Origin of the sequence: Brachybacterium sp. AOP42-C2-15 (assembly GCF_052377065.1) — a bacterium.
Lineage (GTDB): Bacteria > Actinomycetota > Actinomycetes > Actinomycetales > Dermabacteraceae > Brachybacterium.
Genome location: NZ_JBQSWK010000006.1, coordinates 113,759 through 160,132, shown reverse-complemented (window position 1 = coordinate 160,132; position 46,374 = coordinate 113,759). Strand labels below are relative to the sequence as shown.

44 protein-coding genes (1 of these 44 running past the window's edge) are annotated in these 46,374 nt (G+C 69.5%); 13 read left to right on the top strand and 31 right to left on the bottom strand.

From position 1 onward, the window contains the following. The 21 genes from ACT3SQ_RS05320 to ACT3SQ_RS05220 all read right to left on the bottom strand — a co-directional run. Positions 1-690: glycosyltransferase family A protein (locus tag ACT3SQ_RS05320; RefSeq protein ID WP_444502396.1), on the bottom strand; the 690-nt coding region annotated here is incomplete at its 3' end. Beyond that, entirely contained in the window at positions 687-2,840 is a 2,154-nt protein-coding gene (locus tag ACT3SQ_RS05315) for a glycosyltransferase (protein ID WP_441444817.1), read from the bottom strand. The genes ACT3SQ_RS05320 and ACT3SQ_RS05315, both read right to left, overlap by 4 nt. Further along, complete coding sequence (locus tag ACT3SQ_RS05310) at positions 2,837-4,828, bottom strand: glycosyltransferase (protein WP_441444818.1); 1,992 nt, start codon at positions 4,826-4,828, stop codon at positions 2,837-2,839. Before ACT3SQ_RS05310 ends, ACT3SQ_RS05315 begins: the two co-directional genes overlap by 4 nt. After that, positions 4,825-6,048, bottom strand: coding sequence for a polysaccharide pyruvyl transferase family protein (locus ACT3SQ_RS05305; protein WP_441444819.1), 1,224 nt, complete (start codon positions 6,046-6,048; stop codon positions 4,825-4,827). The genes ACT3SQ_RS05310 and ACT3SQ_RS05305 overlap by 4 nt, the downstream gene beginning before the upstream one ends. Before the next feature lie 28 nt (positions 6,049-6,076). Continuing rightward, positions 6,077-7,378 carry a Coenzyme F420 hydrogenase/dehydrogenase, beta subunit C-terminal domain gene (locus ACT3SQ_RS05300; protein WP_442332677.1) on the bottom strand — a complete coding sequence of 434 codons (1,302 nt, stop codon included), beginning with the start codon at positions 7,376-7,378 and terminating at the stop codon, positions 6,077-6,079. Continuing rightward, a complete protein-coding gene (locus tag ACT3SQ_RS05295; RefSeq protein ID WP_441444821.1) occupies positions 7,375-7,479 on the bottom strand; it encodes a 4Fe-4S binding protein in 105 nt (34 codons plus the stop codon). The genes ACT3SQ_RS05300 and ACT3SQ_RS05295 overlap by 4 nt, the downstream gene beginning before the upstream one ends. Next, positions 7,454-8,698, bottom strand: a complete 1,245-nt coding sequence (locus tag ACT3SQ_RS05290; RefSeq protein ID WP_441444822.1) for an ABC transporter permease — start codon at positions 8,696-8,698, stop codon at positions 7,454-7,456. The genes ACT3SQ_RS05295 and ACT3SQ_RS05290 overlap by 26 nt, the downstream gene beginning before the upstream one ends. Continuing rightward, complete coding sequence (locus ACT3SQ_RS05285; protein ID WP_441444823.1) at positions 8,695-9,786, bottom strand: glycosyltransferase family 4 protein; 1,092 nt, start codon at positions 9,784-9,786, stop codon at positions 8,695-8,697. The genes ACT3SQ_RS05290 and ACT3SQ_RS05285 overlap by 4 nt, the downstream gene beginning before the upstream one ends. Continuing rightward, positions 9,777-12,026, bottom strand: a complete 2,250-nt coding sequence (locus ACT3SQ_RS05280) for an N-acetylneuraminate synthase family protein (protein WP_444502395.1) — start codon at positions 12,024-12,026, stop codon at positions 9,777-9,779. The genes ACT3SQ_RS05285 and ACT3SQ_RS05280 overlap by 10 nt, the downstream gene beginning before the upstream one ends. Further along, positions 12,023-12,730, bottom strand: coding sequence for an acylneuraminate cytidylyltransferase family protein (locus tag ACT3SQ_RS05275; RefSeq protein ID WP_444502394.1), 708 nt, complete (start codon positions 12,728-12,730; stop codon positions 12,023-12,025). The genes ACT3SQ_RS05280 and ACT3SQ_RS05275 overlap by 4 nt, the downstream gene beginning before the upstream one ends. Then, positions 12,727-13,788 carry a hypothetical protein gene (locus ACT3SQ_RS05270; protein ID WP_442332836.1) on the bottom strand — a complete coding sequence of 354 codons (1,062 nt, stop codon included), beginning with the start codon at positions 13,786-13,788 and terminating at the stop codon, positions 12,727-12,729. Before ACT3SQ_RS05270 ends, ACT3SQ_RS05275 begins: the two co-directional genes overlap by 4 nt. Continuing rightward, entirely contained in the window at positions 13,779-14,792 is a 1,014-nt protein-coding gene (locus tag ACT3SQ_RS05265) for a CgeB family protein (RefSeq protein WP_442332835.1), read from the bottom strand. The genes ACT3SQ_RS05270 and ACT3SQ_RS05265 overlap by 10 nt, the downstream gene beginning before the upstream one ends. Continuing rightward, positions 14,789-15,736 carry a glycosyltransferase family 2 protein gene (locus ACT3SQ_RS05260; protein ID WP_442332834.1) on the bottom strand — a complete coding sequence of 316 codons (948 nt, stop codon included), beginning with the start codon at positions 15,734-15,736 and terminating at the stop codon, positions 14,789-14,791. The genes ACT3SQ_RS05265 and ACT3SQ_RS05260 overlap by 4 nt, the downstream gene beginning before the upstream one ends. Next, entirely contained in the window at positions 15,733-17,298 is a 1,566-nt protein-coding gene (locus ACT3SQ_RS05255) for a polysaccharide biosynthesis tyrosine autokinase (RefSeq protein ID WP_442332833.1), read from the bottom strand. The genes ACT3SQ_RS05260 and ACT3SQ_RS05255 overlap by 4 nt, the downstream gene beginning before the upstream one ends. A 151-nt stretch (positions 17,299-17,449) precedes the next feature. Continuing rightward, entirely contained in the window at positions 17,450-18,847 is a 1,398-nt protein-coding gene (locus ACT3SQ_RS05250; protein WP_444600897.1) for a sugar nucleotide-binding protein, read from the bottom strand. A 40-nt stretch (positions 18,848-18,887) separates the two neighbouring features. Further along, positions 18,888-19,889, bottom strand: a complete 1,002-nt coding sequence (gene rfbB / locus ACT3SQ_RS05245) for a dTDP-glucose 4,6-dehydratase (protein ID WP_444599215.1) — start codon at positions 19,887-19,889, stop codon at positions 18,888-18,890. 29 nt (positions 19,890-19,918) lie between these two features. Further along, positions 19,919-20,809 (bottom strand): glucose-1-phosphate thymidylyltransferase RfbA, encoded by an 891-nt coding sequence (gene rfbA, locus ACT3SQ_RS05240; RefSeq protein WP_444502390.1) that lies wholly within the window; start codon positions 20,807-20,809, stop codon positions 19,919-19,921. Between the two features lie 52 nt (positions 20,810-20,861). Further along, complete coding sequence (locus tag ACT3SQ_RS05235) at positions 20,862-22,613, bottom strand: pyruvate dehydrogenase (protein WP_441444833.1); 1,752 nt, start codon at positions 22,611-22,613, stop codon at positions 20,862-20,864. 117 nt (positions 22,614-22,730) lie between these two features. Beyond that, the gene (locus ACT3SQ_RS05230) at positions 22,731-23,246 is read right to left on the bottom strand and encodes a hypothetical protein (RefSeq protein ID WP_441444834.1); all 516 of its coding nucleotides are present in this window, start codon (positions 23,244-23,246) and stop codon (positions 22,731-22,733) included. Between the two features lie 65 nt (positions 23,247-23,311). Beyond that, on the bottom strand, positions 23,312-24,646 hold the full coding sequence (locus ACT3SQ_RS05225; protein WP_441444835.1) for a hemolysin family protein: 1,335 nt from the start codon (positions 24,644-24,646) through the stop codon (positions 23,312-23,314). A gap of 81 nt (positions 24,647-24,727) precedes the next feature. After that, complete coding sequence (locus ACT3SQ_RS05220; RefSeq protein WP_444592161.1) at positions 24,728-25,726, bottom strand: serine hydrolase domain-containing protein; 999 nt, start codon at positions 25,724-25,726, stop codon at positions 24,728-24,730. Positions 25,727-25,920: 194 nt separating this feature from the next. On the opposite strand from ACT3SQ_RS05220, the gene ACT3SQ_RS05215 reads away from it, so the two are divergent. The 3 genes from ACT3SQ_RS05215 to ACT3SQ_RS05205 are packed head-to-tail and all read left to right on the top strand — an operon-like array spanning position 25,921 to position 28,963. Beyond that, positions 25,921-27,009 (top strand): hypothetical protein, encoded by a 1,089-nt coding sequence (locus ACT3SQ_RS05215; RefSeq protein ID WP_444600896.1) that lies wholly within the window; start codon positions 25,921-25,923, stop codon positions 27,007-27,009. Beyond that, the gene (locus tag ACT3SQ_RS05210; protein ID WP_441444838.1) at positions 27,006-27,761 is read left to right on the top strand and encodes an ABC transporter ATP-binding protein; all 756 of its coding nucleotides are present in this window, start codon (positions 27,006-27,008) and stop codon (positions 27,759-27,761) included. The genes ACT3SQ_RS05215 and ACT3SQ_RS05210 overlap by 4 nt, the downstream gene beginning before the upstream one ends. Further along, positions 27,758-28,963: an ABC transporter permease gene (locus ACT3SQ_RS05205; RefSeq protein ID WP_441444839.1), complete on the top strand. Its 1,206-nt coding sequence runs from the start codon at positions 27,758-27,760 to the stop codon at positions 28,961-28,963. The genes ACT3SQ_RS05210 and ACT3SQ_RS05205 overlap by 4 nt, the downstream gene beginning before the upstream one ends. A 58-nt stretch (positions 28,964-29,021) precedes the next feature. On the opposite strand, the gene ACT3SQ_RS05200 is transcribed toward ACT3SQ_RS05205, so the two are convergent. Together ACT3SQ_RS05200 and ACT3SQ_RS05195 are read right to left on the bottom strand one after the other, a co-directional pair. Further along, the gene (locus tag ACT3SQ_RS05200) at positions 29,022-30,104 is read right to left on the bottom strand and encodes a CAAX protease (protein WP_444600895.1); all 1,083 of its coding nucleotides are present in this window, start codon (positions 30,102-30,104) and stop codon (positions 29,022-29,024) included. Then, positions 30,101-31,150, bottom strand: a complete 1,050-nt coding sequence (locus ACT3SQ_RS05195; RefSeq protein WP_444600894.1) for a class II glutamine amidotransferase — start codon at positions 31,148-31,150, stop codon at positions 30,101-30,103. The genes ACT3SQ_RS05200 and ACT3SQ_RS05195 overlap by 4 nt, the downstream gene beginning before the upstream one ends. A gap of 219 nt (positions 31,151-31,369) precedes the next feature. Between ACT3SQ_RS05195 and ACT3SQ_RS05190 the strand changes: the two genes are divergently transcribed. Then, positions 31,370-31,792 carry a VOC family protein gene (locus tag ACT3SQ_RS05190; protein WP_444600893.1) on the top strand — a complete coding sequence of 141 codons (423 nt, stop codon included), beginning with the start codon at positions 31,370-31,372 and terminating at the stop codon, positions 31,790-31,792. A gap of 144 nt (positions 31,793-31,936) precedes the next feature. Further along, positions 31,937-32,623, top strand: a complete 687-nt coding sequence (locus tag ACT3SQ_RS05185; protein WP_442332849.1) for an NADPH-dependent F420 reductase — start codon at positions 31,937-31,939, stop codon at positions 32,621-32,623. A 26-nt stretch (positions 32,624-32,649) separates the two neighbouring features. Here ACT3SQ_RS05185 and ACT3SQ_RS05180 read toward each other — a convergent pair whose 3' ends face one another. Next, on the bottom strand, positions 32,650-33,705 hold the full coding sequence (locus tag ACT3SQ_RS05180; RefSeq protein ID WP_444600892.1) for a lysostaphin resistance A-like protein: 1,056 nt from the start codon (positions 33,703-33,705) through the stop codon (positions 32,650-32,652). A 141-nt stretch (positions 33,706-33,846) separates the two neighbouring features. Here ACT3SQ_RS05180 and ACT3SQ_RS05175 point away from each other — a divergent pair, with 141 nt between their 5' ends. After that, positions 33,847-35,130, top strand: coding sequence for a sensor histidine kinase (locus ACT3SQ_RS05175; protein WP_444600891.1), 1,284 nt, complete (start codon positions 33,847-33,849; stop codon positions 35,128-35,130). After that, positions 35,115-35,837 (top strand): response regulator transcription factor, encoded by a 723-nt coding sequence (locus ACT3SQ_RS05170; RefSeq protein ID WP_444592156.1) that lies wholly within the window; start codon positions 35,115-35,117, stop codon positions 35,835-35,837. The genes ACT3SQ_RS05175 and ACT3SQ_RS05170 overlap by 16 nt, the downstream gene beginning before the upstream one ends. 109 nt (positions 35,838-35,946) lie before the next feature. Here the strand turns inward: ACT3SQ_RS05170 and ACT3SQ_RS05165 are convergent, their stop codons facing one another. Together ACT3SQ_RS05165 and ACT3SQ_RS05160 are read right to left on the bottom strand one after the other, a co-directional pair. Next, complete coding sequence (locus tag ACT3SQ_RS05165; protein WP_444592155.1) at positions 35,947-37,242, bottom strand: mannose-1-phosphate guanylyltransferase; 1,296 nt, start codon at positions 37,240-37,242, stop codon at positions 35,947-35,949. A 29-nt stretch (positions 37,243-37,271) separates the two neighbouring features. Beyond that, a complete protein-coding gene (locus ACT3SQ_RS05160; protein ID WP_441444848.1) occupies positions 37,272-37,448 on the bottom strand; it encodes a hypothetical protein in 177 nt (58 codons plus the stop codon). 414 nt (positions 37,449-37,862) lie between these two features. On the opposite strand from ACT3SQ_RS05160, the gene ACT3SQ_RS05155 reads away from it, so the two are divergent. Genes ACT3SQ_RS05155 through ACT3SQ_RS05145 form a run of 3 tightly spaced genes read left to right on the top strand, consistent with a single transcriptional unit; the run spans position 37,863 to position 40,487 of the window. Beyond that, on the top strand, positions 37,863-39,164 hold the full coding sequence (locus ACT3SQ_RS05155) for a hypothetical protein (RefSeq protein ID WP_444592154.1): 1,302 nt from the start codon (positions 37,863-37,865) through the stop codon (positions 39,162-39,164). A 37-nt stretch (positions 39,165-39,201) separates the two neighbouring features. Further along, on the top strand, positions 39,202-39,960 hold the full coding sequence (locus ACT3SQ_RS05150; RefSeq protein WP_444592153.1) for a glycosyltransferase family 2 protein: 759 nt from the start codon (positions 39,202-39,204) through the stop codon (positions 39,958-39,960). After that, on the top strand, positions 39,957-40,487 hold the full coding sequence (locus ACT3SQ_RS05145) for a hypothetical protein (RefSeq protein WP_444592152.1): 531 nt from the start codon (positions 39,957-39,959) through the stop codon (positions 40,485-40,487). Before ACT3SQ_RS05150 ends, ACT3SQ_RS05145 begins: the two co-directional genes overlap by 4 nt. A gap of 18 nt (positions 40,488-40,505) precedes the next feature. On the opposite strand, the gene ACT3SQ_RS05140 is transcribed toward ACT3SQ_RS05145, so the two are convergent. From ACT3SQ_RS05140 to ACT3SQ_RS05125, 4 genes are all read right to left on the bottom strand, one after another. Then, entirely contained in the window at positions 40,506-40,928 is a 423-nt protein-coding gene (locus ACT3SQ_RS05140) for an organic hydroperoxide resistance protein (protein WP_441444852.1), read from the bottom strand. Positions 40,929-40,938: 10 nt separating this feature from the next. Further along, on the bottom strand, positions 40,939-41,424 hold the full coding sequence (locus ACT3SQ_RS05135) for a MarR family winged helix-turn-helix transcriptional regulator (protein WP_441444853.1): 486 nt from the start codon (positions 41,422-41,424) through the stop codon (positions 40,939-40,941). 144 nt (positions 41,425-41,568) lie between these two features. Then, positions 41,569-42,594 carry an aldo/keto reductase gene (locus ACT3SQ_RS05130; protein WP_441444854.1) on the bottom strand — a complete coding sequence of 342 codons (1,026 nt, stop codon included), beginning with the start codon at positions 42,592-42,594 and terminating at the stop codon, positions 41,569-41,571. A gap of 75 nt (positions 42,595-42,669) precedes the next feature. Further along, positions 42,670-43,980 (bottom strand): thermonuclease family protein, encoded by a 1,311-nt coding sequence (locus tag ACT3SQ_RS05125; protein WP_444600890.1) that lies wholly within the window; start codon positions 43,978-43,980, stop codon positions 42,670-42,672. A 157-nt stretch (positions 43,981-44,137) separates the two neighbouring features. Between ACT3SQ_RS05125 and ACT3SQ_RS05120 the strand changes: the two genes are divergently transcribed. Beyond that, positions 44,138-44,626 carry a DUF2087 domain-containing protein gene (locus ACT3SQ_RS05120; RefSeq protein WP_441444856.1) on the top strand — a complete coding sequence of 163 codons (489 nt, stop codon included), beginning with the start codon at positions 44,138-44,140 and terminating at the stop codon, positions 44,624-44,626. Between the two features lie 21 nt (positions 44,627-44,647). On the opposite strand, the gene ACT3SQ_RS05115 is transcribed toward ACT3SQ_RS05120, so the two are convergent. Beyond that, positions 44,648-44,809: a hypothetical protein gene (locus ACT3SQ_RS05115; protein ID WP_441444857.1), complete on the bottom strand. Its 162-nt coding sequence runs from the start codon at positions 44,807-44,809 to the stop codon at positions 44,648-44,650. A 454-nt stretch (positions 44,810-45,263) separates the two neighbouring features. Here ACT3SQ_RS05115 and ACT3SQ_RS05110 point away from each other — a divergent pair, with 454 nt between their 5' ends. Continuing rightward, positions 45,264-46,160, top strand: coding sequence for an ornithine cyclodeaminase (locus ACT3SQ_RS05110; protein WP_441444858.1), 897 nt, complete (start codon positions 45,264-45,266; stop codon positions 46,158-46,160). Continuing rightward, a protein-coding gene (locus ACT3SQ_RS05105; RefSeq protein WP_441444859.1) for a GNAT family N-acetyltransferase crosses the window boundary here: on the top strand, positions 46,157-46,374 show its 5' portion. Its footprint extends 241 nt past the window's final position; the window shows 218 of its 459 coding nt (coding positions 1-218); it begins with the start codon at positions 46,157-46,159; its stop codon lies beyond the right edge, outside the window. Before ACT3SQ_RS05110 ends, ACT3SQ_RS05105 begins: the two co-directional genes overlap by 4 nt.

Genomic DNA, 46,374 nt, shown 5'->3' with positions numbered 1-46,374 from the left:
CCCATAGGTCTCAGCCATGCGCTCGATGCTGGTGCCGAACTGACGGTTCACCGATCCAGGGGTCTGGCGGTATCGGAACATCGGCTTCTCGAGCCGGTGGAAACCTACCCCGGCGGCCGTCATGCGCAGCCAGAGGTCGTGATCCTCGCGACCTGATCGCAGGGACTGGTCGTACCCGCCCACGGCGTCGTAGTCGCGGAGCCTGACGACCGCCGCGGCGTGCACCATGTTGTCGAGCACGATGGTACGCGGATCGTAGGGAGGCAGAAGCCAAGGCCGCTCGCCCTGTTCGTCACCGAACAAGACGGCATTGCAATAGACAACGCCCACGGATCGGTCAGCTGCCAGAACCGACATCGCCTCCTCCGCATACTCCGGGGCGATCAGGTCGTCGTCTGCGAGGAAGAGCATGGCATCGGTTCCGAGCTCGGCGCGGCCGGCATTGAATGCGCCTCCGGGACCCCGGTTCTCGATCCTGACGAGGCTGATGCCTCCGCCCTGGTCGATCCTGTCCAGGAACTCGATGGTCTCCTCCCGGGAGCTCCCGTCGTCGACCAGAACGATCTGGTCGGGAGGGAGGGTCTGAGCACGCACGGATGAGAGAGCCTCTTCGAGGTACTCATGCCTGTTGAACACAGGGATCACAACGCCGTAGGTCAGGGCACTGCCTTCTTCGATGTTTGGACTCATTGGCTATCCACTCTCCTGGTCTCGTGCAGCATGTCGTCGACCCGTCCACGGATCGCGGCGATGAACCGATCCTCCCCGAACGCTGCCACGTGGGCTCTGACGTCCTCCCGATCCTCGGGCATGGGAGCTTCCTGGACGGCACTTCGAATGCAAAGTGGGGTCGCTTCGTCGAAGAAGATCCCGTTCACGCCCTCCTCGATGGTGTCGAGATACCCCCCCGCCCGCAGAGCGATCGTTGGCACCCCGTGAGCACCCGCTTCCAGGGGGGTGAGCCCGAAGTCCTCATGGCTCGCGCAGATCAGGGCCGACGCGCGGGCGTACGCCCATCGCATCTGCGCGTCAGAAAGCCCCTCCACAAGGCGCACGTTGGCCGGTGCCATAGCTTGGAGGCGGTCACGCTCGGGACCCTTCCCGACCACCAGCAGTCGATTCTGGGGCATCGAACGGAACGCTTCGATCACCACATCCACGTGCTTGTAAGGCTGGAGCCTTGAGACCACAAGGAAGTAGCCGGGATCATCGGCCCACCCGCTGATCTGGGCGTCGATCCGTTCCTGCGGCCCCTCCGCGACGTCCGGGGAGAAAGGTGGGAACAGGGTTTCGGCTTCAAAGCCGTACACGTTTCTGATCCGCTCCTTCACCACAGAGGAGTTCGCGAGGTAGGAATCCGCCTGGTGCGCAGCTGTCCTGTCCCAGCGCCGCACGAACGGGGACAGGACGGAGAGCGCGAGCCGCTTGGGATCCAAGCGCCCGGCAACGCCGAGGTAATCCTCGGCAAGGTAGAGCCAACGGGCCGGCGAATGGCAGTACACGATCTTCCGTCCCGTGGTCGGGTAGGCGTGCGCCCAGCCAGACGAGGACGCGATCACGACATCCGCATCGATCCTCATCCGCGACGAAGCGGAGGCGAGAAGGGGCAGAGCGATGCGCGGGTCCCGCCGGAAGGCGCCGATGCGGTTCAGTCCGCTCGTGCGGATCCGCATCTCCCGGAACTCCGGGTAGGTCTGTTCGGGTTCGTAGAACAGCGTGTGGATCTCCGCCTCGGGGAACGCCTTGGCGAGGGAGAGCACCACCCGCTCGGCTCCCCCGCGCTGGGTGAGGTAGTCATGGGCGATCGCAACCCGGGGACGACCGGCAGCCGCTGTCCTCCGGGTAGCCGCTGTCCTCCCGGAGGTCGGTTCCGTGGCGGCACCTCTGGAGCTCTCTGCACCCAATGCAGCTCCCTCCACGGCCAGCGCCACCAACTTGCGGCCCACGGCGTTGGGAACCAGGGGGAGCACCTGATCGACAATGCCCGCCACGCGACGCACGCGGTCACCGGTGGAGAGCACATGTGAAGCGATTCCCACGGCCTTCCCCCAGATGCCCTTGCCAGGACCCGCCGCTGGGAGCAGCGCCCCGGGGTGCAGTTGCCTGAACATGGCGCTAGCGGCTCCTGACTCGAATGCCTTGTGCGCGCGGGATGCCGCGGTGCGCGCCGGCCCGTGATGCTCAGCCTCAGCGGCATCTGCGATCACGAGATCGAGCCCGGCCTCGGCAAGGCGGTAGCCGTAGTCGACGTCCTCCCACCCGTAAGCGCGGTATCGGGTGTCGTAGGGGCCCACCTGTTCCCAGGTGTCCCGCGTGATGGAGCAGTTCGCGGCCCACAGCCGCCAGCGCTCCTCAGCGGTCCGGTTCCGGGCAGCGCGGTGAGCACGGTCACCAGCATCGGTGCCATAGGCCCGAGCGTAGGCCGAGTCCCGGTGGATGTCCCGGGTGAGCCCGATGACCCCGACCGCGGGGCCCTGATGGGCGGAGACATGAGCAGAGACGAACGTGGGCGGCACCACCAGGTCGTCGTCGCAGCGGATCAGTACGCGGCCTCGAGCATCGTCGAAGCCGGCGTTGAGCGCCGCCACGCGGCCCCTGTTCTCGGGGAACTCGACGGAGCGCACAGCAATCCGGTTCTCGGCGTCGACCACCGCGGCGGATCCGTCATCCACCCCGTCGATCACCACGATCACCTCGAAGTCAGGGGTGCCCTCCTCCTGCGCAGCGAGTGAATCGAGCAGGGCAGGCAACCGGGCGGCACCTCGATACGAAGGGATCACGACCGAGGCCGCGGGCTCGCCAGCAGTCTTTGGCACCGATACGACGTCGAGCTCGCTCATCGGGCCTCCTTCCTGTCGCCCTGTGCAAGTCCCTGGAGCAGCGATGCGACCCGTCGCCTTCCCGCGGCAGGCGAGTAGTTCTGCTCCCAACGCTGTCGCGAACCCTCGATGACGAGGTCACGGGCAGGCTGCTCCGTCGTGACTGCTTCCACGATCACCCGGGCCAGGTCCTCCGCGTCCCCGGATCGCGCGATCCACGGGTGTCCGGGACCCACCACTTCCGGGAGGGCACCGGCGTCGGAGACCACCACGGGGACACCGGCAGCCATGGCCTCGGCAGCGGTGAGGCCGAAGGTCTCCGCCGCCCGGGATGGGCACACAACGAGATCGACCTGCGTGAAGAAGTCCTCGGGGCGAACCCAGCCCAACCTGTCGATGCGCTCGTCCATGCCAGCCAGTGCCTGTGCAACGGTCTGATCGTCGTTCGCGGTGCCGAAGCGGCTCTCCCCTGCCAGGACCAGACGGAGGGGACGGCCCTCGATGTGATCGATGCTGCCGATGGCGTGTGCGAGGAGATCGACACCCTTCTCCGGCGAGAGTCGGCCCAGGAAGCCGACCCTGATCGGCGCATCCGAACGGGTCGCGTGCGGCTCGTACGGCAGTTCTGCCGTCCAGTTCTCGAACACCTTCGTGTGGGGAAGTCGGGCTGCAATGGTGTGGGAGGGGACCAGTACTCGACGTGCGCCCTTCCGGGCAGGGCCGAGGGCATGCGCTTGCTTGCCCTGCGGGAACCGGTGCAGGTGCGCGATCCGAGGCCCCATTCCCGCAGTGGCGAGTGAGGGCACCAGCCCGTTGCACCACAGGGGAATCGCCCGGTGACGCAGGCGCCAGGCGGTGAGTGCCGCCATGTAGCCAGCTCGCCCGCGGCCGGGGAGGGCAGTCGTCGTGAATCCACGTTCCCTCGCGGCTAAGACCAGTGCGCCGGGCCGTGCCGGGCCGATGACCGTCACACCGATGCCCAGATCATGCAACGCCTCGGCGATGTTCAGGAGCATCACCTCGCCGCCGCCGATGTCACCGTTGTTGGTGGCGATCGCGATTCGACGCTGTGATGCGCCGCGTGCTGAGGCGTGCTTCTCATCGAGAACCAGCCGCCGAGAGGGAAAACCCTGGATCCGGTACTGGGCCACCGCAGTGACCCGGCCCAGTCCAGCCACGAGTCGAGACGCGGCGCCTTTGGCTGCGGGCCGGTCACGCGGAACCGAGCGGAGAAGCGCGAGTGCATCGTCCGCCACGCCACGGAGGGTCGACGTGAGTGTGTACTGGGTCGAGTCGTATGCGGGGAACCTCTTCGCCATCAGTACCCGGCCCTTGCCCAGGAGGTACCGCTTCCGTATGGACGCCCGATTGCCACTGACGGTGAAGCGCACTCGGGCACCGGGTACGTAGATGAGGGGGAACCCGGCTTCCTGCACACGCCAGGACAGGTCCACATCCTCGAAGCCGTACCGCGGAAGGGATTCGTCATAGCCGCCGACGGCGAAGAACAGGTTCCGTGAGATCGCGCAGTTGCAGTTCCCCACATGCGGGCGGTACGGGGTGGCGACGAGTTCTTCTCCGAAGATGTCCGGTCGGGGCTCGCCGTTCTCGCTGCACGCGATGATCCTCCCGCCGGCCAGCTGATCACCGTCAATGGCCGTGGCGAACGCCGAGACCCACTGTGGTTCCACCACATCGTCTGCATCGCAGAACGCGAGCACACGGCCGCGAGCCAGAGAGGCCCCCAGGTTCCGGACCCGTGGGATCCCGGGCTCTGTGCCACCGTCCACCAGCCGGGCTGCCACGTGCGCGTGCTCCGGCTCCTCGATCCATTCGCGGACGAGGTCAGCGGTGGAATCGGTCGATCCGTTGTCGATGACCAGGACCTCGAACGTGGCCTCGCCCTGCTGTGCGTCCAGGGCGTCGAGCTGGCGACGCAGGGTGGCCTCACCGTTGCGGACGCAGATGATCACGCTGACATCGGGTGCTTCGGTGTTGGAGGTGGTCACGAGTGAGCCCCGGCTGCTTCCAGAGCACCGCCCAGCCACGACAGGCTCGACTCCCGCGCGGCCTGGCTGATGGCCTCCGGTTCGCGAACCAGCGGCTGGTCCACGGGGTCCGATGCCGCCCCGAAGGCGGTATCCGCATCGGCACCGAAGGTATGGAGCAGTGTCTCCAGCCGGGCGTCCTGCCCAGGGCCCCGGCGCAGGACCCGCACTGGGGTCTCGAACATGATCGCGAACAAGGTGGCGTGGAAGGAGTCGGTGATGACCTGCTCCGAGTCCCGGATCACCCGCAGGAAGTTCGCTATCCCGTACCAGCGGGACGACAGGGCGAAGGGGGAGATGAGGTCGGCGACCTTCAGCTTCTTCGCCCGTGCGACGGCTCGGACTCCGGAGCGGGTGCTGCCTCCGCTGGACACCAGCAAATAGGTTCCCAGCGTTGGCGACGTGAGTGCAGGCGCCTGATCAGCGATCCGGCTCCATTCCTCGACGCTCAGCAGCAGCGTGGGATCCAGGACCACGGGGACTTCCCGGCCGGTGATCTCGGAGATCAGCCGGGACCCTTCGGACTCTCGGACCGAGATGTGCTCGAATCCCTCCAACATGCGCGCGTAATGGGCCCGGTACCCATCGCTGAGCTGAGCCGTGCCAAGACTTGCTGCGTAGGAGATCCGCTGATGCGGGTGCGCGAAGCGAAGGAAGTCGGTCGGACACCCGCCCCGATACGCCGGGTTCCACACCTGATCAGAGCCCACGATGAAGGAGCCGTAGCGATCCTTCAGAGGTGCAGCGTCACCTGGGCCGCGCACATGGGTGCTCTCGAGGCGCATCCGCGACAGTGTGAACTCCGTCAGGGGGCTGCGCCGACGTTCCTTGGTCGCGCGGGCCGGAACAGTTCTCAGCTCACCGTCGCTCACCGCTTTGAGCACCTTCGCCCCGAGGTCGGTGCCACGCCGAGCTGCTTTGAGAACGACAGAACGATGGCCCTGCCTCGCCGGGGATTCGACGGCCTCCTCCCCGGGGGCAACGGCCTCCTCCCCGGGGGCGACGGGCTCCGCCTCCCGGGGAGCGACCGTCTCCGTCCCTTCCCGCGAGTAGTGGTAGGGCTCGTTCGGGATGACGAAGGGTTCGTGGCCGAGGTCCTCCAGAGCCCGGTACAGCGCAAAGTTCTGCAGCCGGTTGCCCACGTTGGCCATGTCGTGGATGGTGACGATGCCAACCTTCATCAGCAGCTCTCCCTCAGCAGATCAGCCATCAACGTCCACGCACCTTCTTCACCCATCGCGTCAAGCCCGGCAGCCTCGTCCTGACGAACCGCTTGGCACGGGGAACGAGCCCCGCACTGTAGATCTCGCGATACCGCTGGATCTCCGGGGTGATGCGAGAGCGGAACACCTCGAAGCTGCGGGCTCGGAGCGCATCGTCGTACGCTTCGTCGCCAAGGACCACGAAGCGTCGGCGCGCATCGTAGATGCGCTTGCGCTTCGCAGGGATGTTCGAGTTCGGCTGCACTCGCTTGGTCGGCACCGGCTTCCCGGCCTCGATGTCCTGGGCCAGACGGTACGAGAGCCCTTCCCTGCGATGCCGGAGGCCGGCCTCCTGCGACTTCGCAGCGGAATCGGCAGTGATATCGGTAAGGGTCAGCTGCTCCCGCCCGCTGTCGAAGATCGCCGCTGCGTGCGACGACCGGGTGATGACGATGTTGTCGCCTGCGGGATCGGGGGTGAACTGCGAGAGCCAGGCATCGCCGAAAGTGATGTCGGCGGTCTCGTTCATGACGTCATCGCAGTAGTCACAGGCGTTGTACTTGAAGAGTCCCACTCCCCAGTCCGTAGCCAGGTAGTCGTCCTTCGACTCCGTCCTCGTGGTCCCCCCGCCGGACACCGATACGTCGTAGAGGTCGGCGCGAACATCCCCTTCGACGCGGAAGTCGATCTTCTCGAGCTCTCCCGGCTGGATTCCCTTCTCCCAGCCGAGGCTCTCTGCGAATCGGGCCGACTTGAAGTGACCGCAGACGATACCGACGCAGTAGCGCACCCGCTCGCGGAACACAGGGTCCTCCAGCTGAAGCAGGCGGACCGCCTTGATGAAGCAAGGAACACCCACCACCGCGTAGCGGCCGGGATTCTCCCGAACGTGGGACAGCACCCCACTCATCTCGACCGGGTAGTACCGGGTTCCAGCGCCTCCCGCGGCCGACTCGCGGCTGGTGGACACGGAGTACTTGAAGAGCGGACCCGCCGCCCCTCCGCGCGGGGTCACGTGGAGGACACCGTCTATCTCGTCCTCGGCGAGCAGACGGTCCAGGAACCAGCTGGTCATGCCGCCTGAACTGCCATCGCCTCGAAAGCTCCCCGCGTGGACATGGCCTGCGGCCACTGTTTGGTGAACACCCACCTCGGGGTGCTGCTGAGCAGCGGTCGGCTGGATGAAGGCACGTGCGAGGGCGTCCTCGTCGACCTCCGACGAGAACGGACACACCTTCAGGAATGCCCCCTCGGTATCGAGATCGCCGTCTGCAGCCGGGGCTGCCTGGTACCGCCCTTCCGCGTTCATCCGGACCGTGAGGGGCGAGCCGGGAGCACGGCACATGCACCGCAGCCGATGCAGAGACCGGGCTCGACCACCTTCTCAAGCAGTTGCCTGGCTGTACTCATCGCTCAACCCCTTCTGTCGATCTGTCACGTCAGCGCCCGGCGCGCTTCGCACCTTCGGACTGGAATGGACCTGCAGGGCGAATCCGATTGCTATCGCCCAGGAGAGAGTGAGGAACACTTCCCCGAGGCGCAGCGCACACAGCAGCAGCACCAGACCAAGAGCTTGACCGATGATCTGACCGTGAGTGAGCTCGGACTTCCAGGGGCGCACCATGACAGCCACGGTCAACCCGACGATGACAGCGGCCCAGATCCACCCGCCCTCCACCAGCAGCGTCCAATACGAGTTGTGGAAGAACCACACCCTGTACGGCTCATCCGTGAAGGTGATGTACGCCTCCCCCAGTCCGGAACCGAAGAATCCGGCGTCCTGCACCTTGATCTCAGAAGCGGCATCGATGCGCTCTCGGAGCAGGTCCGAACCCTCTCGGTCAGAGAAGGCACCGATCTGCGAGTAGTCCTCCTGCAGCAGTTCTACGAGCCAGTAGATCGCGATCGCAAGGAGGACCCGACCCAGAGCTTTCAGATGAGGGGCGGCAAGCGACCACACGAGCGCTGCGCCCAGTGCAGCGATCGAGGTCCGAGATCCAGTCAGCCACACGGAGTAGGCCAGGAATGAGAAGAGGCCGTACTTGAACCAGGGATTTCTCACGAGGTACAGGACAAGCACGCCTGCGACCGCATAGATGAGGCCCGCAACGTTCTTGTCTCCGATCATGCCCGTCAAGTACTCGCCATACGGGGCCGGCAGCAGCCCGGCCAGGAAGAGCGGCACGTTGACCACCAGGGCAAGGACGAAGCCCCAGAGGCCCGACCTCAGATCAATGCGCCCCGACGCGATGACCATCGCGAACGCGAAGGTGACGGTGAGTCGGATGACCCTGCCCTGCCAGTCCGCGGCGAGTTCTGTCGGCTCCTGGAAGACAGAAAGCGTAGCGACGTAGAACAATCCCAGCGCGAAAACGGGGATGACCCACTGATTGGAACGCAATTCGAAGGTGGGGCGCCTGAACACCGCCAGACCAACGACCGCCGCCATGATGAGATTGCTGATCGGAAAACCGATGGACGGCAACGGGAGCACGGAGTGCGCGATGAGGAGGAAGAACAGCGCGAACTCAAGGATCTTGATCGAGGAGATCTCGTCGACCGCGCTGCGTGCGCTGTCGCGAAGCCGTGCCCCCAAAGCATCCGTGCGATAGTCGGAGGTCGCGCTCACGCCCCCACCTCCTGGTACACCCTCGCGATTCCCTGACACATGTCTCGCACCGATTGTCCGGTACGCCCCGCCTCCGGTCGAGCCTCCAGCTGCATGCCTTGCGACACGATCGCGCTGGCCACGGCGTCGGGATCCGCTGCATCGACAAGGCAACGGGCGGGCACGATCTCTCGGTTGCCCCCCACATCCGTGGCGACCACACCCAGGCCGTAGGCCACCGCGTCCAACAAGGTGTAGGAGAGGTTCTCCCACGCCGAAAGCTGCACCGCCACGTCATGCTCGCGCAGCGCCTGATCGGCATCCACGTGCCCGCAGAACGTCACCGCGTGCTCCACGCACAGCCGCTTCGTGCGCTCCCGCAGCTGCTGTTCCCGCGGCCCGGTACCGGCCACGGTGAGGCTGGCCCCCGGGTGATCCTTCGTGACCAGTGCGAACGCGTCCAGCAGAGCATCGATGCGCTTCTCCGGTGCTAGGCGTGCCAAGGACAGCACCCGCAATCCCGGCGAGCGTTCCGCCCGCTTCCCTGGCCCCTTAGCATCTGGCCCGTCCACCCCATTGCGCACCACCGTCACCGGAGCTCCGCTCCCCCACTGTGCGAGCACCTGCTCTCGCGTGGACTCGCTCACCGCGATCACGTGGTCGGTGCGCCACAGCCGCACCCGGTGCACCCCGGCCTTCACGCGCGCAGCTGCGGCGGAGCCCTGGTACAGGCCCTTCACCCCGGCGATGCCGTGTTCGGTGCTCACCACTCGGATCCGCTGACCGGAAGCACTGCGCACCCCTTGCGCTGCCGCGGCCCCGGCGATGTCCGCGAACGCCAAGTGCGTGTGCAGCACATCCGGCCGCAAACGGCGCAGCGACCCGCGGATCGACCGCACGGCCGTGGCGGCACCGTCAGCCGGGCTCACAGGGCCGGTCACGACGGGCACGCCACGCCCTCGCAACTTGGTGACGAGCGGGCCCTCCGGGCACAGCACCACCAGCCGCCAGCCGGGGATGCCCTCGGTGGCGGCGTCGAGCACGTGGCGCGCCACCCCGGCGAGCTCCGCCACCGGCACCACCCACAGTGCGGTGCGGATCAGAACCACTGCTCGAGCCGGTCCAGTGCGGTGAAGAAGCCTTCGCCGTTGTTGACGTGCCCCATCCATATCTCCGGGATGAACGGCGCGTCAGGGGCGAGGCGGTCCATGCGCTCGGCGAGGTCCTTGAAGTCGACCTCGCCCTCGCCCACCTGAACGCCCTCGCCGTCCACGCCCACCGAGTCCACGATGTGCAGGTGCTCGGTGTGCGGGCCCATCAGGTCGATGTACTCGCTGAAGGGGCGCTGGTAGAAGTTCGCGGCGAGCTTCGAGTGGGACACGTCGAAGGTGAGGCGGCGGCCGTAGGTCTCGCAGAACCACACCGTGTCCTCGGGCTCCATGAACAGGTTGTGGAACTGCTGGCCGCCCATCAGCCACGGGAACGGCGGGACGGTCTGCGGAGTCAGGCGCACCCCGGCCTCGTCGATGCGCTCAAGGCCCCGCTGCACCCGCTCGTACAGCGGGTAGCGCTCCTCTGCGCACAGGTGACGATCGGGCAGGAAGCCGCCCATCGTCACCACGACGATCGGATCCTCCTCGCAGGTGAAGTGCTCACGCATGTCGCGCGTCATGTCGATGACGCGCTGCACCTCGTGGATCGAGCGCTCCCAGATCGCGTCATCCGGGGAGGCGAGGTCGATGAGGAAGTCGCCGGGGTACAGGTCCGGGGCGTGCACGGTGAAGAACTGCGGCAGCTTCTCCCCCGCCTCGAAGAACTGGCCCAGCTCGAGGTCCATGTCCTTCCCGCTCTGGTGGAACTCGAGGAAGTCCGGCTCGGACACCTCCAGCAGTGCGCGGAAGTCGTGGAAGCGCACCGGCAGGCCCCAGGGGCGGTGGAAGCTGTAGTCGCTCCGGGACTGCGGACGGCCCGCGAGGTCGCCGGGGTAGAAGAAGTCCCCGGCGGGCACGTCGCGATGCAGGGTGACGCCGAGAAGTGCCTCCCGGCGATGGGGCTGCAGGCCGCGGCCGGGGCTCTTGACCTCGACGTCCGTCGCGGTGACGACGTCGCCGATATGCAGATCCCGTGCGGCCACGAGCGACTTGGCGAGGTTGACTCGGTTCATCAGCTCTCCGGTGGAGACCTCGCGCGGCCTGTCGGTGCCGAGAGCTTCTTCCACCTCGCGGATCTCGCGAACCATCGTCGTGAGCTCCTCGGGCAGCAGGGAGACCTTGTGGTCCGTGCCTTCGAGGGTCTTGTCCAATGTCACGTGCTTCTCGATGATGTTCGCCCCGCGGGCCACCGCGGCGACCGGCACGTGCCAGCCGCGTTCGTGGCCGGAGTAGCCCACCAGGCAGTCGCCGAGCTCGGCGAGCCGCCCCATGTACCGCAGGTTCAGGTCCTTGTAGGGCGCGGGGTAGGTCGACTGTGTCTGCAGCAGGGCGAAGGGTGCACCCTGGCCGCGCAGCACGTCGACCGCGGCCGTGATCTCCTGTTCGCTGCTCATACCGGTGGAGACGATCATCGCCGCTCCGAAGCCGGCCACGTGGCTGAGGAGGTCGTGGTTGGTGAGATCGGCGGAGGCGATCTTGTAGCCGGGCATCCCGTAGCGGTGCAGTGCATCGGCGGAGGGGATGTCCCAGGGCGTGCAGATCACGTCGACGTCGCGGGCGGCGCAGTGGTCGAACACGCGGTACATGTCCTCCGCTGAGAGGGAGTACTTGCTCAGCAGGTTCATCGTGTACTGCGGGCCCAGGTCCTCACCGGCGTCGCCGGCGCTACTGGTGCGGTACAGCGCCGCCATGTCCCGCAGCTGGAACTTCACGGTGTCCACTCCAGCCGCGGCACACTCGTCCACGAGCTTCTTCGCGAGCTCGACATCGCCCTGGTGGTTGTTGCCGATCTCGCCGATGATCAGCGCCGGATGGTCCTCGCCCACGGTACGGCGGCCGATGGTGAGGGTGCGGGTGTCGGGGGTCGCGATCGCGGTGAGCCGGCCGCGCTCGTCCACCACCGGGATGCGGTCTACGCCCCGGCCGAACAGTGCGGTGATCTCCTCCACGGGCGCACCGGGGGCGACCGCGACGAAGTCCGGGTTGGCTGCGTCCACGGCGAGCGCACCGAGGTCGGGCGTGGGCTGGGCAACCAGCCAGCGGCGCACGTCGCCGTCGCTGAGGGTGCCCCGCACGGTGCCGTGCTCGTCGACGAGGAACACCACCCGGGACTGGTTTTCGGTGATGCGGCGCAGGGCGTCGAGGACTGTGGCCTGCACGTCCACCGTGTAGGGCGCGGTATGGCGATCGAGGATCACGTGGTTCTCCATCCGAGTCGGGTGAGCATGCTCTCGGCGGCCGCGACGTCGGTGAGGGTGTCGATGTCCACGCCCTCCACCTCGTCCAGGACGAACAGTCCAGTGCGGCCGCCGATGCGGTTCTCATGGGTGCGGTAGATGTGCGGCGCCGTGACGTACAGGCTGCCGTTCTCGAAGTAGTGGAGCTGCTCGGGGGTGAGCTCCTGCCGGCGGGGCCGGGCGGTCACGTCGTAGGCGGGGCGGGCGCTCTGTTCGGAGGATTCCGGCAGACGCCAGAAGAAGGGCGACTCCGGCACCACACCCACCAGCGAGTCCACCCCCGCGCGGCGGAACTCGGCGATGGCGCGGCGAATCGTGTCCGGCCGGCGCACCGGGGAGGTGGCCTGCAGAAGCACCACCGCCTCCAGCTGCGCACCGTCACCCTCGACGACGTCCATGGCGTGCAGGACGGTCGGTTCGGTGGCGGCGGTGTCGGTGGCGAGCTCGGCTGGCCGGTCGATCACGCTCGCACCGTGCTCGCGTGCCACGGCCGCGATCTCGGCATCCTCGGTGGAGACGGCGACGATCACCTCGCCGTCACCACGGGCTTCGAGGGCCTGGGCGATGGTCCAGGCGATCAGCGGTTTCCCGCCGACGGGCAGGAGGTTCTTGCGGGGGATGCCCTTGGAGCCACCGCGGGCGGGGATCACGGCCAACACGCTCATGCGGACCCCTCGAGCACCTGGGCGATCACGCGGGAGGGTTCGTCGGCCGGGACCTGCGGGGCAGGAGTGGGTTCCCCTCCGAAGCGGCGCATCCCGTAGCGGTCCCAGAACTCGTGCACCCAGGCGGGGGCCCGGATGGCCTCGACCCAGGCGGGGAGGCCCCGCATCGCCGCTTCGAGCACGCCGGTGGAGAACACGCCCACGACCGGCTGGCGCAGCTCGTGCAGCGGGAGACTCGGATCCTGGAACTCGATGCCGCGCCGCCGCATGAGCGAGTGCGCACTGCGGGACAGGACGTCGGTCTCGGCAGGGTGGGGGCGGTACAGAGCGCTCTCACGGCGGCAGAAGCGATAGGCGGTGCCGGCGGTGATTCGTCGTGGGAGCTCCGCGCCGTGCATCTGGCCCAGGAACACGATCTGCTCGTCGATCTCGTCGCCGAGTTCGTCGGCGTCATGGCCTGCCTGCCACAGCAGCTGAGAGCCGACGGTCCGAACCTCGAGATCGTCACGACCCGAGCGGTAGAACTGGGCGTCCGCATCGCTCCAGGCGAGCAGGGTGGTGCGGGGCGGCAGCGGCGGGGCGAAGGGGGTGAGCGCCCCGTGCTGCACGACGGCGGCCGGGATGTCGTGCTCGAGCGCCCAGGCGTGGGCCAGGCGGCCCACCTGCAGGTGCCAGCCGATGCTGAGCACGGAGGCGATGCCGCGGGTCTCCAGCAGCTCGCGGGGTGAGGCGACGGTCTGCCGTGTCCATTCCTCGCCGGTGAGTTCGGGCAGGTCCACAGCGGCCGGGGCGAGCACGTCCACGGCGACGCTGAGGTAGGGCAGGGCGGTGAGCAGGCTGATCCGGGAGGTGGGGGACGCGGAGTCCACCGCGATCAGGATCCGGTTGCTGGTCTCGGCACCGTCCCGGGAGTGCAGCACCAGGCTCGGCTGCTGCGGGGCATCGCCGCGGCGGGAGCGGATAGCCCCGGTGACGGTGTGCTTGAGCTGGCGGGCGCGGTGGCGAGACGTCTGCCATTCCTGCCAGCGCTCGAGGCTGCGGGGGTGGATCAGTGCCATAGGGCGTCGACCTCCTCGAGGCGATGGTCGAAGGTGTGCTCGGCCAGGGTGCGTCGGCGACCCGCCTCGCGCATCCGCTCGGCCCAGGCGGTGTCGTGCAGGGCGCGGCGGGCGAGGTCGGTGAGCTCGTCGATGTCGTGCCAGACGGCCACCTCGGTGTCCACCTCGTAGAACTGGTCCACGTCATCGCGGTCCACGAGCTGTACGCCGCCCATGCCGGGGATCTCGAACGTGCGCATGGCGTGGCCGTTCTGGAGGCCGTGGATGGCCACGGCCGCGGCTGCCTCGGCATGGATCTGGTAGGCGCGCTCGAGCGGCACCTCCCGGGAAGAGGTGAACGGGGGGCGCTTCCAGGAGAAGGTGCGGGCCCGATCGATCACGTGGCGGGAGAAGTCGCGGCCCCAGGCGTGGACGGGCAGGCCCCGCTCCCCCAGGGTCTGGAGAGTCTCGAGGCGGTTGTCGTAGCCGGAGCCGATGAACACGATCTCGCCAGAGCGGTGCCCGGTGGGCGCGGCGCGGTGCGGGTCGAAGGCGTTGGGGACGAAGTGCGCGTCCACTCCGCGGCGCTGCAGCTCCTCGGTCTCGGAGCGGGCGTAGTCCACCACGGGGCCCACGGAGCGCAAGAAGTCGTCGGTGTAGTCGTGGCGGTGCAGGTCGTCGTACAGCCACAGGATTCGCGGGGTGTCGTCGAGGGCGTCCCAGAAGCGGTCGTCGAGCCCGTCACCCTTAATGATGACCACCCTGTCCGGCTGGACGTCGCGCATCATCGCGATCACCCGATCGGTGAGGCGGCGATTCTCCGAGCTCTGGCGGTCGGTGGCCAGGCGCAAGCGTTCCGGGAGCTGCACGGTCGCCTTGAGGCGCACCTTCTCCGCCATGGTGTCGTAGGCGTCGTACCGCGCGGTGTGGACCTCGTAGCCGCGGCGGGCGAAGGCATCACCGATGCTCTGCCAGTAGCCGTGGAAGGAGGGGGAGATCAGCAGCAGCCGAGGTGTGGTGCTCATCGTGGCAGCTCCGTCCCGGCCTGGTGGATCAGCTGCAACTCCTCGCGGGCCACGGCGAGGGGGCGCACGTCGCGCCCAGCTGCTCTTCTGCCAGCATTCCACACCAGGTTCGCGCCCGTGGCCAGGGACATCCCAGCTCGCAGCAGGTGCAGATTGCCGTGCTTGCGGGCGTAGCGCATGCGGGCGCCCACCAGCCAGCGGCGCCGTCGCTGCTCATTGCCCGAGGACGCGCCGCCCACGTGGCAGACCTCGAGGTCCGCGTCGAGCAGGGAGGGGATCCCCGCCCGGCGCAGGCGCAGCTGGAGATCGACTTCCTCCGTGTACATGAAGTAGCCCTCGTCGAAGCCGCCGATGCTGCGTACCTGCGTGAGCGGCAGCAGCAGAACGGCTCCGGAGACCCAGTCCACGGGGATCATCCCGGCGCCGCGCTCGGCGTCGAGGTCGTGTCCCACGGCGCGGTGCAGCACATCGCGGTGGCGCTGGGAGGCGAGCGGGACCAGCCATTCGACGACCTGGTGGCCGATGGTCGGGAAGTATCGGGCGGAGTATCCGGAGCTGCCCTCGGGGCTCACTATGCGGCAACCGACCACGGCCGGCTGCCACGGCGCGGCATGTGCCAGCAGTGCGCGACAGAAGCCCTCTGGGATCTCGAGGTCGGAGTTGAGCACCAGGGCGTGCTCGATCGCCGGAGTCTGAGCCAGTGCGGCGAGGCCGGTGTTCACGGCAGCACCGAAACCGCCGTTGGCCTCCCGGCGCAGCAGTTCGACCCCGTCGGGGAGGTCGCCGGCGTCGACCGGCTGGGGGCTGGCGTCATCGACCACCACCACCCGGGCAGCTCGATCCGCGGTGGTGACCGAGGGGCCGGCCAGTGCGGTCAGCAGGGGCAGCACCGGGGCGATGTCGCCGTGCACGGGGATGACCACCCCGAGCTGCTCGAGGGTCACTCCTGTTCCCGGTCCGCGGGAGCGGCGCGGCGGCGCCGGGAGCGCTGGGGCGGTTCGGTCGGGCTGGACGTCGCGGGAGCGAGCGGCTCGGCAGGCCCGTCGGCCTGCTCGACGTCCACATCCTCGGCGTCCGGTACGAGCGCGCCGTCGTCGTAGCCGGTGGCGGCGCCGTAGCCGTAGGTGCCGTAGGCGGCGTACCCGTATTCGGCGTCGCCGTAGGCCAGGCGGGTGAAACGGCTCGCGGATGCGCGGTTCAGGACCACGCCGTAGACCTTCGCGCCGATCCCGCGGATCGCCTCGACCGAGCGGGTCAGGCCGATCATCCGGCTCTTCCCGGGCACGCCTATGAGGATCGCGCCGTCGGCGTGCCGGGCCAGCAGCTGCGCATCGGTGACCGCGAGCACCGGGGGCGCATCGATGATCACGAAATACTCGCGGGAGAGTTCCGTGATGAGCTCCTTCATGCGCCGGGAGCCCAACAGCTCGGAGGGGTTCGGCGGCACCTGCCCGGCGGGCAGCAGCGTCAGCTTCGCCACCGAGGAGTGCTGTGCGGCGTCCTCGAGGCTCACCGAGGCGGCCAGCAGCTGCGACAGACCGATCGCACCGTCCACGCCGAACTGATCGGCCACCATCGGGCGGCGCAGGTCCGCATCGATCAGGAGGGTGGGCTGACCGGCGCGGGCCATCACCCGGGCCAGGTTCGCGGCCACCACGGACTTGCCCTCGCCGGGGGCGCTCGAGGTGACCACGATCGAGCGCGGAGGCTCGTCCACATCCACGTACCGCAGATTGGTGCGCAGCTTGCGGATCGCCTCCCGGGCGCCGAAGGCCTTCGGCTCCGGCAGCGTGCCGTCCTTCGCCCGGATCATCTCCTTGGCCTCCGGCAACGTGCCCAGGACCGGCAGATCGAGGGCTTCGGTGATGTCATCGGCGGTACGGATCCGCGAGTCGTTGCGATCGCGCAGCCAGGCGACGCCGAGCGCGATCAGCAGCCCGGCCGCCGCGCCGGCGGCGAGATACCGGTTGCGGTCCGGGGAGACCGGCGCACCTGGCACCACGGCGTTCTGGTACGTGGTCAGCTGCACGCTGACCGCAGCGTCCTCGTTGCCGCCGGTCTCGAGCGCATGAGCTTCCGCGGCGGTCGCCTCGACTGCTGCGTTGGCGATCGCTGAGGCCTCCTCCGGAGAGCCTGCCGTCGCGCTCACCGTGATGATCGGGGCGTTGGGGTCCAGCTGGGTCTGGAGGGAGCCGGCGACGGCATCGGGGTTCGAGGAGAGGCCCAGCTCGTCCACGATGCTCTGCCCCACCGCCCGGGTGTTGAACAGCGGCAGGTACGACTGCGCCTTCGAGTACTGGAACTGCATGTTCCCGCTGGCCTGTTGGATCGGGTTGCCGGCCTCGTCCGTCTGCGCGCTCGCGGAGACATAACCGAGAGCACTGGCGGAGTAGACCTCCGGTTTCGTGTACGAGAAGCCGAAGCCAGCGGCGGCACCGATCACGGTGATCACCACGAGCAGGAGCAGGTTGCGCAGAAGCAGCCTGAGGAAGTCTTCGATGGTCACCGGCACTCACCGTTCACGCTGCAGAAGGGGGGGGTCCGGGCCATCGTAGGTGAGCGCGGCAGAACTCTGTCCGGTTCGACCACGACCAATGGTCACGACTTGGGAACCTGTGCCCCGGATGAGCCGCTACTCACCGGTAACGGGCTCGTCGTCAGCGCTTGAGGTGCTCTCCCAGCGCCGCGAACTGGTCCCTGGGAACGCAACCCGCCTCGCGGATCTTCGAAAGGTCCAGCGTCGACTGCGCCGGGCGCGGCGCGATACCGGTCTTGCCGGTGTAGTACTCGGCCGTGGTCACGGGCCGCACCCGCGCGGGATCGTGGCCGGTGAGCGTGTAAACCTCTGCGGCGATGCGGGCCCAGCTGACGGGCTCGCCCTCGCAGGTGACGTTATAGGTCCCCGCGGCGGGGCGAGCGGTGAGCAGGTGATCGATCGCAGCGGCGAGATCGGTCGTGAAGGTGAGCCGGCCGATCTGGTCATCGACCACGGCCGGGTCGATGCCGCGCTCGGCAAGGCTCGCCATCGTGGCCACGAAGTTGCTGCCCTCACCGATCACCCAGCTGGTGCGCACGATGTAGTGCTCGGGCAGTGAGCCGGCCAGCTGATCGCCGGCAGCTTTGGTCTGCCCGTAGACACCCAGCGGACTCGGCGGCTCATCCTCGTGGTGCCGCTCGGCGGTGCCGTCGAAGACGTAATCGCTCGAGACGTGCACGAGCGTGGCGCGGTGGGTACGGGCAGCCTCGACCAGGCGCGCAACAGCGGTGACGTTCACGGCCCAGGCCTCGCGCCGGCCCTCGACGGTCTCGGCAGCGTCGACCGCAGTGAACGCGGCGGCGTTGATGATCACGCCGTAGGGCGAGAAGTCGAAGGCATCGAGGCTCGAGGGATCGACGAGGTCCAGGCGGGTGCGGTCCACGATGTCGACGTCGGCCCGCCCGGCCCAGAGCGCGGCGAGGGCTCGGCCCAGCTGGCCGTTCCCGCCGGTCACCAGGGTGCGGCGCGGCGGGACGGGCACCACATCGGCCAGGCGCGGGTGGTGCTGGTCCTTGGCGGAGAGCTCCGCTTGCGGCAGCGGGATCGGCCAGGGGATCGCGGCGGTCTCATCGGCCAGGTGCAGGAAGGTGTACTGCGACTGCGCCGCCGCAGTCCAGTGGTCATTGACCAGGTAGGTGTAGGCGGCGGGCGCCTCTAGAGTCTGGAAGGCGTTGCCCACACCGCGGGGCACGAAGATCGCCACGTCGGGGGTGATCTCGTGCCAGTAGGTCGCACCGAAGCTGAGCCCCTCGCGCAGATCCACCCAGGCGCCGAACACGCGGCCGGTCGCGACCGAGATGTACTTGTCCCATGGCTCGGCGTGGATCCCTCGGGTCACGCCCACGGCCTGGTTGAAGGAGATGTTGTTCTGCACCGGCCCGAAATCGGGAAGTCCGGCCGCGAGCATCTTCTCCCGCTGCCAGTTCTCCTTGAACCAACCCCGCGCATCACCATGCACGGGCAGGTCGATCACCAGCAGGCCCGGGATCGGGGTGGGGTGGACAGCTAGCTCGGTCATGAGGTCCTCTCGATGGCGCGGCGGCGGGAGGTCCGTGCGGTCACTGACCGGTGGCCTGGTACTTCGCCTCAGTGGCAGCCTTCTGCGGACGCCACCAGCTCTCATTGTCTCGGTACCAGTCGATCGTCGCCGCCAGGCCCGCCTCGAAGTCCTCGAACCGTGGGGACCAGCCCAGCTCCTCGCGCAGCGCGGTCGCGTCGATCGCATAGCGCAGGTCGTGCCCAGGGCGGTCGGTGACGTGGTCGTAGTCCCCCTCGTTCCGGCCCATCAGGCGCAGGATCAGTTCGACGACCTGCTTGTTGTTCTTCTCCCCGTCGGCCCCGATGAGATAGGTGCGGCCGATCTCCCCCGCCTCGAGGATCCGCAGCACCGCGCTGGAGTGGTCCTCGGCGTGGATCCAGTCGCGCACGTTCAGTCCCTCCCCATACAGGCGGGGGCGGATCCCGTCGATCAGGTTCGTGATCTGGCGCGGGATGAACTTCTCCACGTGCTGGCGCGGGCCGTAGTTGTTCGAGCAGTTCGAGAGCGTCGCCTGCACCCCGAAAGACCGCACCCACGCCCGCACCAGCAGGTCACTGCCCGCCTTCGTGGCGGAGTAGGGGCTGGAGGGGTTGTACGGGGTGGTCTCGGTGAACCGCTCGGGCGTATCGAGGGCGAGATCGCCGTACACCTCGTCGGTCGAGATGTGATGGAACCGCGCCCCGTGCCGGCGCACCGCCTCCAGCAGCGTGAAGGTCCCGATGAGGTTCGAGGCCAGGAACGGCGCAGGATCGTGCAGGGAGTTGTCGTTGTGGGACTCGGCTGCGTAGTGCACCACGGCGTCGGCCTGCGCGACCAGCGGATCGACCGTCGCCGCGTCCGCCACGTCCCCCACCACCAGGCGCACCCGGTGCTCCGGCAGTCCGGCGAGGGAGGAGCGATGCCCTGCGTAGGTGAGCTTGTCGAGCACCGTCACCGTGTCCTCGGTGTGCGCGATGACGTGGTGGACGAAGGCGGAGCCGATGAACCCGGCCCCTCCCGTGACGAGCAGATGACGCGACATGGACGTACCTCCAGAACAGGACCCGCGGGTCAGGGATGCACGGGGTGGTGGGCGCGCTCGCGGGCGAGCACGTCGAGCAGATAGCGACCGTATCCGGATTTCACGAGCGGCTCGGCCCGTTCTCGCAGCTGCTCATCGTCGAGATAGCCCATCCTCCAGGCCACCTCCTCGGGAGCGCCGATGGTCAGGCCTTGTCGCTGCTGGACGGTACGGATGAACTCACCAGCGGCCGCGAGATCGTCGAACGTCCCGGTGTCGAGCCAGGCGGTACCGCGGGTGAGCACCTCGACCTGCAGGCTGCCCTCGTCCAGATACATGCGGTTCAGGTCGGTGATCTCCAGCTCCCCCCGCGGGGAGGGCTTCAGGGCTCTGGCCCGCTCGGTCACCGTCTCGTCGTAGAAGTACAGCCCTGGCACGGCAAGGTTCGAGCGCGGCTGCGCAGGCTTCTCCTCGAGCGAGAGCGCGCGGCCGTTCTCGTCCATCTCGACCACGCCGTACGCGGCAGGATCCTTCACCCAGTAGCCGAACACTGCCGCGCCTTCCAGGTCGCTGAAGCGGCCCAGCTGTGCGCCCATCCCGTGCCCGTAGAACAGGTTGTCGCCCAGCACGAGCGCGGCCTTGCCGCCTTCGAGGAACTCCTCGCCCAGGGTGAAGGCCTGTGCGAGCCCGTCCGGGGAGGGCTGGACCGTGTACTGCAGGTTCACGCCGAAGCGGTCCCCATCGCCCAGCACTCGCTGGAAAGCAGACTGGTCCTCCGGGGTGGTGATGATCAGGATGTCGCGGATCCCGGCGAGCATCAGCGTGCTCAGCGGGTAGTAGATCATCGGCTTGTCATAGACCGGCATCAGCTGCTTCGAGACACCGATGGTCAACGGGTGCAGCCGCGAGCCGGTGCCCCCGGCGAGGATGATTCCGCGCATGTGGCCAGTATGTCAGCGTTCCCCGGTGGAAGGGTCGGCGCCGCAGGCAGTGTCACCGCGGCATATTGCGCAGGTTCGTCGCCGCCATGTCGATCATCCGGCCCACACCGCCGCCGAGGACGATCTTCGTCGACGCCGCCGCGAATCCGCGGATCTGCTGCGCGGTGATCTTCGGGGGCATCGAGAGGGCGTCCGGGTCGGTCACCACATCGATCAGCACCGGGCCGGGCGTCGCGAGCGCCTCGGCGAGCTGCTTCTTCAGCGTCTTCGGGTCGGTGATGCGTACCGCGCCGATGCCCACTCCTTTGGCGATCGTCGCGTAGTCGACGTCCTCGTGGTCGGTGCCGTAGTCCGGCAGGCCCTCCACCAGCATCTCGAGCTTGACCATGCCGAGGCTGGAGTTGTTGAAGACGACGATCTTGGTGTTCAGCTGATGGAGCTTCACGGTGAGCAGCTCACCCATCAGCATGCCCAGACCGCCATCCCCGCTCATGGAGATCACCTGGCGCTGCGGGAATGCCATCGAGGCGCCGATCGCTTGCGGGAGCGCGTTGGCCATCGAGCCGTGGTGCCAGGAGCCGAACAGGCGACGCTTCCCGTTGGGGGTGATGTAGCGGGCGCCCCAGACGTTGCACATGCCGGTGTCCACGGTGAACACTGCGTCCTCCTCGGCGAGCGTGTCGAGGGTCGCCGCGAGGAACTCCGGGTGGATGGGCGTCATCTTCTCGACGTTCTTCGTGTACGCGGCGACCACCCCGGTGAGCGCCTTGTGGTGGGCCTTGAGCATGCGGCGCAGGAAGCGGGAGCTCTTGGTCCCGGTCAGCAGCGGCAGCACGGCCTGCAGGGTGAGGGCCACGTCGCCGTGGACGGCGAGGTCCAGCGGCACGCGCCTGCCCAGCCGCGACGCCTCCGCATCGATCTGGACGATCGTGGGCGGCTGCTTCCCGTCGGCTCCGGGGAGGAACTCCGGGTAGGGGAAGTCGGTGCCCAGCAGGATCACCAGATCCGCCTCATGCATGGCGTCGTAGCAGGCGCCGTAGCCGAGCAGCCCGCTCATGCCCACGTCATACGGGTTGTCGTACTGCATGAACTCCTTCCCGCCGAAGGCGTGGCCGATCGGGGCCTTGACCTGCTCGGCGAGCGCGAGCACCTCCTCACGGGCGTCGCGCACCCCGGCCCCGGTGAAGAGGGTGACGGTGCTGGCGGCGTCGATCAGCTCGGCGAGGCGGCCGACGGGGGCTGCGGCGGGCTGGACCCGGCCGAGGTCCGTGGCGAGGTCCTTGGTGAGCGGGCCGTCCACCTCCTGGTCGGCGACATCGCCGGGGACCACCAGCACGGAGACGCCGCTCTTGGCGATCGCGGTCTGCACGGCGATGTGGAGCAGCCTCGCGCCGTGCTCGCCGGAGTTGACCATCTCGCAGTAGTGGGAGCACTCCTGGAACAGGATCTCGGGATGCGTCTCCTGGAAGAAGCCGGTGCCGATCTTGCCCGAGGGGATGTGGGAGGCGATCGCGAGCACGGGAGCGCCGTCGCGGTGGGCGTCGTAGAGGCCCTGGATCATGTGGGTGTTGCCCGGGCCGCAGGACCCGGCGCATACGGCGAGCTTCCCGGTCAGGCGGGCCTCGGCGCCGGCGGCGAAGGCTCCGGCCTCCTCATTGCGCACGTGCACCCACTCGATGCCGTCGGTGGTGCGCACGGCGTCCACCACAGGGTTCAGGGAGTCCCCGACCACCCCGTAGATGCGTTCGACGCCGAGGCCACGGAGCTGGGTGACGAGGAGCTGGGCGAAAGTGCTGCGGGCCATGGTGGTGCCTCCAAGGGTGATGAGTCCGGATGGGCACCGTCCGGGGCGCAGTGCCCGACCCCACCACCCTACCCTCGCACCGGCAGGAGCTCGGGTGCAGGCCTGGACGCGCTCGGCTCAGCGCTCGGCGTCGCCGCTGAACTGCTCGTAGGCCCTGAGGATCTCTGTGAGGGAGGGGTGCAGCAGCGCCGGGTCCAGGCTGAGATTCTCACCGGGCAGGCTCACCCGCAGCCGGTCGTTCCCCTCCCCGGTCTGTCGCCTCAGCTCCGTCTCCGCGTAGGGGATCTCGAGAGGCGGGCCGTCCCCGGTGGTGCGGCGCACGCCGTGCGGCGTCAGCACCAGCAGGGAGGTGTCCGGCGCAATGGGGATGTCTGCGGACTTCTTGGCCAGGCCACTCAGAATCCGAGGCATCACGACAGCGCTCGCAAGGCCGTAGGCGCCGCCGATGATCGCCAGCAGCAGGCTGCGGGGCTCCATGACGAACAGGGCGACGGCGACGATGACCGCACCGACGAGAAGGCTGGTGCCGATGAGCAGCGGCTGCATGCGCCGCATCTTCTCGGCGCGTGCCGCCGCGCTCTCTCGGTTGAAGTACACCGTCAGGTCATCGCCGGTGCCGTAGTTCGAGTGCATGGTCCGGAAGTATGCCAGCCGCACCATATGGTCGGAGGCCTCAGTCGCCGACCGGCGCGAAGAGCTCAGTCGCCGACCGGCTCCTCGAGCGAACTCTCGGCGGCCGGTTCCTCGGCGGGGCTGAACCGCACCGTCTGCACCCGGCGCTCGTCGACCTCGACCACCTCGAGCAGCCCTCCCTCGACCTCCACGCTGTCGCCCGCCACGGGGATCCGGCCCAGCTGGGCCATCACGAAGCCGCCGACCGTCTCGTAGCCGCCGGTGTCGGGCAGGGCGATGTCGGTGGCGGATTCGAACTCCTGCAGGATCAGCCCACCCTCGAAGGTGCCGTCGGCCGCGAGGATCCGGTCCAGACCGCCGGGGACGGGCCAGCTCTCACGGTCGAACTCGTCGTAGATCTCGCCCACCAGCTCCTCGAGCAGGTCCTCGAGGGTCACGATGCCGTCGGTGCCGCCGTACTCGTCCACCACCACCGCGATCTGGTCGGCGTGGGCGCGCATCCGGTTCAGCGCCTCGAGCACCTGGACGGTGCCGGGGATGTGCTCGATGGGACGCACCAGCTCCGACAGCAGCGTCTCGCCCGGCTCCTCGACCAGCAGCATGTCGCGCACATGGACGAAGCCGAGCACGTCATCGACGTCCTCCCCGGTGACGGGGTAGCGGGAGAAGCCGGTCTCCCGGATCTCCTCACGGACCTGCACGACCGACCGCTCACCGTCGAGGAAGCGCACCTGGTGGCGGGGCTGCATGACCTCGACCACCGTGCGCTCGGACGCGTCGAAAACATCGGCCAGGACCCGCGACTCCGCCTGGTCCAGCGCCTCCGAGCTGCGCACCATCGACTTGATCTCCTCCGCGGAGACCGACTCCCGATTGGCGTGAGGATCCCCGCCCAGCAGGCGCACCACGATGTTGGTGGAGGTGGACAGCAGCCAGATCACCGGGCGCATGAGCTTCCCGAAGACACTCAGCGGGGGGCCGACGATCTTGGTCATCGCCATCGCGTTCTGCATCGCCAGCCGCTTGGGCACCAGCTCGCCGAACACGAGCGAGAGGTAGGCGATGACCAGGGTCATCCCGATCAGCGCGACCGTGCCGGCGCTCGACTCGGCGAGCCCCAGCTCGGTGAGCATCGGGACCAGCGAGGGGGCAATGGTGGAGGCGCCATAGGCGGAGGAGAAGAACCCGGCGACGGTCACGCCGATCTGCACGGCGGAGAGGAAGAGGTTGGGGTCCCGCACCATCTCTGCGGTGCGCTCACCGCCGGGGCCGCTCTCCTCGAGCTGCTTGATCTGCGATTCGCGGAGGTTGACGATCGCCATCTCGGTGCCGGCGAACAGGCCGCCGACGAGCACGAAGGCGAAGACCAGGCCGAGGTTCAGGAGCGCTGTCCAATCCATGGGGCAACGCTACCTGGGGGCGGAACCGGGAACTGGGCTGATCCTGCGCGTCTCACCGAATGCGCACACCGTTGCTGCAGTTCACAGCAGCGGCAGCAGCTCCTGCCAGACGGCGCGGAGGATCTCGGCGGCGCTTCGGCCCTCGAGCCGCGAGGTGACGGTCAGGACGGCGTCCTGTTCAGGAAGCACGATGAGCAGCTGGCCCATCGCGCCGTCGGCCCGCCAGGCACCGTCGGGCGTGCACCGCCAGATGCCGTAGCCGTAGTGAACGCTCTCGGGCTCGGCGTCCCCGGTGTCCACCCAGTTCTGCTCGGCGTGCATCGCGTCGATCCAGGCGGCTGGGACCAGCTGCGCCCCGTCGTGCTCCCCGCGCTGGAGCAGGAGCCTCCCGATCCGCGCCAGCTGCCCGCTCTTGAGGTGCAGCCCGCTCGCACCCCAGCTGTAGCCGTCGCGGGTGGTGTGCCACTGGGGGTTGAGGATCTCGAGCGGTTCGAACAGCCGCGGCATCAGCCAGTCGCGCAGGCTCTGCCCGGTGCGCTCGCTGAGCACCCGCGAGAGCAGCAGGATCGAGCCGTTGGAGTACTCCCACCGCTGGCCTGGCTCGGCGACCAGGTCGGTGCTGAGGAACAGGGAGGAGAGGTCGGCGTGATCGCGCTGCTCGTCGAGGAAGCCGAGCACCGGGGAGCCGGAGGTCATGGTCAGCAGGTGGCGCAGCCGCACCTGCTCGATGCCGCTGCCGTACCCGCCGCTCGGCGCGGGGAGATGGTCGACCAGCAGGTCCTCGGGGTCCAGCAGCCCTTCCGCGGCGGCGATGCCCACGGCGAGCGCGGTCACCGTCTTGGACACCGAGTAGATGTTCTCGGCAGTGTCCCCGGCGAAGCGGTGGCTGATCTCCGCGTGGCCGACGCGGTGCAGGTGCAGCGCGCGCACGCCGAGATCCTGTTCGAGGATCCGCTGTCGCAGCGGGAGCAGCAGCAGCTGATCGGGGACGGCAGGGCTGGCAGTGGCAGTGGCAGCCGGGGTGGAGGTGACGGCAGGGCTGGCAGTGGCAGGAGTGCTGGCGGCAGCGGCGGCGTTCATGGGTCGACAGTACCGCCCGCCCCGTACTCCGGGATCCCGGATCTTCCCCGGATCTCCACCAAAGTCGGTGGTCAGGGTGTTCTGCAGCAGGTAGAATGAGCGCACTGCAGGTGCCGAGCACCTCCTCGCGCTGCTCGCAGCACCGCAGTCCCTTCCCCCGTCGGCACCGCCGTCGACCTGAACGAAAGGCGCCCATGGACGCCCTGCGCCGCTATGTCTTCCCCGTGATCTGGATGCTGATCCTCGGTCTGATCGCCCTGGCTCTGGTGAAGATGGCCTTCTTCCCCTCCGGTGCCGATGCCGCGGGCGAGGATCCGCTCGTCCCTGGTGCCGATTTCGATCAGTACGCCGTGGTCAGCGTGGAGACCGCAGACCTCTCCTCCGAGCTCGTGCTCCCGGCGATGGTCCAGCCCGATGCGGGCAGCGCCCTGAAGGCCACCACCGATGGTGAGATCAACAAGATCTGGCTGAAGAACGGCGACGCCGTCGAGAAGGGGCAGCGCATCCTGCAGGTGCGATACGAGGTCGAGCCGGAGATCGTCGACCTCCCCGCGCTGCCGGTCGGGGAAGACGGTGAGGAGGACGGGGAGCTCGCCGCCCCGCAGCCCGCGCCGCAGCCCGCCGCGGCCGAGCACCGCTACGAGAACCTGGTGGCGACCACCTCCGGTGTGCTCAGCGGGATGGAGGTCGCCGAGTGGGATGCCCTGGCCAAGGGCGACACCGTCGCGACCATCTCGCCCGGTACCTACTCGATCGTCGCCGACCTCACCCCCGAGCAGCAGCTGTCCCTGCTGGACGTGGAGCTGAATGCGACTGCCGAGCTGCCCAACACTCCGGATCCGGTGGCCTGCACCGCGCCCGCCATCACCGAGGACTCCGAGATCGAGGAGCCCGACGCTCCGCCCGCGCCCGAGGTCGATCCCTTCACCGGCGAGGTGATCTCCGGGGGCGATGCTGGGGTCTCCGCCGCACAGCTGGTATGCCCGGTCCCTGCTGAGGCTCGGGTGGTCCCGGGTCTGAGCGTCGAGGTGACCGTGGACCTCGGCACCCGCACCGGCGTGCTCACCGTCCCCACCACCGCCGTGGAGGGCGAGGGCACCGCCGGCACCGTCTACGCACTGGACGAGGCCACCGGTGAGCCCACCCCGATCGACGTGGTCCTGGGGATGCGCGGCGATGGCTCCGTCGAGGTCACCGAGGGCCTCGAACAGGGCCAGGAGATCCTCGAGTTCGCGCCCGGCATCGACGGCGCCGACGACTCGATGAACGTGGAGATGTGGTGAGCGCGCCTCTGCTCGAGCTGCGCGATCTGCGCCGCTCCGTGCGCCTGCCCAGCCGGGAGGAGCTGCACATCCTGCGCGGCATCGACCTCACGGTCGAGGCCGGGGACCATGTGGCGATCGTCGGCCGCTCCGGTTCCGGCAAGACCACTCTGCTGAACCTGCTGGGCCTGATCGACCACCAGAGCGGCGGCGAGCTGCTGTTCGACGGGGTGGACGTCTCCCGGCTCGGGGAACGCAGGCGCGCCCGCATGCGCGGCGCCTCGATCGGCTTCGTCTTCCAGCAGTTCAACCTGTTGGACAAGCGCACCGCGCTCGAGAACGTGATGATGCCGCTGATGTACGGCACCGCTGGCCAGTTCTGGCGGCGGGAGAAGCTCGCCCTGGAGATGCTCGACCGGGTGGGCCTGGCCGACCGTGCGCAGCAGCAACCCTCCCGTCTCTCCGGCGGCGAGCAGCAGCGAGTGGCCGTGGCCCGTGCCCTGGTGCGGGGGCCCCGGCTGATCCTGGCCGATGAGCCCACCGGAGCTCTCGACGTCACCACCGGCGAGGCGGTGATGGCGCTGCTGGACGAGATCGCGCGCGACTCCGACGCCGCACTGGTCACCATCACCCACGACTTGCAGGTCGCCGCGATGTCCCGGCGCTCGTTCCTGCTGAACGAGGGCACTCTGCACGACGTCGGCGGGGCCGACGCTCGCGGGGCGCTGTCGGCGACCGTGGGAATCCGCGCCGGACGGGAGGCGGTGGCATGACCGGCCTGATCGCCTCGATCGTCGAGGCCTACGGCGAGCTGCGCGTGAACAAGGGCCGCATCCTGCTGTCCCTGATCGGGGTGGCGTTCTCCGTGTTCGCCCTGACCGCGGTGATGGGCGGCGGCGGCATGCTCACCAGCGCCCTCACCCAGTCCACCGAGACGTGGGCGGGACGCGATACGACCCTGACGATCTACCCGGCAGGCTCCGCGGCCGAGGTCACCCCCGAGGAGCAGGATGCGGTGGTGCTCGAGCAGATCGAACGGCTCGGCATCGACCAGCGCACCCGCCGCATCAACGACTCGCTGCGCGTGCAGACCCCGCATGGCGTGAAGTCGGCGCAGCTGACCGGGGTGGACCCCGCCTACGGGAACATCTACCGCACCACGGTCGCCGACGGCCGCTGGCTCGCGGACTCCGACGCCCGCCGCCTGGCCCCTGCACTGGTGGTCAACGCGCCGATGTACGAGCAACTGGGACGCCCGGACCTGGGGACCGAGCCGGTCACGATCTACGGACCCACGGGAGCGACCGACTCCGACCAGGCGATCGTGGTCGGCGTGCTCCCCGCGGCCGAGGAGACGGACTGGGGACTGCAGGCGTACGTCGCCGCCGGCAGCATGAGCGCGCTGCCCGGCCGGACCGAAGCCCCGGTGGTCTCCGACTACATCCTGTGGGTGCCGCCGGAGCAGGCCGACGAGATCCGCGAGCGCCTGGGCGCCTCGCTGCGGAACACCGCGGTGGGATCCTTCGAGGTCCATCCGAGCTCGATGTCCGCCGAGGATCTGGGCTTCCAGTTTCTCGCCTATGCGGTCATCGGCGTGGCGCTGGTGATCCTGGTGCTCGGCGCCCTGGGCCTGGTGAACATCTCCCTGGTCACGGTGCGCTTCCGGGTGCGGGAGATCGGGATCCGACGCTCCTACGGCGCCACCGGCGGCCGGATCTTCGTGGGCGTGCTGATGGAGTCGGTGGTCGCCACGGTGCTCGCCGGCGCGGTGGGGGTGACCGGCGCGATCGCCCTGGTGAAGGCCCCGTTCGTCTCCACCTTCTTCAGTGGTATCGGGCTGGTGGAGCTGCCTCCCTTCCCCGTGGAGGCGGTGGTGGTGGGCCTCGGTGCGGCGACCCTGGTGGGTGTCCTCGCCGGCGCCCTCCCCGCGCTGATCGCCACCCGGATCAAGGTCATCGACGCGATCCGCAGCTGAGGAAGGGCAGGCCCGTCAGTCCCCGTCAGTCTTGGGGCAGCGCCGCAGGTGTGACAGGTCAGATCAGCACGGGCCCCGGAGCCGCTGCATCCGCGGCCCGGCCGACGGGCTCGAGCAGGCGCAGCCCGTCGCGCCGGCTGACCAGCACGACGATCAGGCCAGTGAGCAGCAGGGCCGCGACGGCAGAGGCCGCTCCCCCGGCGAGAGCCGCGTCCCCGAGACCGGCGAACGCTCCCGCGCTGGCCAGCTCGTCGTGACCGGCAGCCGCCCCGTGATCGGCGAGCGCCGCGGCCGAGGTGCCGGGGGCGGCCACCGCGGCGCTGAGCGCCGAGGCACCGGCACCCGCACCGGTGCCGGCGGCGAGCGCGGAGACGATCAGCGAGCCCACGGTGAGCGTGAGGGTGAGGATGATCGACAGCTCGAGGCCGCCGCTCTTCCAGGCGAGCACCGCGGCGGCGAGCGCCAGGGCGAGGGCCGGGATCACCACGGCGGGTGTGAGCTGACGGCCGATCAGAGAGATCCCGGCGACGACCACGAAGGGCACCACGGGGCTGCGCAGCCAGGTGCCGACGGCCTGGAGGATCATGCCGCGCAGCGCCAGTTCGAGGCCCACGGCCTGGAGCGGGGCCAGGACCAGCACGATCACCACCACCAGCAGCAGCTGGAGCAGCGAGACTCCGCCGCCCGGAGCACCCGCCGACTCTCCGGAGCTGGCGAGATGACCGGCCACCGCGGCGATCGCGACCGTCGCCAGCGCCCCGGCCGCCACCCATGCGCCGAGCGGGCTCAGCAGGTCACGACGGAACCGGGCAGCGACGGACCAGGCCGGGCCCAGAGGCCGCCAGCCGCCGACGCGCACTCCCACGATCCCGGCGGGGAGCCACAGGGCGCCCATCAGCAGCGCGAGCACCGCATCCAGCGGACTGGTCGGATCACCGCTGGTCACACCGATGGCGACGTTCACGCCGGGCGCGACGGCGAGCACCAGGATCATGAGCACGAGCACCACGGAGGCCAGCACCACATAGGCGATGAAGGCCGCGACCACGGTCAACAGTGGCCGTGCCCGCGCAGACCATTCCGGTCGCAGCGTCGCGAGCCGGTGATAAGGGATGGGACGCTCGGTCCCGAGGTGATTCATGCGGCGTTCTCTGCACTCTCGTGAGGGCGCGCGGGATCGGCGCCGGCGGGGTGGGCGGTGCTGGCAGTGCCGGCAGTGCCGGCGGGGTGGGCGGTGTTGGCGGTGCTGGCGATGTTGGCGGTGCTGGCAGTGTTCTCAGTGAGGTGCCGGCGGCGGGCATCGTGGGCGCGGGCCTGCGCGGCATGGGCCTGGGAGGCTGCGGCCGACAGGCCGAGATCCTCGATGCTGAGCGCGTGGGCGAGCGGACCGAAGGGACGGTCGCTGCGGACCCGCCCGTCGGCCGTGAGGTGCACCAGCTCGCCGGAGTCGAGGAGTCGCCAGGCGGGATCGTCGTCCAGGGGTTCGCTCGCGATGACGACGGAGCGTGCCCCGCGTGGGTCCTCACTGCGGGCGCGCACGGTGAGCGAGTCCGAGGACTGCTCGAGGGCGTCATCCCGCGTGTCCACGACAGCAGGGCGATCGAGGATCCACAGCTCGTTGGTCGCGGGCAGACGCACGGCGACGAGCTCCTCCCCCTTCATCACCAGGACGTTCACGGAGTAGACGGGGACATGACCGGCGATCCAGCACAGCGCGGCGGTCACCCCGGTGCGCAGGTCACCGCCGTGGGCGGCCACCTCACCGGTGATCAGTGCGGCCATCCACTCGCTGTCGGTCGAGCCCTGGACGTGGTGAGCGGCGCCGAGCGCGGCGACCCGCTGCCGCATCTCCTCGGTGATCTCCAGGACCCCGTTGTGGGCGGAGATGATGCCGTCCTGCAGGAACGGGTGCGTGTTCTCGTCGCAATGCCCGGTGCCGGAGGAGAGACGCAGATGGGCGAGCATCGCGCGGGAGCGGAGCGTGGTCGCGAAGCCCGTGAACGCTTCCGATGCGTACGCCGCGACGGGGCGCTTGCGGATCCGGGGCTGTCCCTCCTCATCGATCCATCCCAGGCCGGTGCCGTCGGCGTTGAAGCGCGACTGGTTCAGCAGGGAGTAGGGCGCATCGAGCAGCCACAGATCGGCGGTGACGGGGTGGTCGGAATGAAGAGCGAAGAGTCGGCACATGACCCGTCCACTCTAGAACTCCCTGGCTGAGGGTGCAGTGAGCGTCACCACGAGCACCGTGTTCCGCGCACCTCGTCCGTCCCGCAGCGGTGCCGGGGAGCCGCCCGCTCCTCAGCCCGGCAGAAGCATTACCTCCGACGCTGTTCCGTCCGTCGGCCGCCGGTGGCACGATGACCCGCACGAGGGATCGCAGCGCGACCCCGCACCTGAGGAGGAACCGTGCCCAGTTCCACGCCGTACATCTCGTTTCCCGGCAATGCCGCCGAGGCCATGTCGTACTACCAGGAGGTCTTCGGGGGAACCCTCGACGTCATGACGTACGGCGACAACCCCATGGAGGGCATGCCGTTCACCCCTCCGGCGGAGTCCATCGCCCATGCTCAGCTGCAGGGAGGTCTGGTCACGCTCGCCGGTGGCGACGACATCGGCGAGTGCCCTCAGCCGCTGGACGGCTCCGCCTACTCCCTGATGGTCATGCCGAGCTCCGTGGCAGATGCCCGAGCCCTGATCGAGAAGCTCACCTCCACCGGCGCCAGCATCGAGCTCCCGTTCGAGCAGGCTCCCTGGGGCGACCACTACGGGCAGGTCAAGGACCGCTTCGGCGTTCTCTGGCAGATCGACGTCCCTGCCTCGCAGAGCTGAAGCGCCCGCACTGCCGGCCACCCGGGGCTGCGCGAGCTCATGCAGGGTGGGCCCATGCAGGGTGAGCTCAGGCAGGCCCGGCGGGCGAGCGCGAGTCCGGTCACGTCCGGGAAGGTCGCGCCCGCCCGGCGCGTTGCTGGGGGCATGAACTCCTCCCTCCCCCGCACCCTTGGCATCCTCGGCGCTGGCAAGGTCGGCACCGTGCTGGCCCGCCTGGCCCTCGCCGCCGGACACGAGGTGCTGATCTCGGGCTCCGGTGATCCCGCCGAGATCGAGCTGATCACCGAGGTCCTCGCCCCCGGGGCCCAGGCCGTGACCACCCGGGAAGCCGCCGAGCGCGCGGATCTGGTGATCCTCGCGCTGCCACTGGGGAAGCACGCCTCGATCCCCGCCGACGCCCTCCAGGGCAAGCTCGTGGTGGATGCCATGAACTACTGGTGGGAGACCGACGGGATCCTCGAGGAGTTCTCGCATCCCGGCGCCTCGACGAGCGAGTTCGTGCAGGGTCTGCTGCCCGGCGCGACCGTGGTGAAGACTTTCAACCACATGGGCTATCACGATCTCGAGGACCTCGCCGGCCGTGCCGCACCCCGGGCCGCGATCGCGATCGCGGGCCCCTCCCCGCAGGCCGAGACCGTGGGCGCGCTGGTGGAGGAGCTGGGCTTCGATCCACTGCTGATCGGCCCCCTCGCCGAAGGGGTGCGCCTGCAGCCGTTCAGCGAGGCCTTCGGCAGCAGCGGCGACGCCGCGACGTTGCAGGAGATCGTGGACCGCTTCCCTCAGACCGAGCACGGGCGCGAAGTCATGGCGGCCCTGGGAGAGCGGGTCTGAGCTGAGACGCTCCGAGTCACGACGTTCTACGCCGCGAGGGTCTGCACGCTGCCGCGCTGCGGCTCCCACAGCCCGAGGCCCTCGCGCCGGGAGTACCACCACCAGATCCCGGCCGAGAGCAGCAGCATCGGCGCCATCGCGAGCACGAAGCCGAGCAGGCGGACCTCCCCCTGTTCGGTGAAGCCGGGGATCAGCGGGGCGATCGCGAACAGGGTCCAGTTGTTGGCGGCGTGCAGCAGGATCGGGATCTCCAGCCCTCCGGTCTTCCAGGCCAGCAGCCCCATCACGATCGCGAAGACGGCGATGTCGATCTGGCCCAGCCAGTTGTAGCCGTGGCCCAGCATGAACAGCGGCACCGGGACCAGGATCCCGATCAGCGGCCATCGCAGCCAGGTGCCGAGGAGCTGCATCGGCAGGGCCCGGAACGCGAACTCCTCCCCCGCGCTCTGCAGCGGGGAGAGCAGGAGCGCCAGCAGCCAGGCGATGATCACGCCCGCCTCGAGCGGCGGCATCACGATCGCCTCGCGCTCCAGGATCAGGTTCAGCACCAGGTTCAGCAGCACGTACACCGGCACCACCACGAGCGCGGCGCGGCCCAGCAGGCCCCAGCGGAACCGTCCTGTCACCGAGAGCGCGATCCCGGCGCGACCGTACCCGGCGAGGGTTCCCACCAGCACCGCCGGGACCAGCAGTGCGAGCATGCCCAGGCCCATCAGCTGCTCGACGGGGTTCAGGGGATCCATCAGGGTGGCGCTGGGCGCCAGGTTCGGCCAGATCACGCTCGCGATCACCAGCGGCACCAGCAGCTGGAGGTTCATCACGACATAGGCCGCGAAGGCCACCACGATCGTCACCAGGGGACGCCACCAGTAGCGGCGGTGCGGGATCGCACGAGCGGCGCGATGGTAGGGCTGCGAGATCGCACCGGAGCCGCGCTGGGAGATCTGAAGGCTCGCAGGGGCAGTGCCGTGGGAGACGCGAGTGTCCATCGCCGGCAACGGCCCCGCGGTGCTGCGGAGCTCGCTGGCAGCAGCAGGAGGGGAGGACGGCGGGGACGGGGGAAGCAGAGCGTGCTCGTTCATGCCTCGATCCTGTCTGTCCCGTCGGCCGCTCCGCATCCGCCCCGCGTCGGGGCCGCCCTGACCGATCGACCGACCCTGCCGGCCACGCCATCAGCCGCGCGGACGATCCGTCAGCCGCCTCCCGCTCTCTACGCTGGCTCCATGACCCTCCCCGTCCTGCACCCCTCGGCCGCACCCTCGGTGCGCAGCCCGCACCAGTGGGCGATCGCGGTGGTGCAGAGCCTCGTCGGCACGGCGCTGGGACTGCTGCTGTTCCTGATCAGCTTCGGGTCACTGCTGATGGAGTTCTCCGACCAGCCTCCCGGCGGCCTGGTGGCGCTGTACGCCGTCGATGCGCTGGTGGGGATCGTGGCGACCCTGGCGATCGGGCCGCTGCGTTTCCTGCGGCCGGGGCGGCTGCACAGCGCGGCCCATCTGCTGCTGGCCGCTTCTGTCGGGCTCAGCGTGTGGTCGATGCCGGCCGCGGCGCTGGCCCTGTACCGGATCGGGCTGCGACGCCGCACGGTGCTCGATGTCGGGGCGGTCCTGCTGGTCGCGGGCACCTCGCTGGCGACGCTGAGCCTCGATGCCCGGCTCCGAGGCGATGAGCCGGATGTCCTCGTGCTCTCCGCGGTGGGGGTGATGGTGGTGCTCGCGCTGATCCCGCTGCTGATCGGCCACGTGGTGGGAACGCGCCACGAGCTCCTGACCTCTTGGCAGGAACGGGCGGCCTCGGCGGAGCGGGAGCGGGAGACCGCCCAGCGGGAGCGCGCCGCCGCCGAGCGGGAGGCCACCGCCCAGGTGCGGGAGCGGGAGGCCGACGTCGCCCGGGTGCGCGCCGAGGAGCGGGCGGCGCTGGCCCGCGACATGCATGACAGCATCTCCCACCACCTGGCCACGATCGCCATGCATGCCGGCGCCATGGCCTACCGCGAGGACCTCTCCCCGGAGGCGCTGCGCCGTTCCGCGGGGACGGTGAGGGACGCCGCGCAGCAGGCGAACCGGGAGCTGCGCACGGTGCTGACGGGGCTGCGCAGCACCGAGGGTGATCAGCCGCTCGCCACCGCTCCGACCCTGGAGGGCATCGTCGAACGATGCCGGGAGGAGGGGCAGGAGGTCGCGCTGCGCTGGGAGGGCCTGACTGCGGAGGATCTCCTCACCAGCGACCGCAGCACGGTGGTGGCGCTGGCCCGGATCCTCGGCGAGGTCACCGTGAACGCCGCCAAACATGCTCCGGGCACCCCGCTGCAGGTGGAACTCCTCCGCTGTGACCAGCGGGTGGTGCTGCGGGCCCGGAACCCGCTGCCCTCCGCGCCGGTGACGGCGGCGACGTCGACCGGTCACGGGCTGCTCGGGGTGCAGGAGCGGGCACGCCTGCTGGGCGGCGAGGCGCGGTACGGCGCGAGCGACGGGATCTTCGAGGTGGAAGCATGGATGCCATGGTGAACAGTGCCGAGGATCAGGATCATGCCGTCGAGCGCGGGGTGCGGGTGCTGCTGGTGGACGATGAGGCGCTGATGCGCGCCGGCCTGCGGCTGATGATCGACGGTGCGCACGGCATCGTGGTGGTCGGGGAGGCGACCGATGGCGAGTCAGCCCTCGAGCAGATCCGCTCCCTGGCCCCCGATGTGGTGCTGATGGATATCCGCATGCCCCGCATGACCGGGCTCGAGGCCCTGCAGGTTCTCCGCACCGAGGGCAGCGCGGCCAGGGTGGTGATGCTGACCGCCTTCGACACCGACAACTTCCTGCTGGAGGCGCTGCGCGCCGGTGCGGTGTCGTTCCTGCTCAAGGATTCCCCGCCCGAGGAGGTGGTGCAGGCGGTGCTCGACGCCGCCGGCGATCGACCGCGCTTCTCGCCCGAGGTGCTCACGCGCCTGGTGCGGCTCGCCGCCTCCGGCACTGGCGGTTCCGCCGCCGCGGAGGTCGGGACGACCGACGGCACCGAGACCGCCCCCGCTCCTGCGGGCATCACCGAGCGTGAGTGGGAGGTGGCGCGGCTGGTCGCCCGTGGGCTCGCCAATCAGGAGGTCGGAGAGAGCCTGTTCATGTCGGTCGCCACGGTGAAGACCCACCTCGGCAGGCTCTATCACAAGCTGCAGGTCACCAACCGGGTTCAGCTCGCGATCCGGGTGCTCGAACTGGGTGGCTGACGGGGGCCGGCTGGGGTCGGAGATCAGAGGTCAGAGACGACCGTGGCTGCGGCATCAGCGCGTCGTCGACGCAGCATCGACGCAGCACGGACGCAGCGGCAGCCCCGCGTCAGCGCAGGTCGTCGCGGCCGCGGTCGCTCAGCTGGGCGACCAGTCCAGCGAGCCGCTGGGCGTCGTCGTCGGCGATCACGAGCAGGGCATCCTCGGTGTCGACGATGCTGATCCCCTGCACTCCGACCAGCGCGACGAGGCGGTCCGTGGATCCGTAGACCGTCGCCGTGGAGGACAGCGCGGCGACGGCCTGGCTCCCCAGCACCCGGACGTCGGAGTCTGCAGCGCCGACCGCACGAGCGCCCAGCACGGGGACCCGACCGTCGGCCGAGGCGGAACCGCTCGCGCCGCCAGTGGCAGCACCTGAGCCGGGGCCGTTCTCCCGCAGCTGCCGGGCGAGCGCCGCGAAATCGCCCACGTCATCCCAGCCGAAGGTCGCGGGCACCACGGCCACCTTGCCCGCGGCGGCGAGCGGCTCGGCGAGCGCGTGATCGATCGCGATGCTGGTCAGACGCGGCCAGGTCTCGGCGAGCACCCGGTCGTAGTCCGCCGTGCCATGCACTGCGGCGATCTCCCGCACACCGGCGGCGAGACCAGGGATCTGTGCGGCCAGCTCGTCGAGCAGCACCCGGGCGCGCACCACGAACATGCCGGCATTCCAGAAGAACGTGCCCGCGGTGAAGAACTGCTCCGCGGTCTCGCTGTCGGGCTTCTCGACGAAGCGGGACACCGGCCGAGCACCGGTCGCATGCAGGGCCGCGGCGCCACCGTCCGTGCCGCCGACGGGCCCGGCGTCCCCGCCCTGCTCGATATATCCGAAACCGGTCGCCGCATGAGTGGGCTGGATGCCGAGGGTGACCAGGTAGCCGAGCTCGGCGGCACGCCGTGCCGCTGTGACCGCCTCGCAGAAGGCCTGCTGATCGGTGATCAGATGATCCGCCGCGAACGACCCGATGACCGCGTCGGGCTCCTCGCGCTCCACCAGCGCGGCAGCCAGCGCGATCGCCGGCATCGAGTTGCGTGGGGACGGCTCGACGAGGATCCGTGCCGAGTGCGTCGGGTCGCCGCTCTGCGCCTTGTCCTGCGCCTCGCCCTGCCGCGCGCCTTGCACGCCATGCCGCCCCCGGGGGATGCCCACCTGCTCCTGCACCGCAGAGACATGAACCGCGCCGGTGACCACGATCGGCGAGCGGTCGGCGAGCGGCACGAGCCGCTGCACGGTCTGCTGCAGGAGCGAGGACCCGCTGCCGGTGAGGTCGAGCAGGAACTTGGGACGAGCGCGGCGCGAGAGCGGCCAGAGCCGAGTACCGGCACCGCCGGCCGGGATGATCGGAACGAAAGGAGCCTGCGACATGCGGCGAGCATATCCAGGCCCCGACGGGCTCACAGACTGGTCACGAGCGCCACGATGGCGACCACCAGTGCGGCCGCCCCCAGCCACATCACCCACGGAGGGATCCCTCCGGGCTTGGCGGTGACGTTGGTGATGTAGATCGAGATGACCCAGGCGACGCCGAGCACCGCCGCGAGGACCACCAGCACCACGGTCAAGGCACTCATGCCTCCACCCCGTATTCCCAGTCGGGCACTGTTTCCTCCGTCATCCCAGTCCTGCCTGCATGGAAACCCGCAGTCTATCCGGGGCAGCAGTCTATCCGGGGCAACTGCCTCGGCAGCTGCCTTCGCAGCCGCCCCGGAGACGGTGCGGTGCACGGCGCCCACGGGCGCTCGGAGGCGAGCTCTCGAGGGCAGGAGTTCACGATCCCGAGAGACCGCCGCCACCTCTCGAGCTGCGCACTGACCGCCCCCCCTGGTCGATGCGGCCGGCCCTGTCACGGGGCCGGTCGCATCGACATCGGCTCACCAGGCGCTCTCGTAGGGCCCGGGAGCAGAGCGGCATACTGTCAGCGCCTCGCCTGCTCTGGTCACCCCGCAAGCTCGCGGCACACTCCCGCCGATGAAAGGCCGCCTCCGATGACGACACCCCCGTCCCGCACGCTCCTCGTCCTCATCGCCGGACCGATCGCCGCGGGCAAGAGCGCCGTCTCCCGGGCTCTCGCCAAGGCGCTGCGAGCCGACGGGCACCAGCTCGCGCTGGTGGAGCTGGACCAGATCGCGGACATGGCGCGGCCGACGCTCCCGGACTGGGCCGACGCCCACCGCATCTTCGCCTCGGTCACCACCCAGTGGCTCGACGCAGGCCTGGACCTGGTGATCGCCGAGTCCGTGAGCAGCCGCAGCGAGTTCGATCTCGTGCTCAGAAACGTTCCCGCGGGAACGCCTCTGCTCACGGTGGTTCTCACCTGTGCTGTCGAGACCGCACTGTCCAGGGCTTTGACTGACCCGACCCGCGGGGTCTCCCGGCAGGAGGGTCTCCTGCGCCGCGTACATGCCGAATGGGCACAGCAGAAGCCGCTGATCCCGGCCGACGTCGTACTCGATACCGCCGCTGTGCCGCTCGCCGAGAGCGTGGACCGGATCCGTGCCACGCTCACTGCGCATCTGCCACGAACCGACCGGCAGAGTTCGGTCGACGAGCTGATCGCCGAGGCAACCGCAGCAGACGTGGACGGCTGGGGCTTCGGCTGGCTGGACGGCCGCGCCGCGGAGGAGCGTCCGGACTGGGGCTACGCCGGGCTGCTCGCCGAGGCGGTGGCCGGTGCCGAGCTCGCGATCGATCTCGACACAGGGGGCGGGGAGGTGCTCGGGCAGTGCCCGCGCCTCGCCGCTCAGCAGCACGTCACCGAGTCCTGGCCGCCGAATGCCGCGCAGGCCCTAGCACTGCTGGGCCCGCGCGGGGTGCAGGTGCATGAGACCGAGCCCGGCGCCCGGATCCCGTTGCCCGATGGCACCGCAGATCTGATCACCTCCCGCCACCCGGTGCGCCCGGACTGGCCGGAGATCGCCCGCGTACTCGCCCCGGGAGGCGAGTACCTGGCCCAGCATGTCGGCCCGGGCTCCGCCTTCGCGCTGATCGAGCATTTCGTCGGGCCCACCACCGAGGCTCAGCGCCGCGGCCGCCACCCCGAGGACGAGGCCGCCGCGGCGGAGGCCGCGGGACTCGAGGTCACCGTGCTGCGCACCGCGCGCCTGCGGATGGAGTTCTTCGATGTGGGGGCCGTGGTGTGGATCCTGCGGAAATGCGTGTGGTGGGTGCCGGACTTCGACGTGGACCGCTACCGGGAGCAGCTGCTCGCGATGGACGAGATCATCCGCCTCGAGGGCTCCTTCGTCGCCCACTCCACGCGGCACCTGCTCCGGGCGCGGCGGCGCTGATCCCTCGGTGCGGATAACGTCTGCAGGTGTGGAGACCATGACACCGACCTGTTCCGTCGTCGTGCCCGTGCGGGACGACGCGCGCGAGCTGCGCGGGTTGCTGAGCGCCCTCGCCCAGCAGACGGAGCCGCCGCTGGAGATCATCGTGGTGGACAACGGCTCCCGTGACAACAGCGCCGCCGTGGCCCGCTCCGCGGGCTGCATAGTCCTGACGCACCCGGTGCCGGGCATCGCCGGGGCGGCGGCGCTCGGGTACGACGCCGCTCGCGGTGACCTGATCGTCCGCTGCGATGCCGACAGTCGGCCCCCGCCGGGATGGCTCGCCGCGCACCGGCGGGAGCACACCGCCGCGGCCCCCGGCACGGTGATCGTCACCGGGCCGGGCCTGTTCCGCCTTCCTCGGCCGTGGGCGGGGCTCGTCTCTGCCGTCTACGTCGGCGGATATCTGCTGCTGACGGCGGCGGCGCTGGGTCACTTCCCGGCGTTCGGCACCACGATGTCGATGCCGCGGTCCTGGTGGGAGCAGGCGCGGGAGGGGGCCTCGCGCAGCGCGGAGGTGCACGACGACATGGACCTCTCGTTCCAGGTGCGGCCGGGCCAGAGGGTGCAGTTCTCGCGCGAGGTCGGCGTCACCATGTCCTCGCGGGCACTGGCCCTGGACCGCGGCCAGCTGCTGCGCTGGCGCCGGGCCGCGCTCACCCTCCGTCGCAACTGGCGTCGAGAGCGGCCGTGGGAGCGCTGGGTGGCACGGTGTCGCGGGTCCCTCACCGTCACCGCGGCGCGGCCCGGCAGATGAGCGGCCGCGCAGCGGGCGTCGCCCGATCGGTGGCGCTGCTGCCGGTGCGGTGGTCGGGGTTGGCACTGGCCCTCGGCTTCGCCCTCACCGGCCATTGGGTGGAGGTGGCGGTGTCGATGCTGGTCGCGCTCGCGCAGGTGGTGGCGTGGCGGTCGGGCTTGCCGATCCGCTGGGAGATCGCGACCTCGCTGGCGTGCCTGGTCGCGGCGATCAGCTCGTTCCTGCTGCTGTACGAGAGGCTTCCGTGGTGGGACCTGCCCGTGCACGCAGCACTCACCGGCCTGCTGGCCGTGCTGGTGGCGCGCGTGCTGCACCGTTCGCGGCCGCCGGCGGCGAGGGTGATCACCACCGGGGCGCTGCTGGCGGTGGTGTGGGAACTGATGGAGCTGGCCGGCCACCGCTGGGTGGACCCCACCGTCCACGTCGCCCCGGCGGACACCCTCACCGATCTCCTGGCAGGGTTCGCGGGGACCATGGTCGCCGCACTGCTGTGGGGCCGACGCGCGGCCGTCACGGAGAATTCATGACGGCCGCCGGGGCGCGCTTCAGTCGTCCGAGACGGTGACGGTCACCTGGATGTTGCCGCGGGTGGCGTTCGAGTAGGGGCATACCTGGTGGGCGGCGTCCGCGAGCTCCTGCGCCTGCTCGTGCGCGAGGTTCGGGATGACCACCTCGAGCTCGACGGCCAGCTGGAAGCCTCCGTTCTCGTCCGGCCCGATCTGCACCCGTGCGCCGACGGTCGAGTCGGTGACATCGGCCTTGTTCTGGCGTGCGACCAGGGTCAGCGCGGAGTGGAAGCAGGCGGCGTAGCCGGCGGCGAACAGCTGCTCGGGATTCGCGCCCGCGCCGGTGCCGCCCATCTCCTTCGGCGTGGCCATGTCGAGATCCACCGCACCGTCCACAGTGCGGACGTGACCGTCGCGGCCGGAGCCGGTGGACAGGGATTCTGCGGTATAGAGGGCCTTCATGGGATCTCCTTCATCGATTCCGGCCGGGGCCGGGTGGTTCCTCCGGCGGGGACGCCGGGGGCTCGGTGGCGGCGACGGTGTGCATCGTCCGGGTGAGCGCCTGCAGGGTGTCGATCAGCTCTCGCGCCGCGGCGATGCTGCCGAGCCCGGTGCCTTCGGCGATGCACGCCGGGACGTGGGCGAGCTCATCGCGCAGCTCGCCGCCGCGAGCCGTGAGCACGACGCGCACCACCCGCTGATCCACCTCGCCGCGCGTGCGCTGCACGAGACCGGCGGCCTCCATGCGGCGCAGCATCGGCGAGAGCGTCCCGGAGTCGAGCTGGAGGGTCTCCCCCAGCGCCGAGACGGTCTTCTCCTCGTCGCTCCACAGCACCACGAGCACCAGGTACTGGCCGTAGGTCAGCCCCCAAGGCTCGAGCAGGGCCCGATACGCCTGGGTCGTGGCCCGCTGGGCCGCGTAGAGGGAGAAGCAGACCATCTCATCCGTCGTCGCCATGCGGAAAGAATTGCACACAATTAAATTGCGCACAACCTTTTAGGCGCGACTGTGGCCACCGCCGCGCCACCGCGCCACCGTAGGCGGCGCCACCCGGGCACGGCGCCGCCGGCCCGCGCGGCGCTCGGCCCCCGGTGGAGCGGGTCAGCGGCGAGAGCCCGGGGGCCGTCCCGGGACGCTCTCGCTCGGCGCCAGCGCACCCGAGACCTGGTGGGGGACGTACGGCGCCTCGAGCGCAGCGATCTCGTCGACCGTGAGCTCGAGGTCGAGCCCGCCGAGAGCACTATCGAGATGGCTGATCTTCGTGGCGCCGATGATCGGGGAGACCACCGGATCCTTCGCGAGCAGCCAGGCCAGTGCCACATGCACGCGCTCGACGCCGCGGTCCTCGGCGATCCGCGCGACGTGCTCGACGATCGCGCGGTCCGTGTCCTCTGTCGAGTCGTACTTCGTCTGCGCGGTGGCGTCGGTGCGGGCGCGTTCGGTGTCCGCGTTCCAGTCGCGGGTGAGGCGCCCGGCGGCGAGCGGGCTGTACGGGGTGGAGGCGACGCCCAGCTCCCGCAGCAGCGGCATCATCTCCCGCTCCTCCTCGCGGTAGAGGAGGTTGTAGTGGTTCTGCATCGAGATGAATTTCGTCCACCCGTTCACCTCGGCCACGTGCTGCGCCTGCAGGAACTGCCAGGAGAACATCGCCGAGGCGCCGATGTAGCGGACCTTGCCCGAGCGCACCACATCGTCCAGGGCGCGCATCGTCTCCTCGATCGGGACCGTGTAGTCCCAGCGGTGGATGATGTAGAGGTCGATGTAGTCGGTGCCGAGCCGCCGCAGGCTGGCCTCTACCTCGGCGAGGATCGCCTTGCGGGAGAGACCGGCGCCGTTGGGCCCGTCGTGCATCCGCCCGTGCACCTTGGTGGCAAGCACGATCTCGTCCCGCTTCGCATAGTCCACCAGCGCCCTGCCGAGGATCTCCTCGCTGCGGCCGATCGAGTAGACGTTCGCGGTGTCGAAGAAGTTGATGCCGACGTCGAGGGCGTGCCTGATGACGGGGCGGGCCGCATCTTCCTCGAGCACCCACTGGTGGATCCAACTCTCGGGGTCCCCGAAGCCCATCGCGCCCAGACAGAGGCGCGAGACGTCCAGACCAGCGCTGCCGAGCTTCACATACTCCATGGCGTGCTCCTCCTGCTGGGTGCATCCGGGCCGCGACTGCCCGGCGGGCCCATCCTCGCATCAGCCGCGAAGCGGTCAGCTGCACTTCCGGAAGGTCTTCCCTCCGGGCATGCCGTATCGCTTACCCGTGTACCCGCCGGCGTCGGCGTGCGGGATCTCGGGCCCGTACGGGACGCAGCTCGAGCTCGACGGGGATCCAGATCCGTTCGAGCCGCCCCGGCCCGAGGACTTCCCTTCGGAGGACGAGCCGCCAGAGGACCCAGAGCTGCCCGAGCCGCTGCCGGAACCACCGCCCGAGCTGGACCCTCCGGACGAGGAGCTCTTCGACCCGGAGCTCGAGCTCTTCGACCCGGAGTTCGAGCTCTTCCCGGCAGGCTGCTGCGCGGTCGTGGAGGCGACGGGCCGCTTCGGCTTCTCCCGCTCCTCGCGCTCCTTGCGCTCCTGTTCCTCCCGTTCCAGACGCTCCTGCTCCTCGCGTTCCAGGCGCTCCTGCTCGAGGCGCTCCTCCTCCTTGCGACGCTCCTCCTCGAGGCGCTCCTGCTCGATCCGCTCCTGCTCCTCGTCGTAGGCGATCTTCAGCTCATCGAGAGTGGTGTGTGCGGACTCCGCCTGCTCGCGCAGACCGCCTGCGTCCTCACGCAGATCCTGGAGATACGACTCGAGCAGCGGTCCGGCCAACACCGCATTGCCCAGGCCGGGCAGACCGCCGACGTCGAGGCCTGCGATGAAGACATCCAGCTCCTCGAGCACGCTCGTCGCGCCGGCGAGCGCATCGCCCGGGTCGCCCTCCACCGTCGTCGGCACCTGATCCACAGCGGCGCCCTGGGCCTGAAGCTGCGAGGGAAGGGTGCACTCGATCTCCGCCGAGAACAGACCCACCTGACTCTCGCGTGCCTCCAGCGATGCCTTCTCCACCTCGGGCAGGAAGCGATCATTCGGGGCGAAGTAGACCGGCACTCCCAGCCCTGCCGCAGCGATCTCCGCGTTGATCAGCGATTCCGATTCATAGACCGTGGCCAGAGTGCGGTCATAGCGGTCCAGGCGCTCCTCGTCGTACTCGAGTTCGATCTCCGTTCCAGCGGGCAGCCGCTCGGTAAGAAACGCTGTCGCCTCGGGCCCGAGGCACTGGACCTCTTCGTCCGGGTGCTTGGTCTCGGGGGTGTCCACGTTGAGCAGCCGAACGGTGGTCTCCTCGCCATCGATGAGCGCCACGAGGGTGTCGCCATCGATCACCCGCACCACCTCACCCCGACGGTCGCCGTCCCCGCCGAACGCAGCGAACGCCGTCGCGCCGACGAGAACGATGCCGATGAGGGCCGCACCCCTGACCGCCCACCAGCGGACACCCCTGACCGGACTCAGCGGCGCACCGCTGTGCATGCCCATGACCACCTGTGACGCTCCTTAGCTCACCTGACAACTCCTCCCGTGAGCATCCCCCAGGTGGCTGACTCTGGGACACGTGCCGGCCGTAAGTACCCGACCTCACACTCGTGACATGGCAAGCTGTCCGCCGCCCCTCCCCACAGGAAGCAGCTCCACGATGCCCACCTCGCACGATCTCGCCATCCCACTTGGTCACGCCCGGATGCTGTTCGCAATGCTCTCGACCCCGAAGCTGCGCCGCGGTCTCGCCCAGCTGCTGGCGGGCGATGGACCTTCGGAGGATCCTGCGGTGCGTGGGCCGCTCTCCCGGCTCGGCTGGCTCGCGAGCGACGGCGAGGCCGATGTGGCGACCCTGCGCGAGATCACCGAGGCGCTCGGCGTGATGCGTTCCGACGAGGCGATCCTCGCGGCAGGCAGGCTGGAGGGGATCCCGGTGAAGACCGAGGAATCACGCGCGGTGAGCAGCCGGATCGCGCAGATCGTGTTCGAGCGCGTCGGGTCGGAGCGCACCCTCACCGAGGGTGAATTGAACGCCGCGATCGCAATGTTCGCCGCGGATGTCGCCCTGGTGCGGCGGGATGCGGTAGATGCGGGAGTGCTGACCCGTTCCGCCGACGGTGCTGCCTACCGTCTCACCGCCGAGTGACCGCTGGTCGTGCCCCGCGGGTCAGCCGCCGAGGTTCTTCTTGAGCAGGTGGATCACTCTTCTGATCACCGGCAGGCCGAAGAGCACGACGACCCACAGCATGCTGATGTTGTAGCCCATGGCCCTCATGGCGATGATCGCGAAAACCGCTACGCCGATGAAGGGGACGAGCATCGCGATCACCCGGCTGATCGTTCCGCGAGTGCCCCGGGTACTCCCTTCGCTCGACGTCCCGGTGAAGCTCGATGTCCAGGGAGAGTTCTGACCGCGGCCTTCCGAGTTCGCAGCATCTCCGGTGGCATCTCCGAAACGAGGCGCCATCGACTCCGCATCCTGCGCGCCGTCTCTTCCGTGGGGGTCCGGCTCCGCTGCGGGCCAGGAGTCCCGAGCGCCCCGGGGGTTCTGCGGGACGTCGGAGGAGAAGTCGGAAGAGAAACCTCCGGAGTCTCGCCCTCCGCCCGGTGTTCCACCGCCGCTGCGGTCCCCTCCACCCAGCCAGGACGGGTCCCCACCCGGTCCGTGATCGTCGTTCCCCCATCGATTCGTCATGCGAATACTGTAGGCGCCCGGGCCGCTCCCCGAGCTCGCATCTCGGTGTCCCACTGCGCGCTGCGGGCGTGCGCGATACGGTCGACGGATGCCCCATCTCAGCGATGACCAGGTCCGTGATCTCCTCCCCTCCCCTGCGCGTGCGGTCGAGCTGATGCGCGAGACGCTCCTCGCCCTGGCCGATGGCTCCGCCTCAGTGACTCCGAAGTCCCAGGTGATCCATGAGCAGGGTGGGTTCGCGAACGCGATGCCCGCGGCCTGGCCGGAGCGCGGACTGCTGGGAATGAAGTGGGTGGTGGTCACGCCCTCGAACCGTGCCCGCGGCAAGGACATGATCGGTGGCCTGATGGTGCTCTCCGGGGCCGACGGCACCACCCGCGCCACGTTGGATGCCGCCGAGCTGACGGCCCTGCGCACCGCCGCGGTCACCGGTGCCTCGCTCGCCCTGGACGGGCGGCCGATCACCTTCGTCGGCACCGGCGTCCAGGCCCGCTCCCATGCCCGGGTCATCGAGGCGCTCGGTCGCGGCCCGCTCACGGTCTGGGGACGTCGCCCGGAGGCCCTCGAGGAGCTCACCGCCTGGTGCGCCCAGCACACCCCGGACCTCGAGCTGCGCACCACCACCGACCGCGCTGCCGCCCTGGACGGGGCGGGCGTCGTGATCAGCGGGCTGCCGATCGGGCTGACGGGCACCGCGCTCGCCCCCGGCGAGGTCGCCCCCGACACCACCCTGCTCCCCGTGGACTACGCCTCGGTGGCGGGCGCGGAGATCTCCCGCACGGGCACCGTGGTCGCGGACGATCCGGCGCAGTTCGAGGCACTGCGCCCGCTCAAGCACGGAGCGGACTACCCGCACGCGACCGGTGCCACCGGCGATCTGCTGCGCAGTGGTCGGCCCGAGGGACTGCTCGTCGTGCAGAACCTGGGCTCGGGCCTCGGCGACGTGGTGCTCGCCGACGTCGTCGCCCAGGCGGCCGGCGCATGAATGCACTGAGCATCCGCCCGCTCACGGAGGAGCTGGTCGAGGCGATGTCCGTAGCGAAGCCGGGCTGGGGTTCCGCCGCTCCGGCCTGGCTGGAGAGCATGCGCGCGGGTCGCAGCACCCTCCTGGTCGCGGTCGACGGCGAGGACCCGGTCGGGGTGGCGCAGCTGGTCCACGACGAGATCCCCGAGGCCTGCAACGTCGGCGTCCTGGAGTC

Excerpts from the sequence above, each read along its gene's own strand:
- ACT3SQ_RS05250 (WP_444600897.1), bottom strand. The coding sequence starts at position 18,847 with ATGACCGAGCTAGCTGTCCACCCCACCCCGATCCCGGGCCTGCTGGTG.
- ACT3SQ_RS05155 (WP_444592154.1), top strand. The coding sequence starts at position 37,863 with ATGACGACACCCCCGTCCCGCACGCTCCTCGTCCTCATCGCCGGACCG.
- ACT3SQ_RS05295 (WP_441444821.1), bottom strand. The coding sequence starts at position 7,479 with ATGAGTACAGCCAGGCAACTGCTTGAGAAGGTGGTCGAGCCCGGTCTC.
- ACT3SQ_RS05305 (WP_441444819.1), bottom strand. The coding sequence starts at position 6,048 with ATGAAGGTTGGCATCGTCACCATCCACGACATGGCCAACGTGGGCAAC.
- ACT3SQ_RS05220 (WP_444592161.1), bottom strand. The coding sequence starts at position 25,726 with ATGAACGCCGCCGCTGCCGCCAGCACTCCTGCCACTGCCAGCCCTGCC.
- ACT3SQ_RS05315 (WP_441444817.1), bottom strand. The coding sequence starts at position 2,840 with ATGAGCGAGCTCGACGTCGTATCGGTGCCAAAGACTGCTGGCGAGCCC.
- ACT3SQ_RS05110 (WP_441444858.1), top strand. The coding sequence starts at position 45,264 with ATGCCCCATCTCAGCGATGACCAGGTCCGTGATCTCCTCCCCTCCCCT.
- ACT3SQ_RS05265 (WP_442332835.1), bottom strand. The coding sequence starts at position 14,792 with ATGAGCACCACACCTCGGCTGCTGCTGATCTCCCCCTCCTTCCACGGC.
- ACT3SQ_RS05275 (WP_444502394.1), bottom strand. The coding sequence starts at position 12,730 with ATGAGCGTGTTGGCCGTGATCCCCGCCCGCGGTGGCTCCAAGGGCATC.
- ACT3SQ_RS05215 (WP_444600896.1), top strand. The coding sequence starts at position 25,921 with ATGGACGCCCTGCGCCGCTATGTCTTCCCCGTGATCTGGATGCTGATC.
- ACT3SQ_RS05135 (WP_441444853.1), bottom strand. The coding sequence starts at position 41,424 with ATGGCGACGACGGATGAGATGGTCTGCTTCTCCCTCTACGCGGCCCAG.
- ACT3SQ_RS05185 (WP_442332849.1), top strand. The coding sequence starts at position 31,937 with ATGAACTCCTCCCTCCCCCGCACCCTTGGCATCCTCGGCGCTGGCAAG.
- ACT3SQ_RS05175 (WP_444600891.1), top strand. The coding sequence starts at position 33,847 with ATGACCCTCCCCGTCCTGCACCCCTCGGCCGCACCCTCGGTGCGCAGC.
- ACT3SQ_RS05165 (WP_444592155.1), bottom strand. The coding sequence starts at position 37,242 with ATGTCGCAGGCTCCTTTCGTTCCGATCATCCCGGCCGGCGGTGCCGGT.
- ACT3SQ_RS05180 (WP_444600892.1), bottom strand. The coding sequence starts at position 33,705 with ATGAACGAGCACGCTCTGCTTCCCCCGTCCCCGCCGTCCTCCCCTCCT.
- ACT3SQ_RS05300 (WP_442332677.1), bottom strand. The coding sequence starts at position 7,378 with ATGAACGCGGAAGGGCGGTACCAGGCAGCCCCGGCTGCAGACGGCGAT.
- ACT3SQ_RS05140 (WP_441444852.1), bottom strand. The coding sequence starts at position 40,928 with ATGAAGGCCCTCTATACCGCAGAATCCCTGTCCACCGGCTCCGGCCGC.
- ACT3SQ_RS05200 (WP_444600895.1), bottom strand. The coding sequence starts at position 30,104 with ATGAATCACCTCGGGACCGAGCGTCCCATCCCTTATCACCGGCTCGCG.
- ACT3SQ_RS05205 (WP_441444839.1), top strand. The coding sequence starts at position 27,758 with ATGACCGGCCTGATCGCCTCGATCGTCGAGGCCTACGGCGAGCTGCGC.
- ACT3SQ_RS05130 (WP_441444854.1), bottom strand. The coding sequence starts at position 42,594 with ATGGAGTATGTGAAGCTCGGCAGCGCTGGTCTGGACGTCTCGCGCCTC.
- ACT3SQ_RS05150 (WP_444592153.1), top strand. The coding sequence starts at position 39,202 with ATGACACCGACCTGTTCCGTCGTCGTGCCCGTGCGGGACGACGCGCGC.
- rfbB (WP_444599215.1), bottom strand. The coding sequence starts at position 19,889 with ATGTCGCGTCATCTGCTCGTCACGGGAGGGGCCGGGTTCATCGGCTCC.
- rfbA (WP_444502390.1), bottom strand. The coding sequence starts at position 20,809 with ATGCGCGGAATCATCCTCGCCGGGGGCACCGGCTCGCGGCTGCACCCG.
- ACT3SQ_RS05225 (WP_441444835.1), bottom strand. The coding sequence starts at position 24,646 with ATGGATTGGACAGCGCTCCTGAACCTCGGCCTGGTCTTCGCCTTCGTG.
- ACT3SQ_RS05270 (WP_442332836.1), bottom strand. The coding sequence starts at position 13,788 with ATGGCACTGATCCACCCCCGCAGCCTCGAGCGCTGGCAGGAATGGCAG.
- ACT3SQ_RS05230 (WP_441444834.1), bottom strand. The coding sequence starts at position 23,246 with ATGCACTCGAACTACGGCACCGGCGATGACCTGACGGTGTACTTCAAC.
- ACT3SQ_RS05160 (WP_441444848.1), bottom strand. The coding sequence starts at position 37,448 with ATGAGTGCCTTGACCGTGGTGCTGGTGGTCCTCGCGGCGGTGCTCGGC.
- ACT3SQ_RS05170 (WP_444592156.1), top strand. The coding sequence starts at position 35,115 with ATGGATGCCATGGTGAACAGTGCCGAGGATCAGGATCATGCCGTCGAG.
- ACT3SQ_RS05120 (WP_441444856.1), top strand. The coding sequence starts at position 44,138 with ATGCCCACCTCGCACGATCTCGCCATCCCACTTGGTCACGCCCGGATG.
- ACT3SQ_RS05195 (WP_444600894.1), bottom strand. The coding sequence starts at position 31,150 with ATGTGCCGACTCTTCGCTCTTCATTCCGACCACCCCGTCACCGCCGAT.
- ACT3SQ_RS05235 (WP_441444833.1), bottom strand. The coding sequence starts at position 22,613 with ATGGCCCGCAGCACTTTCGCCCAGCTCCTCGTCACCCAGCTCCGTGGC.
- ACT3SQ_RS05145 (WP_444592152.1), top strand. The coding sequence starts at position 39,957 with ATGAGCGGCCGCGCAGCGGGCGTCGCCCGATCGGTGGCGCTGCTGCCG.
- ACT3SQ_RS05125 (WP_444600890.1), bottom strand. The coding sequence starts at position 43,980 with ATGGGCATGCACAGCGGTGCGCCGCTGAGTCCGGTCAGGGGTGTCCGC.